General features: G+C 38.4%; 45 protein-coding genes, 2 pseudogenes, 1 riboswitch and 1 other annotated feature (2 of these 49 running past the window's edge). Of the genes and pseudogenes, 37 read left to right on the plus strand and 10 right to left on the minus strand.

What is annotated here, in order from left to right; translation table 11 throughout:
* A protein-coding gene (gene bcp / locus BQ7352_RS07495) for a thioredoxin-dependent thiol peroxidase (protein ID WP_072448295.1) crosses the window boundary here: on the plus strand, positions 1 to 443 show its 3' portion. The gene continues 10 nt to the left of window position 1, outside the view; only the last 443 of its 453 coding nucleotides appear in the window; its start codon lies off the left edge, out of view; the stop codon is at positions 441 to 443.
* An 8-nt stretch (positions 444 to 451) separates the two neighbouring features.
* Positions 452 to 1,192 carry a peroxide stress protein YaaA gene (gene yaaA, locus BQ7352_RS07500; RefSeq protein ID WP_072448297.1) on the plus strand — a complete coding sequence of 247 codons (741 nt, stop codon included), beginning with the start codon at positions 452 to 454 and terminating at the stop codon, positions 1,190 to 1,192.
* 176 nt (positions 1,193 to 1,368) lie between these two features.
* Here the strand turns inward: yaaA and BQ7352_RS07505 are convergent, their stop codons facing one another.
* Positions 1,369 to 2,394: a branched-chain amino acid aminotransferase gene (locus BQ7352_RS07505; protein WP_072448299.1), complete on the minus strand. Its 1,026-nt coding sequence runs from the start codon at positions 2,392 to 2,394 to the stop codon at positions 1,369 to 1,371.
* Between the two features lie 186 nt (positions 2,395 to 2,580).
* Here BQ7352_RS07505 and BQ7352_RS07510 point away from each other — a divergent pair, with 186 nt between their 5' ends.
* From BQ7352_RS07510 to BQ7352_RS07525, 4 genes are read left to right on the plus strand one after another with little or no spacing between them, the layout of a single operon-like run.
* On the plus strand, positions 2,581 to 3,774 hold the full coding sequence (locus BQ7352_RS07510; protein WP_072448301.1) for a 5-bromo-4-chloroindolyl phosphate hydrolysis family protein: 1,194 nt from the start codon (positions 2,581 to 2,583) through the stop codon (positions 3,772 to 3,774).
* A 3-nt stretch (positions 3,775 to 3,777) separates the two neighbouring features.
* Positions 3,778 to 4,920 (plus strand): toxic anion resistance protein, encoded by a 1,143-nt coding sequence (locus BQ7352_RS07515; RefSeq protein WP_072448302.1) that lies wholly within the window; start codon positions 3,778 to 3,780, stop codon positions 4,918 to 4,920.
* A 14-nt stretch (positions 4,921 to 4,934) separates the two neighbouring features.
* Positions 4,935 to 5,987: a flavodoxin-dependent (E)-4-hydroxy-3-methylbut-2-enyl-diphosphate synthase gene (gene ispG, locus BQ7352_RS07520; RefSeq protein WP_072448304.1), complete on the plus strand. Its 1,053-nt coding sequence runs from the start codon at positions 4,935 to 4,937 to the stop codon at positions 5,985 to 5,987.
* An 18-nt stretch (positions 5,988 to 6,005) separates the two neighbouring features.
* Positions 6,006 to 10,469: a PolC-type DNA polymerase III gene (locus BQ7352_RS07525; protein WP_072448307.1), complete on the plus strand. Its 4,464-nt coding sequence runs from the start codon at positions 6,006 to 6,008 to the stop codon at positions 10,467 to 10,469.
* Positions 10,470 to 10,545: 76 nt separating this feature from the next.
* Here the strand turns inward: BQ7352_RS07525 and BQ7352_RS07530 are convergent, their stop codons facing one another.
* The 3 genes from BQ7352_RS07530 to BQ7352_RS07540 form a co-directional block, all read right to left on the minus strand.
* The gene (locus BQ7352_RS07530) at positions 10,546 to 11,787 is read right to left on the minus strand and encodes an MFS transporter (RefSeq protein ID WP_242948549.1); all 1,242 of its coding nucleotides are present in this window, start codon (positions 11,785 to 11,787) and stop codon (positions 10,546 to 10,548) included.
* Positions 11,788 to 11,901: 114 nt separating this feature from the next.
* The gene (locus BQ7352_RS07535) at positions 11,902 to 12,771 is read right to left on the minus strand and encodes a phosphoribosylaminoimidazolesuccinocarboxamide synthase (protein ID WP_072448312.1); all 870 of its coding nucleotides are present in this window, start codon (positions 12,769 to 12,771) and stop codon (positions 11,902 to 11,904) included.
* Positions 12,772 to 12,874: 103 nt separating this feature from the next.
* Positions 12,875 to 13,978 (minus strand): pyridoxal phosphate-dependent aminotransferase, encoded by a 1,104-nt coding sequence (locus BQ7352_RS07540; protein ID WP_072448314.1) that lies wholly within the window; start codon positions 13,976 to 13,978, stop codon positions 12,875 to 12,877.
* Positions 13,979 to 14,094: 116 nt separating this feature from the next.
* On the opposite strand from BQ7352_RS07540, the gene BQ7352_RS07545 reads away from it, so the two are divergent.
* The 5 genes from BQ7352_RS07545 to BQ7352_RS07565 all read left to right on the plus strand — a co-directional run bounded on the left by BQ7352_RS07545 (position 14,095) and on the right by BQ7352_RS07565 (position 22,534).
* Complete coding sequence (locus BQ7352_RS07545; RefSeq protein WP_242948550.1) at positions 14,095 to 17,634, plus strand: DUF5717 family protein; 3,540 nt, start codon at positions 14,095 to 14,097, stop codon at positions 17,632 to 17,634.
* A gap of 12 nt (positions 17,635 to 17,646) precedes the next feature.
* Entirely contained in the window at positions 17,647 to 18,894 is a 1,248-nt protein-coding gene (locus tag BQ7352_RS07550) for a DUF5716 family protein (RefSeq protein ID WP_072448319.1), read from the plus strand.
* Between the two features lie 12 nt (positions 18,895 to 18,906).
* The gene (locus BQ7352_RS07555) at positions 18,907 to 19,683 is read left to right on the plus strand and encodes a hypothetical protein (RefSeq protein ID WP_072448321.1); all 777 of its coding nucleotides are present in this window, start codon (positions 18,907 to 18,909) and stop codon (positions 19,681 to 19,683) included.
* A gap of 104 nt (positions 19,684 to 19,787) precedes the next feature.
* A complete protein-coding gene (gene purB / locus BQ7352_RS07560; RefSeq protein WP_072448323.1) occupies positions 19,788 to 21,221 on the plus strand; it encodes an adenylosuccinate lyase in 1,434 nt (477 codons plus the stop codon).
* A gap of 26 nt (positions 21,222 to 21,247) precedes the next feature.
* Positions 21,248 to 22,534 carry a Na+/H+ antiporter NhaC family protein gene (locus tag BQ7352_RS07565; RefSeq protein WP_072448326.1) on the plus strand — a complete coding sequence of 429 codons (1,287 nt, stop codon included), beginning with the start codon at positions 21,248 to 21,250 and terminating at the stop codon, positions 22,532 to 22,534.
* Between the two features lie 36 nt (positions 22,535 to 22,570).
* On the opposite strand, the gene BQ7352_RS07570 is transcribed toward BQ7352_RS07565, so the two are convergent.
* Positions 22,571 to 23,395 carry an HAD family hydrolase gene (locus BQ7352_RS07570; protein ID WP_242948559.1) on the minus strand — a complete coding sequence of 275 codons (825 nt, stop codon included), beginning with the start codon at positions 23,393 to 23,395 and terminating at the stop codon, positions 22,571 to 22,573.
* Between the two features lie 73 nt (positions 23,396 to 23,468).
* Here BQ7352_RS07570 and BQ7352_RS07575 point away from each other — a divergent pair, with 73 nt between their 5' ends.
* From BQ7352_RS07575 to prfA, 11 genes are all read left to right on the plus strand, one after another.
* Positions 23,469 to 24,356: a M14 family zinc carboxypeptidase gene (locus BQ7352_RS07575; protein WP_072448330.1), complete on the plus strand. Its 888-nt coding sequence runs from the start codon at positions 23,469 to 23,471 to the stop codon at positions 24,354 to 24,356.
* 386 nt (positions 24,357 to 24,742) lie between these two features.
* Positions 24,743 to 26,074: a hemolysin family protein gene (locus BQ7352_RS07580; RefSeq protein WP_242948551.1), complete on the plus strand. Its 1,332-nt coding sequence runs from the start codon at positions 24,743 to 24,745 to the stop codon at positions 26,072 to 26,074.
* Positions 26,075 to 26,164: 90 nt separating this feature from the next.
* On the plus strand, positions 26,165 to 26,668 hold the full coding sequence (locus tag BQ7352_RS07585; protein WP_009246493.1) for an SEC-C metal-binding domain-containing protein: 504 nt from the start codon (positions 26,165 to 26,167) through the stop codon (positions 26,666 to 26,668).
* 302 nt (positions 26,669 to 26,970) lie between these two features.
* Entirely contained in the window at positions 26,971 to 27,723 is a 753-nt protein-coding gene (locus BQ7352_RS07590) for a YdcF family protein (protein WP_072448332.1), read from the plus strand.
* A gap of 50 nt (positions 27,724 to 27,773) precedes the next feature.
* Positions 27,774 to 27,990 (plus strand) — a binding site (T-box leader).
* 84 nt (positions 27,991 to 28,074) lie between these two features.
* Complete coding sequence (thrS, locus tag BQ7352_RS07600; RefSeq protein WP_072448337.1) at positions 28,075 to 30,051, plus strand: threonine--tRNA ligase; 1,977 nt, start codon at positions 28,075 to 28,077, stop codon at positions 30,049 to 30,051.
* A gap of 63 nt (positions 30,052 to 30,114) precedes the next feature.
* Positions 30,115 to 30,432, plus strand: a complete 318-nt coding sequence (locus BQ7352_RS07605) for a DUF1540 domain-containing protein (RefSeq protein WP_072448339.1) — start codon at positions 30,115 to 30,117, stop codon at positions 30,430 to 30,432.
* Positions 30,433 to 30,654: 222 nt separating this feature from the next.
* Positions 30,655 to 32,010 (plus strand): transcription termination factor Rho, encoded by a 1,356-nt coding sequence (gene rho, locus BQ7352_RS07610; protein ID WP_072448341.1) that lies wholly within the window; start codon positions 30,655 to 30,657, stop codon positions 32,008 to 32,010.
* A gap of 126 nt (positions 32,011 to 32,136) precedes the next feature.
* On the plus strand, positions 32,137 to 32,340 hold the full coding sequence (gene rpmE, locus BQ7352_RS07615; protein WP_003022634.1) for a 50S ribosomal protein L31: 204 nt from the start codon (positions 32,137 to 32,139) through the stop codon (positions 32,338 to 32,340).
* A 58-nt stretch (positions 32,341 to 32,398) separates the two neighbouring features.
* Positions 32,399 to 33,376 (plus strand): DUF1385 domain-containing protein, encoded by a 978-nt coding sequence (locus tag BQ7352_RS07620; RefSeq protein WP_072448343.1) that lies wholly within the window; start codon positions 32,399 to 32,401, stop codon positions 33,374 to 33,376.
* Positions 33,376 to 34,233, plus strand: a complete 858-nt coding sequence (prmC, locus tag BQ7352_RS07625; protein ID WP_072448345.1) for a peptide chain release factor N(5)-glutamine methyltransferase — start codon at positions 33,376 to 33,378, stop codon at positions 34,231 to 34,233. Before BQ7352_RS07620 ends, prmC begins: the two co-directional genes overlap by 1 nt.
* Entirely contained in the window at positions 34,226 to 35,302 is a 1,077-nt protein-coding gene (prfA, locus tag BQ7352_RS07630) for a peptide chain release factor 1 (protein WP_072448347.1), read from the plus strand. The genes prmC and prfA overlap by 8 nt, the downstream gene beginning before the upstream one ends.
* Positions 35,303 to 35,854: 552 nt before the next feature.
* Here prfA and BQ7352_RS15235 read toward each other — a convergent pair.
* Positions 35,855 to 36,073, minus strand: coding sequence for a helix-turn-helix domain-containing protein (locus BQ7352_RS15235; protein ID WP_442855666.1), 219 nt, complete (start codon positions 36,071 to 36,073; stop codon positions 35,855 to 35,857).
* Here BQ7352_RS15235 and BQ7352_RS15010 point away from each other — a divergent pair.
* From BQ7352_RS15010 to BQ7352_RS07650, 4 genes and pseudogenes are all read left to right on the plus strand, one after another.
* Positions 36,023 to 36,142 (plus strand): annotated as a pseudogene (locus BQ7352_RS15010) (UPF0175 family protein); the annotation flags it as partial. The gene BQ7352_RS15235 and the pseudogene BQ7352_RS15010 overlap by 51 nt on opposite strands.
* Positions 36,143 to 36,349: 207 nt before the next feature.
* The gene (locus BQ7352_RS07640) at positions 36,350 to 37,291 is read left to right on the plus strand and encodes an Abi family protein (RefSeq protein WP_072448350.1); all 942 of its coding nucleotides are present in this window, start codon (positions 36,350 to 36,352) and stop codon (positions 37,289 to 37,291) included.
* 86 nt (positions 37,292 to 37,377) lie between these two features.
* Positions 37,378 to 37,704: pseudogene (locus BQ7352_RS14430) on the plus strand (S-adenosylmethionine synthetase N-terminal domain-containing protein); the annotation flags it as partial.
* Positions 37,704 to 38,546: an ABC transporter permease gene (locus BQ7352_RS07650; protein WP_242948552.1), complete on the plus strand. Its 843-nt coding sequence runs from the start codon at positions 37,704 to 37,706 to the stop codon at positions 38,544 to 38,546. The pseudogene BQ7352_RS14430 and the gene BQ7352_RS07650, both read left to right, overlap by 1 nt.
* Here the strand turns inward: BQ7352_RS07650 and BQ7352_RS07655 are convergent.
* On the minus strand, positions 38,520 to 39,434 hold the full coding sequence (locus tag BQ7352_RS07655) for an AraC family transcriptional regulator (RefSeq protein ID WP_040351202.1): 915 nt from the start codon (positions 39,432 to 39,434) through the stop codon (positions 38,520 to 38,522). The genes BQ7352_RS07650 and BQ7352_RS07655 overlap by 27 nt on opposite strands.
* A 134-nt stretch (positions 39,435 to 39,568) precedes the next feature.
* Here BQ7352_RS07655 and BQ7352_RS07660 point away from each other — a divergent pair, with 134 nt between their 5' ends.
* The 8 genes from BQ7352_RS07660 to BQ7352_RS07695 all read left to right on the plus strand — a co-directional run bounded on the left by BQ7352_RS07660 (position 39,569) and on the right by BQ7352_RS07695 (position 49,787).
* On the plus strand, positions 39,569 to 41,233 hold the full coding sequence (locus tag BQ7352_RS07660; protein WP_072448354.1) for a glycoside hydrolase family 13 protein: 1,665 nt from the start codon (positions 39,569 to 39,571) through the stop codon (positions 41,231 to 41,233).
* 193 nt (positions 41,234 to 41,426) lie between these two features.
* Entirely contained in the window at positions 41,427 to 42,098 is a 672-nt protein-coding gene (locus BQ7352_RS07665) for a response regulator transcription factor (RefSeq protein ID WP_072448674.1), read from the plus strand.
* Positions 42,095 to 43,030, plus strand: coding sequence for a sensor histidine kinase (locus BQ7352_RS07670; protein ID WP_072448356.1), 936 nt, complete (start codon positions 42,095 to 42,097; stop codon positions 43,028 to 43,030). The genes BQ7352_RS07665 and BQ7352_RS07670 overlap by 4 nt, the downstream gene beginning before the upstream one ends.
* A 107-nt stretch (positions 43,031 to 43,137) precedes the next feature.
* Complete coding sequence (locus BQ7352_RS07675; RefSeq protein WP_072448358.1) at positions 43,138 to 43,893, plus strand: ABC transporter ATP-binding protein; 756 nt, start codon at positions 43,138 to 43,140, stop codon at positions 43,891 to 43,893.
* Positions 43,890 to 45,806: an FtsX-like permease family protein gene (locus BQ7352_RS07680; RefSeq protein ID WP_072448360.1), complete on the plus strand. Its 1,917-nt coding sequence runs from the start codon at positions 43,890 to 43,892 to the stop codon at positions 45,804 to 45,806. Before BQ7352_RS07675 ends, BQ7352_RS07680 begins: the two co-directional genes overlap by 4 nt.
* A gap of 170 nt (positions 45,807 to 45,976) precedes the next feature.
* Entirely contained in the window at positions 45,977 to 46,381 is a 405-nt protein-coding gene (locus tag BQ7352_RS07685) for a YbaN family protein (RefSeq protein WP_072448362.1), read from the plus strand.
* 17 nt (positions 46,382 to 46,398) lie between these two features.
* Positions 46,399 to 48,141: an ABC transporter ATP-binding protein/permease gene (locus BQ7352_RS07690; protein WP_072448364.1), complete on the plus strand. Its 1,743-nt coding sequence runs from the start codon at positions 46,399 to 46,401 to the stop codon at positions 48,139 to 48,141.
* Positions 48,138 to 49,787: an amino acid ABC transporter ATP-binding/permease protein gene (locus BQ7352_RS07695; RefSeq protein ID WP_072448366.1), complete on the plus strand. Its 1,650-nt coding sequence runs from the start codon at positions 48,138 to 48,140 to the stop codon at positions 49,785 to 49,787. The genes BQ7352_RS07690 and BQ7352_RS07695 overlap by 4 nt, the downstream gene beginning before the upstream one ends.
* A gap of 167 nt (positions 49,788 to 49,954) precedes the next feature.
* Here BQ7352_RS07695 and BQ7352_RS07700 read toward each other — a convergent pair whose 3' ends face one another.
* On the minus strand, positions 49,955 to 50,551 hold the full coding sequence (locus tag BQ7352_RS07700) for a cytidylate kinase-like family protein (protein WP_072448368.1): 597 nt from the start codon (positions 50,549 to 50,551) through the stop codon (positions 49,955 to 49,957).
* Between the two features lie 237 nt (positions 50,552 to 50,788).
* On the opposite strand from BQ7352_RS07700, the gene BQ7352_RS07705 reads away from it, so the two are divergent.
* The 3 genes from BQ7352_RS07705 (at position 50,789) to gnpA (ending at position 56,558) form a co-directional block, all read left to right on the plus strand.
* Positions 50,789 to 52,345: an LCP family protein gene (locus BQ7352_RS07705; protein ID WP_072448370.1), complete on the plus strand. Its 1,557-nt coding sequence runs from the start codon at positions 50,789 to 50,791 to the stop codon at positions 52,343 to 52,345.
* Positions 52,346 to 52,378: 33 nt separating this feature from the next.
* Positions 52,379 to 52,546: riboswitch (Lysine riboswitch) on the plus strand.
* Between the two features lie 102 nt (positions 52,547 to 52,648).
* Positions 52,649 to 54,265: a Na+/H+ antiporter NhaC family protein gene (locus tag BQ7352_RS07715; protein WP_330390412.1), complete on the plus strand. Its 1,617-nt coding sequence runs from the start codon at positions 52,649 to 52,651 to the stop codon at positions 54,263 to 54,265.
* A gap of 127 nt (positions 54,266 to 54,392) precedes the next feature.
* Positions 54,393 to 56,558, plus strand: coding sequence for a 1,3-beta-galactosyl-N-acetylhexosamine phosphorylase (gene gnpA / locus BQ7352_RS07720; protein WP_072448374.1), 2,166 nt, complete (start codon positions 54,393 to 54,395; stop codon positions 56,556 to 56,558).
* A 24-nt stretch (positions 56,559 to 56,582) separates the two neighbouring features.
* Here gnpA and BQ7352_RS07725 read toward each other — a convergent pair whose 3' ends face one another.
* Both BQ7352_RS07725 and BQ7352_RS07730 read right to left on the minus strand, forming a co-directional pair.
* On the minus strand, positions 56,583 to 57,416 hold the full coding sequence (locus BQ7352_RS07725) for an AraC family transcriptional regulator (RefSeq protein ID WP_072448376.1): 834 nt from the start codon (positions 57,414 to 57,416) through the stop codon (positions 56,583 to 56,585).
* On the minus strand, positions 57,409 to 57,671 hold the 3' portion of the coding sequence (locus BQ7352_RS07730; RefSeq protein ID WP_072448378.1) for an MATE family efflux transporter. The gene runs 1,108 nt beyond the window's last position; the window shows 263 of its 1,371 coding nt (coding positions 1,109–1,371); its start codon lies beyond the right edge, outside the window — the gene reads right to left on this strand; the stop codon is at positions 57,409 to 57,411. The genes BQ7352_RS07725 and BQ7352_RS07730 overlap by 8 nt, the downstream gene beginning before the upstream one ends.

A 57,671-nucleotide genomic window follows, 5' to 3' on the forward strand; every position in this document is an offset into this window, starting at 1 on the left:
TCGGAAGCAAAGCACCGGATTTTTCATTGCCGGATCAGAATGGAGAAATGCATAGTTTGGAAGAATATAAAGGGAAAAAAGTAGTTTTATATTTTTATCCAAGGGATAATACTGCCGGATGTACGAAGCAGGCATGTGGTTTTGCACAGCTATACCCTCAGTTTTTAGAAAAAGATGTTGTGGTTTTAGGTGTCAGCAAGGACAGCGTGGCATCACACAAAAAATTTGAGGAAAAATATGAGCTTCCTTTTACATTACTGTCTGATACGGAATTATCCTGTATTCAGGCTTATGATGTGTGGAAAGAGAAAAATAATTACGGAAAGAAGACTATGGGTGTGGTTCGTACCACATATTTGATTGACGAACAGGGAATAATCGTAAAAGCTTTCGGAAAAGTAAAAGCAGCAGATAATCCCGCACAGATGTTAGAGGAATTATAGGGATATTTATGAAGATTATTATTTCACCGGCGAAGAAAATGAATGTAGATACAGACTGTCTGTCGGTAAAAGGTTTACCCCAATTTTTACCGGAGGCAGAAAGATTATGCGAGGAAATCAGAGGATATACTTACGAGGAACAGAAAACATTGTGGAAATGCAATGACAAAATTGCAAGATTAAATGCAGAGCGTTTCCGTGATATGAATTTGAAAACAGGTCTTACACCGGCAATTCTGTCCTATGAAGGACTGCAGTACCAGCACATAGCGCCACAGGTTTTTACAGTGAAAGAGCTACAATACATTCAGGAGCATTTGTGTATTTTATCAGGATTTTACGGGGTATTAAAGCCTTTTGACGGAGTGACACCTTATCGTTTGGAAATGGGAACCAAGATGGAGATAGAAGGGTGCAGAGATTTGTATGAATTCTGGGGAGATAAATTGTATCAGTCTGTAACAGATGAAGATGGAATAATTATTAATCTGGCATCTAAAGAATATTCTCAAAGCATTTCTAAATATATTTTACCTAAAGACCGCTTTATTACCATTGAATTCGGAGAAATCCATAATGGAAAAGTGAAACAGAAGGGGATTTTTTCAAAAATGGCAAGAGGTGAAATGGTTCGTTATATGGCAGAAAACCAGATAGAAGATATAGAGAAAATAAAAGAGTTCCACGCTATGGGACTGCAGTATGCGGAAGAGTTTTCCGATGCAAATAAAATTGTATTTACAATATGAAAAACAGGGCTATTGCATCAAGTGCATATCGAGAATATTTATCTATTTTACGTTCAGTTTGCGCTCACTTTGAGCTTGTAATCTCAAAGCGTGCTCAACAAATTCACTAAAAATAGATAAATATTCCGAAACGCTACTTAATGTAATAGTCCTGTTTTGTGTAATATAAAAGGATACTATTCAATTACGTAAATCCAGTCTTTTGGGGCTTCAATAGTTCCCATCTGAATTCCTGTAAGGGTATCGTATAACTGTTTTGTTACTTCGCCCATGGAGTCCATGCCGCTTGGGAAACAAATTTCTTTTCCGTGGTCTACGATTTTACCTACCGGAGAGATTACAGCGGCAGTTCCACAAAGACCGCACTCTGCAAAGTCCTGCAGCTCATCCAGGTAAACTTCTCTTTCTTCCGCTTCCAGTCCCAGATAATCTTTTGCAACCTGAAGGAGAGAACGGCGTGTGATAGAAGGAAGAATACTGTTGGATTTTGGGGTTACAACTTTTTTATCCTTAGTGATAAAGATAAAATTAGCACCTCCTGTTTCTTCTACTTTTGTTCTTGTGGCAGCATCTAAATACAGATTTTCATCATAGCCTTCATTATGTGCATCTACGATGGCGTGCATACTCATGGCATAGTTCAGTCCTGCTTTAATATGTCCTGTTCCACATGGAGCAGCTCTGTCGAAATCGCTAATTCTTAATGTTAACGGTTTTATACCGCCTTTAAAATATGGACCTACCGGTGTGGTAAAAACACGGAACTGATATTCATCAGCAGGCTTTACACCGATAACGGGATTTGTTCCAAACATATATGGACGGATATACAGAGAAGCACCGGAGCCATAAGGAGGAACAAAGGCAGCGTTGGCTTTTACCGTCTTTGTTACTGCGTCAAGAAATTTTTCTACAGGAAATATGGGCATTTCCAGTCGCTTTGCAGAGTCTACCATACGCTGTGCATTTAAATCGGGACGGAAAGTTACAATTTTTCCATCTTTTGTAGTGTATGCTTTCAATCCTTCAAAGACAGTCTGTGCGTATTGCAGCACACCTGCACATTCATTAATGACTACAGTGGCATCTGTTGTCAGATAGCCTTCATCCCATTTTCCCTCTTTGAAATTGGATACGTAGCGGTAGTCTGTCTGCATATAACCAAATCCAAGATTTTTCCAGTCAATATTCTTTTTATCCATTTTCATCCTCCATTCTGCTGCATAGCTGAGCGAAAACAGCTTTTGTGTAATTTTTTAACATTATAAAACTTTAACGTGTGAATTGCAAGAGAAGTTCCGTTGCTTTTTTATAATCTTTCATATATAATTTAAGGAAACAGTAATCACAGGTTGGTAAATTGGATTGTTAGAATAGGAGTGAACGACATGCCGGTGAATGATTGGAATAATCTGGGGAGAGATGTAAAAGATATTGTGCAGCATGCAATCAACAGTGGGGATTTCAGTGCATTAAACAGAGATTTAGGAGCAACACTGGATAGCGCCCTGGGAAATGTAGCGCAGAGTATGAAAAGAGCAGGGAATGCTTACAGTAATAACTGCAGTTACAGACCTTTTGGAGGATATCGAAGTCCTTCACAAAAAGCACGAATGAAAGAGGCCAGAGAGGAATTTGCATTATTCGTCAATACAAACGGGGCAAAGGCATTGGGACTTCTTTTTACTACATTGGGAATTGCCCTTACCATTATGTTTGGTGTAACAGCAGGAATTTTAGGGATTTTATCTCTTTTTATAGGAAGTATTGCTTCTAAGATTGGCACAGTAATGATGATTTTCCTGCCAGCTATGGGACTTAGCGCAATTATGGGGATTTGCGGAAACCGATTGCGAAAGAAAATCAAGAGATTTCGTTCTTATGTAAAGACCTTAAATGGAAAACCTTATGCCAATGTAAAAGATTTGGCGAAAAGTGTAAGAAAATCAGAAAAATTTGTACGCAAAGATTTAAAGAAAATGATTGAGAAAAGAATGTTTTTAGAAGGGCATTTAGATAAAAACGGTGTGTGTTTTATGGCGACAGACGATGCTTATGAGCAGTATATAGAGACTGAACGAAACATGGAGGAAAGAAAAGCAGAAGAAGCAAGAAAACCGAAAACACAGCTTTCTGAGGATGTAAAAAAAGTAATTGAGGAAGGCAATCGTTATATCGAAGAAATCAGAAGAAGTAATGATGCTATTCCGGGAGTGGAGATTTCCAACAAAATGTACCATCTGGAAAATGTAATCCGAAGAATTTTCCAGAGAGTAGAAAACCATCCGGAGCTTATTAATGATTTACATAAGTTTATGGATTATTATCTTCCGACTACAATGAAACTTTTGAATGCTTATGAGGAATTAGATAAGCAGGACATGCAGGGAGAAAATATTAAAACTGCAAAATTGGAAATCGAAAATACATTAGATACGATTAACGTTGCTTTTGAAAATCTGCTGGACAGCTTTTATAAAGAAACTGCATGGGATGTGTCATCAGATATATCTGTTTTAAAGACGATGTTTGCCCAGGAGGGACTTACAGAGAAAAATGATTTTCAGGGAAAGGAAAAATAAGTTATGAGTGATGAATTAAAGGATTTTACAGTAACACCTACACTTACATTTGAACCTTTACAGGAACAGGCTCCTGTGGCAGAGGTTAAGAAAGAAGAGCCGGCAAAATCAGAGATGGATGACAGCATTTTATCTGAGGAAGAAAGAAAGATTGTTGATGATTTTGCCCGCCAGATTGACATTAGAAATTCTGCGGCAATTTTACAATATGGAGCAGGAACACAGAAGAAAATGGCAGATTTCTCAGAAGATGCCCTTGATAAAGTACGCACTAAGGATTTGGGCGAAGTAGGCGATTTACTGGAAGATGTAGTGACAGAATTAAAAAATTTCGATGCAGAAGAAGAGCGTAAAGGAATTATGGGCTTTTTCAAAAAAGGCGCGAACAAGCTGGAAGCTATGAAAAATAAATATACCAAGGCAGAGGCAAATGTAAATAAAATTGTGGAAACATTGGAAAAACATCAGATACAGCTGATGAAGGATGCAGCAATTATGGATAAAATGTATGCATTAAATCTGAATTATTTTAAAGAGCTGTCTATGTATATTTTAGCGGGAAAGAAGAAACTGGAAGAAATTCGCGCAACAGAGCTGCCTCAGCTTATGAGCAAAGCGCAGGCAACAGGTCTTCCGGAAGACGCGCAGGCTGCAAAAGATTTGGACTCATTGTGTGAGCGTTTTGAAAAGAAAATCCATGATTTGGAGCTGACACGTATGATTGCAGTACAAACAGCGCCACAAATCCGTCTGGTACAGGGAAATGATACTTTAATGGCGGAAAAAATCCAGTCTACCATTGTCAATACCATTCCTCTTTGGAAGAGCCAGATGGTGATTGCTCTTGGAGTAGCGCATTCCACAGAAGCTGCAAAGGCACAGCGAGAAGTAACAGATATGACAAATGCTCTTTTACAAAAGAATGCACAGACTTTAAAAATGGCTACTGTCGAAGCAGCGAAAGAGTCTGAAAGAGGAATTGTGGATATTGAGACGTTACAGAAAACCAACGAGTCTCTTATCAGTACCTTTGATGAGGTTATGAATATTCAGCGGGAAGGCAGAGAAAAGAGACGTGCTGCAGAGGCGGAGATGTATCGTCTGGAAGGTGAACTGAAACAGAAACTTTTGCAGATTAATCACTAATTGGAGGTGGATTTATGTATCGTGAGCATACAAGGGTTGTGCAGATTGGAGATAGAAAAATCGGTGGGGGAAATCCCATTTTAATACAGTCCATGACCAATACAAGGACAGAAGATGTTGAAGCAACTGTGGAGCAGATACTGGCGTTAGAAGCAGCAGGATGTGAGATTGTCAGATGTACTGTGCCTACCTTAGAGGCAGCAGAGGCTTTAAAAGAGATTAAAAAAAGAATTCATATTCCGCTGGTGGCAGACATCCATTTTGATTATAAAATGGCCATTGCTGCCATGGAAAACGGAGCGGATAAAATCCGTATTAATCCGGGTAACATTGGCAGCATTGAGAAAATAAAAGCAGTGGTAGACGTTGCGAAAGAGAGAAATATTCCCATTCGTGTAGGTGTAAACAGTGGTTCTTTAGAGAAAGAACTGGTGGAAAAATACCATGGAGTGACAGCTGAAGGTCTGGTGGAAAGCGCTCTTGATAAAGTGAAAATTATTGAAGATTTAGGCTATGATAATCTTGTAATCAGCATTAAATCTTCTGACGTAATGATGTGTGTAAAGGCACATGAATTACTGGCAGAGCAGACCAATTATCCTCTGCATGTAGGCATTACGGAGGCAGGGACTTTATATTCCGGAAATATTAAATCAGCAGTAGGATTGGGGATTATCTTATATCAGGGAATTGGCGATACCATTCGTGTGTCCTTAACCGGTGACCCGGTAGAGGAAATCAAATCAGCAAAGAGAATTTTAAAGACTTTAAACCTCAGAAAAGGTGGAATTGAAGTAGTGTCCTGTCCAACCTGCGGAAGAACGAAGATTGATTTAATCGGACTGGCAAATCAGGTGGAGACTATGGTACAGGAGTTTCCTCTGGATATCAAAGTTGCTGTTATGGGCTGTGTAGTGAATGGTCCGGGAGAAGCAAAAGAAGCAGATATCGGTATTGCCGGAGGCAAAGGGGAAGGTCTTCTGATTAAAAAAGGTGAAATTGTAAAAAAAGTTCCTGAGGCAGAACTGTTGTCAGTTCTTCGGGAAGAACTTGCAAACTGGAAATAAGTATGGAGGCATTGTTTCATGGAGAAAGAATTTCTAGATGTGTTTCGAAATCTGGAAGTAGGAGAAGAACTTGGTGCACTTTTAAGGGAAGTAGCAGTTACGAAAGTCGCCGTAAATCCACAGAAGGATCATATCCGAATTTATATCCGAAGCCGCCAATGGATACATAAAAAGTATATTTATACACTGGAAAGAGCTATTTCACAACAGTGCTTTCCGGGGGTGAGCATGGAGGTAAAAGTGCTGGAAAAGTTTACACTTTCCAGCCAGTATACCCCTCAGTTATTTTTTGAGGCGTATCAATCTTCTATGGCTCTGGAGCTTAAAAATTACAGCATTCTGGTCTTTAATATGTTCCGGAATGCTGTAATTACGTTTCCACAGACAGATACTATGCATATACTTTTACAATCCACAGTGCTGGCAAAGAGTAAAGAAGATGAACTGGTACAATATATAGAAAAAATCTTTTGTGAAAGATGTGAGTTTTCTTTAAAAGTAGAGACAGAATATGAAGAAATAAAGGAAAGTAAATTCCGTAAAAACAGTGATATTCGTATTGCACAGGAAGCAGCTCATATTGTAGAAATGTCCTCTCTCGGAAAAGAAAAAGAAGAGGTTGAGGAAGTAAAAGAAGAGCCGAAGAAAGCTCCTGCAAAACAAAAGGAAAAAGAAAAGACGAAAATAGAGAAGAAAGAAGCTCCTGCAAAACGTGGATTTTCTGACTTTAAACGCAGTGTAAAACGCTCCGACAATCCTGACGTACTGTATGGAAGGGACTTTGATGATGAAGTAATTCCATTGGAAAACGTGCAGACAGAAATGGGAGAGGTCTGCGTCAGAGGGAAGATTATGTCTCTGGAAAAGAGAGAAATTCGAAACGAAAAGACGATTATTATTTTTTCCATTACAGATTTTACAGACTCTATTACCGTAAAGATGTTTGCCAGAAATGACCAGGTGGAGGAGATTACAGAAGGCGTTAAGGAAAAGGCATTTGTAAAGCTGAAAGGTATTACTACCATTGACCGATACGACAGTGAACTTACCATAGGTTCTGTGGTGGGAATTAAGAAAATTGCCAGTTTTGAAAACAGCCGTTCTGATAATTATCCGGAGAAACGCGTGGAACTTCACTGCCATACCAAAATGAGCGATATGGATGGAGTATCTGATGCAAAAGCTCTCATTAAACGTGCTTATGAGTGGGGACATAAAGCTATTGCCATTACAGACCATGGGGTTGTGCAGGCGTTTCCTGAGGCAAATCACTGTTTTGATGCATGGGGTGGTGTCGTGCCGCCAGAAGCGGATTTTAAAGTGATTTACGGTGTAGAGGCTTACCTTGTAGATGATTTAAAAGGGATTGTGCAGAACAGTAAAGGGCAGAGTTTACATGCGCCTTATGTGGTATTTGACATAGAAACAACAGGATTTTCCGCTTTAAAAGATAAGATTATTGAAATCGGTGCGGTAAAGGTGGAAAACGGAAGAATTACAGAGCGTTTTTCAGAATTTGTAAATCCGCAAATTCCCATACCATTCCGGATTGAGGAACTGACCAGTATTAATGACAATATGGTGGCAGATGCGCCTACTATCGATGTTATTTTGCCCAAATTTGAAAAGTTCTGTGAGGGATGTGTTATGGTAGCCCATAATGCAGAGTTTGATATGAGTTTTATCAGGAAGAATTATGAGGATTTAGGTATTGAGCGAGAAGATACGGTGGTTGATACTGTGGGGATGGCAAGATTTCTTCTTCCGCAGCTTAACCGTTTTAAACTGGATACAGTGGCAAAAGCAGTAGGAGTTTCACTGGAACATCACCACAGAGCAGTGGATGATGCTTCCTGTACAGCCGATATTTTTGTGAAATTTATTGAAATGTGTGCAGAAAGGGATATTTTCAATCTGGATGAGCTGAATGAAAAGGGAACAGTTTCTGTTCATTCCATACAGAAAATGCCTACTTATCATGCCATTATTCTGGCAAAAAATGATGTGGGAAGAGTAAATCTATACCATTTGATTTCAGACTCTCATTTGATTTATTATCACAGACGTCCCCGTATTCCCAAGAGCCTGTTTTTGAAATATCAGGAGGGACTTCTTATTGGTTCTGCCTGCGAAGCAGGAGAGCTTTATCAGGCTGTTTTAAATGGAAGACCGGAACAGGAAATTTCCCGTCTGGTGAATTTTTATGATTATCTGGAAATCCAGCCTCTTGGCAATAATGCTTTTATGTTAAAGAATGAAGACCGTTCGGATATTACCTCATGGGAGGACTTGCAGGAAATCAATAAGAAGATTGTAAAGCTGGGTGAGGCATTTAATAAGCCGGTTGTGGGAACCTGTGATGTGCATTTTTTAGACCCGGAGGATGAGGTGTATCGAAGGATTATTATGGCAGGAAAAGGCTTTGATGATGCAGACGACCAAGCGCCTTTATACCTTCGTACAACTGAGGAAATGCTAAAGGAATTTTCTTATCTGGGAAGGGAAAAAGCAGAGGAAATCGTCATTACCAATCCAAATAAAATCGCAGATATGGTAGAGAAAATATCGCCTATTCACAAGGGAAAATGTCCTCCTGTTATTGAAAACTCCGATGCCATGTTAAGGGAAATCTGTTACAGTAAAGCCCATGAAATCTATGGAGAAAACCTGCCGGAAATGGTAGAAGCACGCTTGGAAAGAGAGCTGAATTCCATTATTTCCAATGGGTATGCCGTTATGTATATGATTGCCCAGAAGCTGGTTTGGAAGAGTAACAGTGACGGATATTTAGTAGGTTCCCGTGGTTCTGTTGGTTCTTCCTTTGCGGCTACCATGTCGGGAATTACAGAGGTAAATCCTCTAAGTCCCCACTACTATTGTGCAAAATGTCACTACGCAGATTTCGACTCAGAGGAGGTACGGGCATATTCCGGAAGGGCAGGATGTGATATGCCAGATAAGAAGTGTCCCGTATGTGGAGAGCCTCTGGTCAAAGAAGGATTTGACATTCCTTTTGAAACATTCCTTGGATTTAAAGGGGATAAAGAGCCTGATATTGACTTGAACTTTTCCGGTGATTATCAGGGAAAAGCGCACCGTTACGTTGAGGTTATCTTCGGTGCAGGGCAGACATTTAAGGCAGGAACAATCGGTACGCTGGCAGAAAAAACAGCTTTTGGTTATGTCAAGAATTACTATGAGGAACGTGGACAGAGAAAGAGATATTGCGAAATTAACAGAATTGTGCAGGGCTGTACAGGGGTAAGACGTACCACAGGACAGCATCCGGGAGGAATTATTGTACTTCCTATCGGATGGGATATTGAGGAATTTACGCCGGTTCAGCACCCGGCAAATGATATGAACAGCGATATTATTACTACGCATTTTGATTATCACTCCATTGACTCCAACCTTTTGAAACTGGATATTCTGGGGCACGATGATCCTACCATGATTCGTATGCTGGAAGACCTTACCGGTATCAACGCCAGAGAAATTCCGCTGGACTCTAAAGAGGTTATGTCCTTGTTTAAAAATACAGATGCGCTGGGAATTACACCGGATGATATTCGCGGCTGTCCTTTGGGCTGCCTTGGTATTCCTGAGTTTGGTACAGATTTTGCCATGCAGATGTTAATTGACGCCAATCCCACTTCTTTTTCTGACTTGGTTCGTATTTCCGGTCTGTCTCACGGAACAGACGTGTGGCTGGGAAATGCACAGGATTTGATTAAATCAGGAACAGCAACTATCACTACCTGTATCTGTACCCGAGACGATATTATGATTTATCTGATTAATAAAGGTCTGGAGCATGGACAGGCATTTACCATTATGGAAAGTGTGCGAAAAGGTAAGGGATTAAAGCCGGAATGGATTGAAGAAATGAAAAAACATGATGTTCCCGACTGGTATATTGAGTCCTGTAAAAAGATCAAATATATGTTCCCGAAGGCCCATGCGGCAGCGTATGTTATGATGGGTTGGCGAATTGCCTATTGTAAAATTTTTCATCCGCTGGCGTATTATGCAGCATATTTCAGTATTCGTGCAACGGCGTTTTCTTATGAGTTGATGTGTCAGGGAAAAGATAAACTGGAATATTTTATGGATGACTATGAAAAGCGAAAAGATACCTTGAGCAAAAAAGAGCAGGATACTTACAAAGATATGCGAATTGTTCAGGAGATGTATGCAAGAGGCTTTGACTTTGTTCCCATTGATATTTATAAGGCCAATGCACATACGTTCCAGATTATAGACGGAAAACTGATGCCTGCCTTAGATACCATAGAAGGACTGGGAGACAGGGCAGCCGATGCCGTGGTAGCAGCGGCAGAGGAAGGAAACTTCCTGTCACTGGACGATTTCAGAAATCGAACAAAGGTTACGTCATCTACCATTGATTTGATGAATGATTTGGGATTGTTTGGAAAATTGCCGAAGTCTAATCAGATGTCGTTGTTTGACTACCAATAATTCTATTTTATACAAATATGGATACATTTTTAGCTGAGCGTAAAATGTATCCATATTTTCGATTGATGTAGCAACCTTATTTTTCATAAAGACCGGAATATACTTTCTTGTCCAGCCTTAAATAAATACTGTATAAAATCATCACAAATAAACCGATTATCGCTATCATTACCCATACGGTACGGAAAGGGTAATAGTCGATAAGTGTTCCTATTACATAATTACTTAAAACTCCGATTAATCCGGCGAAGCTGTTTGTAATGCTTAATACTCTTCCACGATGTGTTTCCGGTATTCTCTTTGTAAGATAAGGTGTTTTTGATATGGAACCGAATATTTCACCTATGGTAAACAGTATCATCCCAATAATCGCAATGATAAAATAATGATTTACAAAGATAAAGAAGGCAAGTCCTAATGACTCTAATAGCTGTCCCAAATACATAATCCTGATATCAATTACTCCGGAAAGCTTTTTGGTGAATATGGGCGTGCCGATTACTACGACAACAGCATTGATACTTGTTAAAATTCCAAATTTAAAAGCTCCTGAGCCGTGGAAGGCTTCCTCCATATGTAAAGGCATCAAAAAGTTAAATTGATTATAAATCAGCGCAGCTATGCCGGAAATAACAAATAACAGAAAAAATAATTTTCGTTCAGAAAAAACTTTGAATATGGAGCCTGTTTCACCTTTTTCATATTCGTTCCTTGCTTCGTTATCCTGGTCAGCAGCTTTTACATTCTTAATAAAAATTAAAAGCAGCAGCGTACTGCTTATATCTGCCAGACCGTTAATGAAAAAAGACAGGCTGAGATAATGATTAAATAAAATACCGCCGATAGTCGGCGCCAAAACTAATCCTAAATTCATCGAAAGGTAATTCAGGGAATAGGCTCTTTCCCTATCTTTGTAGGTTGTCAAGTCAGCAATCAGAGCATCATAAGCCGGCTGTTCCATTGCCTGAAATAAGGAAGCAATCGCTAATAAATACAGCGTTGTCATGGACATTGGTAATACAGCGCAAACGAAATAGAGGCTGTTTCCAATTAAGTCAAAGGTAACGATGATATGCTTTTTATTGTATTTGTCAGCCATCTTACCTCCTAGTAAGTAAAATGGTCCCATAAACATAGAAAATATCATCATATACAGGCCAATCGTCTGTCCGTTCAGCCCCAGCTTTTCACTCATGATTAAGGTAAGCATGGGCCATATTAAAGCTCCCATACTTGTCATGACTTTACCAAAAGCCAATACATAGATTTCTTTTGGCAAATGGCTGTACATTGAGAAATGCTTTTTTAGAAATTTCATAGGCATTATTTCCTTTACGTTCTGACAATTTTTTGCGAGTAGCCTATATAAAAAAAGAGTTGTCGCATTAAATATTTATGAGAATACTTAATGTGACAACTCCGGTTATGAAAATTAGAATTTCTCTCCTGAGAGTAATTCGTAAGCTTCTACATATTTTTCAACTGTTTTGTTGATTACTTCTTCTGGAAGGAGGAAGTCGCTTTCTGGATTTGCTTTCAGCCAGTCACGAACGTACTGTTTGTCAAAGGATGGCTGTCCCTGTCCTGGTTTGTAGCCTTCTAATGGCCAAAATCTGGAGCTGTCCGGTGTAAGCATTTCATCGCCGAGGACTACATCTCCGTTTTCATCTAACCCAAATTCAAATTTTGTATCTGCAATGATAATATTTTTTGTAAGTGCATATTCAGCACATTTTTTATACAATGCAATTGTGTAATCACGAATTTTTTCTGCATATTCCTGTCCGCGTCCAGGATATAATTTTTCTAAAGTTTCAACAGTCTCTTCAAAGGAAACATGTTCATCGTGGTCACCGATTTCTGCTTTTGTAGTTGGTGTGTAAATTGGTTCAGGCAGTTTATCAGACTCCTGTAATCCTTCCGGAAGCTTAATGCCGCATACAGTACCGTTTTTCTGGTAGCTTTCCCAACCGCTTCCTGTAATATATCCACGCACGATGCACTCAACAGGGAGCATTTCCAGTTTCTGGCAAAGCATGGTATGTCCTTCGAATTCCGGCTGCTGGAAGAATTCCGGCATATCCTTTACATCTGTAGAAATCATGTGGTTTGGAACAATATCCTTTGTAAAATCAAACCAGAATTTTGACATTTTTGTAAGGACAACACCTTTATTTGTAACTGTGTTTTTAAGAATGTAGTCAAATGCGGAAATTCTGTCTGTTGCATAAATAACTAATTCTTCTCCAATGTCATAAACCTGACGTACTTTTCCTTCTTTAAATGGTTTGTACTCCTGCATGTGTTTTCACCTTTCCTCTTATATAATTATAGTTTGAACCGCTTTTATTGTAACAAATTTTTGAAAAAAAGAAATAGTATTTCCAAAAAAAGTATAAAATCTTTTAAACTTCTCCCAGAATTTCAGAAAGAGCCTGTAAAAGTTCATTATTTTTTTCAGGACTCATCATGCAGAAACGGATGAAGGAACTGTCCAGAAATGGAAAAGTGGAGCAGTCACGTATCATAAGTCCTCTGCGGATGCAATAGTCAAAGACCTGTTCGGAGGTGACGTCTTCCTTTAAAATTTTCACAAGAAGGAAGTTGGAACAGGAAGGATATACCTTTACACTTTTCCAGGAGGATAAGATTTGGAAAAGCCGTTCCCTCTCTCCGGAAATTAAAGCTCTTGTTTTGTCAATATATTCTTTATCAGAGAACATAATACAGCCTGCAATTTCTGCCAGACTGTTAATTGTCCAAGGGTTTTTCTTTGTATTAATATATTTTAAAAGGTCTGGATTGCCTGTTACCGCATATCCCAGACGCAGACCGGGAGCTGCAAAAAACTTGGAAATACCACGCAGAACAATGAGATTATTGTAGTTATTGGTAAGAGGAATAGAAGAAATTTTACTGTCTAAAGGAGCAAATTCTTCATAAGTTTCATCTACCATAACACAGGTTCCATACTGCATACAGGTATCTAAAATTTTGCGCATATCCTTTCTGGTAATTGCTGTAGATGTAGGATTATTAGGATTACAAAGTACCAGTAAATCAATGCTGTCATTTAAGTGTGAGCAAAAATCAGAGATATTGATTTGAAAATTATCTTCTTCCAAAAGTGGATAGTAAAGAGTCTGACCGCCCTTTAATGCGATTTCACGCTCATATTCCGAATAGGTAGGTCCTAAAATTAAGGCTTTTTTTGGATTGGTTGTCTGGATAAACAGAGAAATCAGTTCTGTGGAACCGTTTCCCACAATGATATTTTCAAACTGAGCGCCCGTATAGTCGCAGATGCTTTTGCGGAGTTTTGTATAATCTCTGTCAGGGTAATTTGTAATGGCATCAATGTGAGTTGAGAGCGTATCTCTTAGCAGAGGAGAGATGCCAAGGGGATTTACATTGGCAGAAAAGCTGGTAATATCCTCTTTTTTTATGTGATAAATTTCTTCTATTTTTTCCAAATCGCTTCCGTGAAAGTGGTCTTTATGTTTCAGCATGAAATAGCCTCCCTTTTTGTATTAAAGTTGCACAGCAATTCATTGTAGTGTATAATTCATAGTAGCAGAATATTGTTAATTGTTCAATAAAAAGAAGACGGAGTAAAGGTGATATTTTGAAAACACGAATGGACCAACTGATAAATGGAAGATTTGAATACGATGTACCGGAGCTTACTTTATCAACAGAAAAAATTGTATTAAAAACAATGCCGGAAGAAAAGCTCAGGGGTGAATTAGAATTTGCAGCAGAAGATAAACGAAAAATAAAAGGAATGGCATACTCTACACACAGACGGTTCCTTTTAGGTAAGGAAAAATTTGCAGGAGAAAAAATCATTCTGCCATATGGAATAGATGCTAAAGGACTGAAAAGTGCAGACAAAATAGAAGGAGAGATTGTTTTAAGCACCAGTATAGGAGAATACAGGGTGCCTTTTTCTATTGAAGTAAGGAAAACACAGGTGCGGACTTCTCAGGGAACTGTGGGAACATTGGAAGAATTTGTTGCCCTTGCAAAGGAGGATTTCCGAGAGGCATATCAGCTCTTTGTGGAAAAATCTTTTCCACAGCTTTTGAAAGGGAGAGAAGAGTTACTGCCTTATTATGAAGCAATGGTAAAAATGCCTGCTCCTTATCAGAATTTAGAAGAATTTTTAATTAAAGCAGGATTAAAAGAACCTGTTTCCTTAAGTCTTGAAAAGGAAAAACTGGAGCTTTATGAAGTACAGAGTTCTTTAAAAGATACATTGCGTATAAGAAGGAATGGCTGGGGATTTTTAAGAGCGGAGATTACAGTTTCAGGAGATTTCCTGGAAGTAGAAAAACAGGTTATACATGACGGGCACTTTATCGGAAGTGTATATGATTTAGAATATATTATTCGAAAAGAATATTTGGGCAAAGGGAAAAACTTTGGCAGAATTTCCATTAAAACCGTGTATGAAACCATTACTTATGAGATTATGGTTTCAAAAAGCAATCGAATACAGGTGGATGTAACTGCTTATGAGAAGAAAAAGAAGCTGGAAGCAGCGAAATCTCTTTTAGAACTTCAACTGGGAAAAGTGACTGTTTCAGAATGGTGTGATAATACAAAGGCGCTTTTAGATGAATTAAAAGAAAATGGTTATTATTCTACAGAATGTCAGCTTTTTGAAGCTTATATGTGGGTTTTAAAAGGACAGGAAGATGAGGCAAGACGACTTTTAGACTCTTTGGAAAACAATCAGAGAGTGAAGAAAGAAGAAATTTTAGAAGGGGCATTTCTGTATCTTGATGAAATATCTCACAGAAGTACACAGTTAAAAGAAAAGACAGCTGTGCGTTTACAGCAGTTATATCAAAGACGTGTGGACAGCTGCCTGCTTCTATATATGATTTTTGAAATGGATGAAGAGGCACTTAGAACGCAATCCAGAAAGATGTTCTTCTTAGAGGAACAGTATCGAACCGGCTGTAGAAGTCCATTTTTATATTTAATGGCATGTAAGTTAGGCGCGGAAGATGGTTCTGTTTTCCGAAAAATGAACCATTTTACTATACAGGTATACCGCTTTGCCCGGAAATATGGAATGCTTACAGAGGAAATGGCGTTTCGTGCAGTGGATTTAGCAGGTCAGTTAAAGCGTTTTTCAAAACCAGTGTATGAAATTTTATCTTATATCTATGAAAAGTATCCTTCTGCATTGGTAATAAAAGGAATTTGCCAGTTTGTAATGAAGGGAGAACCGAGAAAACAGGAATACTTTAAATGGTATGATTTGGCTGTTCGGGCGGAATTGAAAATTACAGGTTTGTATGAATATTATATTGAAACTATGAGCAGGAATTATCAGAAAGTCCTGCCAAAGGTTATCCGCCTGTATTTCGGATATAACAATACATTAAGTGACCAGAGAAGGGCGTTTATCTATAGTAACATTATTCGAAATAAAGAAATTGATAAGGAAACTTATCAGGCTTATAAACAAAACATGGAAGTTTTTGCCTGTGACAAAATTAAGGAAGGCAGAATGAATGAAGATTTTGCAGTGGTGTATCAGGAATTTTGCGTAAATTCCGAAGATGAGAACGTACGTGCAGCTTTGGCAAAGGTTTTATTTACTTACAGGCTTTATTGTGATGATCCTAAAATCTGTAAAGTAATTGTCCGCCATACTGCAATGAAAGAAGAGCAGGTGTATCTGTGTACAGACAGAACAGCCTATATTTCTCTCTATACACAGGATGCGGCAATTTTATTTGAGGACAGCAGCAAGCGCCGATATGCAGGTACCGTAGACTATAATCTTCATAAACTTTTAGATATTGAAGAATTGTCAGGAAAGCTGGCAAAAGATGGGCAAAGATATGCAGGAATGCTGCTGCATACCTGTGGGGAATTAAAACATGAAAATTCCATTACAGAAGAGAATATTTCCAGCTTCGAAGCTGTTTTAAAACAGGATATCTTTGAGGAAGATTATCGACAGGAAATCCGTAAACGTCTGCTTCTCTACTATGAGTCACAAATGGACAATAGGAATTTAAGAGAGTCTTTAAAGGAGATGGATTTTAAAGCATTTGCAAAAGTAAATAAAAGCCTTCTGGTTACGATTTTAGTGAAACAGGATATGTTTGTAGGGGCTTATGATTTAATCTGCGAATACGGATATGAAGATGTGGAGATGTCCATTCTTTTAAGAATGTGCAGCAGAATGATTTTGAATTTAGAGTTTGAATATGAGGAAGAATTGCTGTTGCTGGCAGGCTATATTGTAAAATCGGGTATTTATGATGAAATTCTTTTAAAATATATGGCATCACATTTTGAAGGCCCTGTATGGGAGATGACAGAACTGTGGAAGCGTGTCAGAGGTTTTTCTCTGGACTGTTATGCTTTGGAAGAAAGAATTCTTCGGTACAGCATGTTCACCAGAATTTATTCTGAGCAGGGGCTGGAGGTTCTGAAAGATTATATACAGCAGGGAGGAAATGAGCATGTTATTTTGGCTTACCTGACTTTTGAGTCTTACGGCTATTTTGTAGGAGGAAAAGAAACAGGGGAAATCCTCTTTGATGGGTTGGAAAGTCTTATGGATAAGGAGTGGGAATGTGATATTATCTGTAGACTGGCTCTTTTAAAACATGATACAGAGCAGAAGAAATGGGATAGTAAGAAGCGGCAGAGAGCACAGAAAATTTTGGAAGAGTGTAGAAGAGAGCGTCTGAAATTTGAATTTTTCCAAGAGATGCCAAGAGAGCTTTTGCAGGCATGCCAGATGGAAGATAAGATGTTTGTAGAGTGCAAGGCGGGACCGGGAGCAAAGGTCACGCTTTACTATCAGGTAGAGAGAGAAAATGTGATTTCTGAAGAAAAAACAGAGCCGCTGAAGGAACGATATCAGGGGATTTATAATAAAGAATTTATCCTGTTTTACGGAGAAAAGCTTTTATATCGTTTTGTAATAGAAAGAAACGGACAGACATGGGAAATCCCACAGCAGATTTTACAGGTAGAAGATGCGGAAATTTACGGACACAGTAAATATCAGCTGTTAAATCGAATGCTGAAGCTTTTGGAAGAAGGAAAGAAAGATGAACTTTCTGCTATGGAGCAAGCTTATTTGCAACAGGAAAGACAGGTGGCACAATTATTTGAATTGCTGGATTAAGGGGTGAAAGAAATGAACGAAACGAGAAACATTATAGTAGGGCTGGAAATCGGAAAGCTTCAATCACAGCTTTGTTATTACGACAGGAAAGAGAAAGAACCCATTTCTGTTTCTGTAAAGGCAGGGAGTAATCAGTATCTTTTTCCCACCTTGTTATCCGTAAATCCGGAAAAGGAAGTCTGGCATTATGGGCTGGAAGCGGAATATTTTTCAGCCAATGAAGGGGAAATTGCAGTAAACGGGCTTTTAGGTATATGGGGAGAAGGAAGTAGTGTTCATATCGGAGAAAAAGATTATGAGCCTGCTAAACTTATGGAAGCTTATTTAAAAGGTGCGTTGTCTCTTTTAGGAGTGGGAGAACCTGTAAGGCAGATAAAAGGATTGATGATCACTGTGCCCAAGCTTTCAGCTTCCATGGTTAAAGTTATTTATGAGGCGGTTGAGATTATGGGATTTTCCAGAAACCAGATCTTTTTGCAGGATTATGACGAGAGCTTTTATTATTATGTAATGAACCACAGGAAGGATAATTGTACAAGAAAAATCGGGTGGTTTTTGTTTGAAGGTAATCAGGTGTCTTTTGCAAGGCTGGTTATGGACAATCAAAAAAGACCGGCAATGGCATGTATTGAGCATGGAATTACAGCAGAGTTATCCACAGATCCGGTGAAGAGGGACGAGGATTTCTATCGTTTAATTGACCGCTCCTGTGGAAAAGATCCTTATTCCAGTATTTATATAGTGGGAGAAGGGTTTGAACAGGATTGGGCGGTACGTTCTATTCCATTCTTATGCAGAAATCAGAGACATGTTTTTTATGGCAATAATCTTTATGTAAAAGGCGCCTGTTATGGAGCCAGAGAAAAATGTGATGAGGGAAATTTAAAAGGATATTTGTACCTGAGTCCTTCTTTGGTACGGAATAATGTGGCAATGGAAATGCTGGTGAATGGTTCTCCAAAGACTTACTCCCTTGTGGAAGCAGGTAAGAACTGGTATGAAATTCATACAGAGCTGGAATTGATTTTAGATGAAAAAGAGGATTTGGAATTTGTGGTAACACCTATGGAGGGAGGAAGTAAGACAAGATTTAGTATGAAGCTTCCGGGACTTCCGAAAAGACCGAATAAAACTACGCGATTGAAGATTTGTATATCATACGAAAATAGTGAAACCTGTGTAATTGTTGTGGAAGATATGGGATTTGGAGAGATGTTTCCTTCTAATGGAAATGTATGGACAGAGAAAGTGTCATGGTAAAGGAGGACAGGAATGAGCGGATATATTTTATGTCAGTTAAAGAGAGCAGAAATTCCCTATTATATCGAGAATATCAGCACGAACATTTATAGTATTGAGGAACTGTGCTATTATTTTTACCATAATATTTATCTTCTGGATGAAAGTATTTTAAATGAGCATCTCTGTGACTGGATCCGAAAGGAATTTGGTCTGGAGAAACTATATCGCCGTCTTTATAAAGTGTTGGAAGAAGATATGGGAACAGGAGAATTTATTCTCGCCGTGTTTAAAGAAATCAATTATCTGACACATCAGGAATTTAAGGAGTTAAATGAACAGATTTCTCTGTTGGAGCAGCAGCCAAAAGTTCTTCGAGAGAAGAAAAAGGGGGATTATCTGGTAGAAAACAAAATGTATGTAAATGCTGTGAAGATTTATGAAAATGCTCTTTTGAAGGAAGACAAGGAAGGTCTGGGAGAACAGTTTCGTGGTGGCATTTATCACAATATGGGATGTGCTTATCTGCATTTATTTCAATTTGAAGAAGCAGCGGAGTGCTTTTTGAAAGCATATCAGTTTTTGCATACAAAACAGGTACTCTCGCATTATCTTATGGCGTGCTGCATGGGAAATCAGGAGGAGTTTCCGGGAGTATGCAACCGTATGGGAGTTTCTCCTCAAATGCAGGAGGAAATAAAAGAAAAACTGAAAAATGCCGGTGAAGCTGTGGAAAAACCGGAAAATCAAGAACCGGGAAAATGTTTAGAAGGATTTATCAGGGATTATCACAGGAGCACAGGATTTTAGGAAAGGCTTTATATGAGTATTTTCGGCTTGTGTTTTTAAAGTTAATGAGATATAATCCAGATGTATTACACTGAGTAAGATAAGAAAGCAGAGGTAAGAAGAATATGAGTACAGACAGATATGTAAGCCCATTATCTGAGCGCTATGCAAGCAAAGAAATGCAGTATATTTTTTCTCCGGATATGAAATTCCGTACATGGAGAAAATTGTGGATTGCTTTGGCTGAAACAGAAAAGGAATTAGGTTTAAATATTACCCAGGAGCAGATTGACGAATTAAAAGCTAACGCAGACAACATTAACTATGATGTGGCAAAGGAAAGAGAAAAACAGGTTCGTCATGATGTTATGTCCCATGTTTATGCTTATGGGGTACAGTGCCCAAAAGCAAAGGGAATTATTCATTTAGGTGCGACAAGCTGTTACGTAGGTGACAATACAGATATTATTGTTATGACTGAGGCATTAAAACTGGTTCGTAAAAAACTGGTGAATGTTATTGCAGAACTGGCAAAATTCGCAGAGGAACATAAAGCTCTGCCAACACTTGCATTTACTCATTTTCAGCCTGCACAGCCTACAACCGTAGGAAAGAGAGCAACTCTTTGGATGCAGGAATTCTTATTAGATTTAGAAGATTTAGACTTTGTACTTAGTACAATGAAACTGTTAGGCTCTAAAGGAACAACAGGAACACAGGCAAGCTTTTTAGAATTATTTGACGGAGATCAGGAAACCATTGATAAAATTGATCCGATGATCGCGCAGAAAATGGGATTTAAGGAATGTTATCCTGTTTCCGGACAGACTTATTCTCGTAAAGTAGATACAAGAGTTTTAAATGTGCTGGCAGGAATTGCTGCAAGTGCGCATAAATTCTCTAATGACATTCGTCTGCTTCAGCACTTAAAAGAAGTAGAAGAACCATTTGAAAAGAGCCAGATCGGTTCCTCTGCTATGGCATATAAGAGAAACCCAATGAGAAGTGAAAGAATTGCATCCTTGTCCAGATTTGTTATGGTAGATGCTTTAAATCCTGCCATTACATCTGCAACACAATGGTTTGAAAGAACGCTGGATGACTCTGCAAACAAACGTCTTTCTGTTCCGGAAGGCTTCCTTGCCATTGATGGTATTTTAGATCTTTGCTTAAATGTGGTAGATGGCCTGGTTGTATATCCAAAAGTTATTGAAAAACGTTTAAGAAGTGAACTTCCATTTATGGCTACAGAAAATATTATGATGGATGCTGTAAAAGCAGGGGGAGACCGTCAGGAGTTACATGAAAGAATTCGTGAGCTTTCCATGGAAGCAGGAAGAAATGTAAAAGTAGAAGGTAAAGACAATAATCTTCTGGAACTGATTGCTGCGGATCCGGCATTTAACATGACACTGGAAGATCTGCAGAAAACTATGGATCCTGCAAAATATACAGGACGTGCGGCCGTTCAGGTAGACAACTTCCTGAAAAAAGTAGTTAATCCTGTTTTGGAAGCAAATAAAGAGCTTCTGGGTATGACAGCAGAGATTAATGTGTAAAAACAACAGAAATGAGAGGACATGATATGAAAGAGGAAAAGAAGGGGAGAGCTTCAGCGCTTTTGCCTATTGGAATATTTCTTGTCATCTTTATCGGTGCGGGAATTATTTCTAATGACTTTTATACAATGCCGGCCATTGTAGGATTTTTGATTGCTTTGGTTGTAGCATTTTTACAGAACCCCAGAGTGCGTTTTCACGATAAAATTTCTATTATTTCTAAAGGTATCGGAGAAGAAAATATCGTGACAATGTGTCTGATTTTTCTTGCTGCAGGTGCTTTTTCCGGCACGATTAAGGCGGCAGGGGGAGTAGAAAGTACCGTAAATTTAGGACTTTCTATTATGCCTTCATCTATTGCAGTAGTAGGGCTGTTTATTATCGGCTGCTTTATTTCCGTATCTATGGGAACATCTGTAGGAACGATTACAGCGATGGCTCCTATTGGTGTGGGAATTGCAGAAAAAACAGGAATTTCTATGCCGATTTGTATGGGCGCTATTGTATGTGGGGCTATGTTCGGTGACAATTTATCTATGATTTCAGATACAACTATTGCAGCTGTTAGAACTCAAGGCTGTGAAATGAAAGATAAATTTAAGGAAAATTTCCTCATTGTATTGCCGGCGGCAATTATAACAGCAGTTATTTTCTTCTTTATTGCCAGCGGAAATGCAGGAAAAATTGATGAAGAATTGAATTATCAGGTAGTTAAAGTTGTACCATATCTGGTAGTGTTAATCGGAGCTTTAATTGGAATTAATGTGTTTATTGTTTTAATTGCAGGAACAGTATTATCTGCTATTGTAGGTGTGGGAACAGGAGCTTTTGCCATTGGAGAAGTATTCCAGAAAATGGGTGAAGGAATTACCAGCATGTATGACATTACCGTTATTTCCATTATTGTGGCTGCCATTGTAGCTTTAGTGAAGGAATACGGTGGAATTGAGTTTATTTTGAATTTGATTAAGAAAAGAATTAACGGGCCAAGAGGGGGAGAATTTGGTATCTCAATTTTGGCATTGCTGGTAGACTGCTGTACAGCAAATAATACAGTGGCAATCGTTATGTCAGGTCCTATTGCAAAGGAAATCAGTGAGGAATTTGGTGTATCACCAAGAAGAAGCGCTTCTTTATTGGATATTTTTGCATCAGTAGGACAGGGTATTATCCCTTACGGAGCACAGCTTTTGACAGCAGCAGGACTTTCTGCATTGTCTCCGGTACAGATTATGCCATATCTGTTTTATCCGATTTTGATGGGTGTCAGTGCGATTTTATTTATTCTGTTTAGAAGAAGAACTACAAAATAAAAAACAGCAATAGGTTATGTGGCCTATTGCTGTTTTTTATTTTACTCCGAAATCCAATAATTGTCGAACTGCATTTTTCTTGCCTGTAAAATGAACTGCATGGAAGCCAAGTGCACGTGCTTCAGCGACATTGTCCATTAAATCATCAATAAATACAGCTTTCTGTGGAATGATTTTAAAATCTGTAATCAGTTTTTGATAAATTTCCGGTTCAGGCTTTATGTAGTGTATTTGCCAGGACATATATCCTCCATCTACAAGATTTAGAAAGTCCAGCTCGTTTATGCACCGGTCATAGACGGGTTTTGCAAAGTTGGATAAAATATAAATCTTATAGCCTCGTTTTTTCAAATAACTAAGCCAGTCTTTGGTGTAAGGATAGGTGGAAATCGTTTTTCCAACAGCATCAAAGGTTTCACGAATTTCTTTTTCGTAGCTGGGTGCATTGGAAATAAAGGTCTGTAAAAGTTCTTCTTCTGACAGAGTTCCACGGTCAGCTTCAGCCCATTCCTTGCTGAGAAAAACGGCTTTGGCTACAGCAGTTCCCGTTTTTTCATCATATCCTAATTCTTTTAAGAGTTTCTTCCAGTCATATTTTGCAAGCACATTGCCAATATCAAAAATCAGCGTATCGATTTCGGAAGTTTCCGCAGAGATTTTTGGTATTTCTTCATTTTTGGGATGTGTCCATTTGTATACCAGCATAAAGGCATACAAGAGAATAGGTATCACCACAGTAGCATAAAGAGATGCCATGAGCATACTGCCTGTCTTAGAATGGTCTGTTAGAGATAGAATAAAAGTCAACACGTACATACCTACTAAAAGACCGACTCCAATGATTGCAAGAAGTCGTTTCATGTTTTTCACTTCTTAATCTCCCTTTTTTAGAATATCTATTGTACTATTATAATAATTTTCGAGGGTATCGTCAATGTATAATGACAGAATTTTACTATATGAGTATGAAACCATGGAAAAAGAATTGAGAAATCTGCTGTATCAATATCAGGAAAAACTTTGGATTGACAGTCTGGGAAAGAGTTTTGATGACAGAGAAATTTACAGGATAATCGTGGGAAATAAAAACGCAGGAAGAAAGTTGTTATTTACAGGAACCATTCATGGGAGAGAATATATGACAGCAAAGCTTCTGGTAAAACAGACGGAGCATTTTCTTCAGTATATGTGCAAAAGGGGGAATAAGGATTTTGATGTGGCAGTACATGTAATTCCTATGGTCAATCCTGACGGAGCAGCGCTGTGTCATAGGGGCATAGAGGGAATTAGGAAAAAAGAATTAAAAGAAAAGCTTTTGAAAATAAAGGAAAAGAAAGATTTTGTCAGGTGGAAATCCAACGCAAGAGGCGTGGATTTAAACAGAAATTTTGATGCTTTTTGGAAGGAATATTCCTGTGAAAAACAAAAACCTTCTGTGGAAAAATATAAAGGCGCATATCCGGAGTCAGAGGTGGAAACAAAAGCGCTTACAAAGCTTACAAGAAAGGAAAAATTTCAGGCAACCATAAGCTATCATTCCTCAGGAGAGGTGATTTACTGGGATTTCGGACAGCAGGGAAAATTAAGGGAAGACACCAAGAAGCTGGCAAAAGTGATAGGAGACACAACGGGATACGAGATAATAGACGGGTGGGATAAAATAGCACCGGCGGGATACAAGGACTGGGCGCTTCTGGAAATGAAAATACCCAGTATTACCATAGAAATCGGAAAAGGGGACTCCCCGCTTTCGGAAAACGAATTTCCTGAAATATGGGAGAAAAATAAAGATGTCTGGAAGAATATTCTTCGTATTATGTAGGAGAATGAGGGTGCTTGCAAACACCCTCAAAAAGGGGAGGATAAAGTATTTCTACTTTTTCTTTTGTTGTCTGCAGGGAGGGATGCGTCTTTGTATCATCTCCCTGTGGACTATTTGTAGTATAGACAGAAATTGAAAAGTTATACAAAAATAAAAAGAAAATAAAAAAAGAAATTTTACTTTACTCTCTTGCAGGTTTCTTATATACTGTATCCTAAATAAATTATAAGAGAAGGGAGTAAGACACTGCACAATGGATGAAGATGACTGTACCAATAAGGAAAATCCTTCTGTACATCTGATGTTGCGCTGGATAGGCGTAAGCCTGTATTTGCGGGAATGAGAAAAAAGCAATCAGATATCAGATTATTTAAGGAGGAAAGAAATTGGGAAGTACAATTATTTTTATGATTTTATTACAGGTAGTATTGATTTTATTAAATGCGGTTTTTGCATGTGCAGAAATTGCAGTGATTTCCATGAACGATAATAAAATGGAAAAGATGGCGGAAGAAGGAGACAAAAGGGCGAAGAGGCTTGTAAAGCTTACAAGTCAGCCGGCACGTTTTCTGGCAACTATTCAGGTGGCGATTACCTTGTCCGGTTTTCTGGGCAGTGCTTTTGCAGCAGAGAACTTTTCCGATGTGCTGGTAAAAGGTATTCAGGGATTGGGAATTGCTATTCCGGTTCAGGTTTTAGAGTCTGTTTCCGTTATTTTAATTACCATTGTGTTGTCTTATTTTACACTTGTGTTTGGAGAGCTTGTTCCAAAGCAGATTGCCATGCGAAAGGCAGAGCCCTTTGCTCTTGGGATTTCAGCTTTGATTGACGGAATTTCAAAGATTTTTTCACCGCTGGTGAGCTTTTTGACATTTTCCACAAATTCTGTTTTAAAGCTTTTAGGCATTGATACAGACAAAGAGGAAGAACAGGTCAGCGAAGAGGAAATTCGCATGATGGTTGATGTGGGAACAGAAAAGGGCACCATTGATTGTGAAGAAAGAGAATTTATACAAAATGTATTTGAATTTGACGATTTATCCGCAGAGGAGATTGTGACACACAGAACCGATGTGGTGATGCTGGATATGGAAGATGACATGGAAACATGGAGAGAAACTATTTACCATACCAGATATACCATGTATCCTATCTGTGAAGAAACAGCGGACAAAATTATCGGTGTGTTAAATGTAAAAGAATACTTCCGTTTGGAAGATAAAAGCCGCAGCGTTGTTATGGAACATGCAGTAAGTCAGCCATATTTTGTACCGGATACGGTAAAAGCAGACGTGCTGTTTCGAAATATGAAAAAGAAAAAATGCTCTATGGCAATCGTACTGGATGAATACGGCGGAATGACGGGAATTGTAACCTTAAATGATTTAATCGAACAGTTGGTAGGGGAATTGGAAGAGGATACCTTTCCTGAGCTTGAGCCTTTAGAAAACGGGGCATGGAAGGTGAGAGGAACGGCATTGCTGGAGGAAATGTCTGAAATGCTGGCAATCCCGCTTCCAAGTGAGGAATATGATACCTTTAACGGTCTTGTATTTCATGCGTTGGGGAGTATTCCGCAGGACGGCACAGAGATGTCTTTAGAAATTGACAGATTGTGTATCACAGATATGAAAATTCACAATCATAAAGTCGAGAGCGCAGTTGTTACCATAAAAGAGACCTCTGACATGGAACAATCCGAAGAGGAAAGAAAGTAAGGATTGAAAAAAAGCTGATTTTCGTATATACTGTATCTGTTGAACCAAATGGTGAAATATGAAAATAAAAACAAAAGGCAGGTAAGATACATGGCATTATTACAGGAATGGAGAGATATGGCATACTCTCAGCAGGCTGACAGAGCACAGCTGCAGAAATTCTGGACAGAGTACTTTTTAATTGAAAAGGGAATTTACGAAAAACTTCTCAGCAATCCAAATGAAGTTGTAAAAGGTACAGTAAAAGAACTGGCAGAAAAATTCGATGTAGAATTGATGTCTATGGTAGGTTTCCTTGACGGTATTAACGACAGCTTGAAAATTCAGAACCCAATCGAAGAAATGGATGAAAATACAGAGGTAAATTTAGGATATGATTTAGAAACTCTGTATAAAAACATGGTAGACGCAAAAGCAGACTGGTTATACGAGCTTCCACAGTGGAACAGCATTTTCTCAGAAGAAAAGAGAAAAGAACTGTACTTAGAGCAGAAAAAATCCGGTACTGTTGTAAAAGGTCCTAAAATCGGACGTAACGACCCATGTCCATGCGGAAGCGGCAAGAAATATAAACATTGCTGCGGAAGAAAATAAATAGGTGATAAAAGAACAGAATTTTTTATCAGATACAGGGAAGGCTGTAGGGTAAAAGGTTCTGTTTTTTTACGCAAGAAAAAATTTTATTTGATATAGACTCAGCTGCTTCATTTGCAAATACGGGCATTTTCTGGTTTTTCTGCGCCGCTTATAGATGCTTTTTCAGCCAAATTCGTGCTGAAGCACTCAAACACGGCTTTCAAAATATCACTATAGAAAATATTCCGAATTATTTGTCAAAGGAGCGATGGCATTTTATATTCAAAAACAGAACATTTTCAATATAAGGAGCATAAAGAATGGCGGGTATTTGTTTTCTTTTAGGAGTTGCCAGTGTTTTGTATTTTCTGGGGATTTGGAGAATTGCGGGATTGTCTTCTAAATTTCCGCTGATATGGCTGCTGACTGGCGGCGGATTTTTTCTGGCAGGGAGTTGTATTTATTTTGAAATAGAAATTCCGGTATGGTTAAGTGTTTTAACAGGAATTTTTGTAGGGGGATTTTTGCTGTTATTGGTGTTTACGGAGTATTTTATTATAAGTGCCATGCATCAAAAGGAAGTGAAAAATCTGAATTATATTGTGGTGCTGGGAGCGCAGGTGAATGGAAAGATACCCAGTAAATCTTTGCAGTACCGCATTGACAGGGCAGAGAAATATTTACGTGAAAATGAAAAAACCAAGGCTGTTCTTTCCGGAGGAAAAGGGGAGGATGAGGAAATTTCAGAAGCCCAATGTATGGCAAAGGAACTTGATAAAAAGGGAATTGTGTCCGGGCGTCTGCTTTTGGAGGCGAAATCCAGAAACACAGAGCAGAATATTGCGTTTACCATACCGATTATTCAGCAGGACAGTGAAAAAGATTTAAAAGAGCTGAAAATCGGAATTGTGACTAATGGGTTTCATGTCTATCGAGGCAGCAAGATTGCTCAAAAGAAAATGCAGTGCAGGGTTTATGGAATTCCTGCAAAGAATTCTCGATTTTTACAGGCAAATTACTTGCTGCGGGAATTTTTTGGTGTGGTAAAAGACAGGATTGAGGGGAATTTATAGAAAAAGAGGTTGACAAATAAAAGATATAGGATATATTATGTGGATAGAAAGAGAACACGTTGACGAGACGAGTAAAATGTGGAAGGTCACAGAGAGGAGTGTGTATGCTGAAAGCACTCTGTCACGGAAGCATTTGAAAACTACCTCTGAGTGGCCCCAATCCGGTCCGGTGATTCCGTTATCATCAAATGAAGTGGTTAGTAAAGCATTCGCTTTTAACAAAAAGGGTGGAACCGCGGATAATTGTGAGAATAATCCGTCCCTTGCAGTCAGAAACAGGCAGCAGGGGACGGAGTTTTTTTATACATTTTATCACTCCTTTCCTGCAAAAAGAAAGAGAGGAGAATAGAAATGATTGTTACATTAAAAGATGGTTCAAAAAAAGAGTACGCTGAAAGCAAGTCTGTATACGAAATTGCACTGGATATCAGTGAAGGTCTCGCAAGAGCAGCCTGTGCAGGTGAAGTAAACGGAGAAGTAGTGGATTTAAGAACACAGGTGTCAGAAGACTGTGAGCTGAATATTTTAACAGCAAATGATGAAAAAGGTCTGGCAGCTCTTCGTCATACAGCATCTCATGTATTGGCTGAGGCTGTGAAAAATTTATATCCAGAAGCAAAACTGGCAATTGGACCTTCTATTGACACAGGATTTTACTATGACTTTGATCATGAGTCTTTCAGCCGTGAGGAATTAGATGCACTGGAAAAAGAAATGAAGAAAATCATCAAAAAAGGTGCAAAGATTGAGCGCTATACAATGCCAAGAGAAGAAGCCATTAAATTCATGGAAGAAAAAGGCGAAGATTATAAAGTAGAGCTGATTAAAGATTTACCGGAAGGAGAAGAAATTTCCTTCTATTCTCAGGGAGATTTTGTAGATTTATGTGCAGGACCTCACTTAATGAGTACAAAAGGCGTAAAAGCATTTAAACTGATTTCTTCTTCAGGAGCTTACTGGAGAGGTGATGAAAAGAATAAAATGCTTTCCCGTATTTATGGTACTGCTTTTGGCAAAAAAGATGAATTAAACGAATATTTAGAGCAGTTAGAAGAAGCGAAAAAGAGAGATCACAATAAATTAGGACGTGAAATGGGCTTGTTCACAACGGTTGATGTTATCGGACAGGGACTGCCTCTTTTAATGCCAAAAGGTGTAATTATGCTGAAAGAACTTCAGAGATGGATTGAAGATCTGGAAGACAATGAATGGGGTTATGTTCGTACAAAAACACCATTGATGGCAAAAAGTGATTTGTATAAAATTTCAGGTCATTGGGATCATTATAAAGAAGGTATGTTTGTACTGGGAGATGAAGAAAAGGATAAAGAAGTATTTGCCCTGCGTCCAATGACTTGTCCATTCCAGTATTATGTATACAAAGCAAACCAGCATTCTTACAGAGAACTGCCTATCCGTTACGGTGAAACTTCTACTTTATTCAGAAACGAAGACTCCGGTGAAATGCATGGACTTACAAGAGTTCGCCAGTTTACAATTTCAGAAGGTCATTTAGTTGTAAGACCGGATCAGATGGTAGAAGAATTTAAAGGCTGTCTTGCATTGGCAAAACATTGTCTGGAAACCTTAGGCGTAGAGGAAGATGTTACTTACCATTTATCAAAATGGGATCCGGAAAATAAAGAAAAATATATTGGAGAGCCGGAAGTTTGGGAAGAAACAGAAGGTCACATCAGAAACGTTCTGACAGAACTGGGTATTCCTTTTGTGGAAGATGTAGGAGAAGCAGCTTTCTACGGACCAAAGGTAGACATCAACGCAAAGAACGTATATGGAAAAGAAGATACTATGATTACCATTCAGTGGGATGCACTTTTGGCAGAGCAGTTTGATATGTATTACATTGATGAAAACGGTGATAAGAAACGCCCATGTATTATCCACAGAACTGCAATGGGATGCTATGAAAGAACACTGGCATGGCTGATTGAAAAATATGCCGGATTATTCCCAACATGGCTGTGCCCGGAACAGGTTCGTGTACTTCCTATTTCTGAAAAATACGGAGATTATGCAAATGAAGTTCAGAAACAGTTAAAAGCTAACGGAATTCGTTCCAGCGTGGATAATCGTTCTGAAAAAATCGGTTATAAAATCAGAGAAGCACGTCTTGAAAAAGTTCCTTATATGCTGGTTGTGGGAGCAAAAGAGGAAGAGGATAAAGTTGTTTCTGTAAGAAGCCGCTATTTAGGAGATGAGGGACAGAAACCATTATCTGAATTTATTGATGCAATCTGCAAGGAAATCCGTACAAAGGAAATCCGTAAAATCGAAGTAGATGCTCAGGGGAACAGAATTGAAAAATAGAGTATAGAATTGCAGAAAAGGAAAATACTATCACTGATAAATTAAAATTCAGGAGGTAGTAAGATGCCATTATTAAATTGTACTGTTAGAAATTGTATGTATAATAAGGACGAGTATTGTGCAAAAGGTGATATTCTGGTAGATGGAAGAACTGCAAAAAAATCTGAAGGAACATCTTGTAAAAGCTTTGTGGAAAGAAGAGAAAGTGCAAGTAACAGCTGTGGATGCGGCAGCGCAACTCCACACATTCAGGTAGAATGTAAAGCTTGTGAATGTACCTTTAACAAAGAAGAAAGATGTGATGCAGAGGAAATTACTATTGCGGGAAGAAATGCATGTAAATGTTCCGATACAGAATGTGGAAGCTTTTCTGTAAAATAATTGTATAGGATTTAACCTTTTTAAAGTCGGTACAGATTTGAAAAATCTTGTATCGACTTTTTTTCGCCAACAAACACTTTGCAAAACAGAAAAAATGTGTTATGCTGTTAAAGTATTAATACAGGTTTAGGATAATTCAGGATGTTAACTCGTGTCAATTCAGACAAAATATTTCCATTAGACAATAATTGAAAAAGGTATAAATTCGGAAAGGAATGCAGAATGAGAGAAAAATATGAATCCCTGTCACTTGGAGCATTAAAAGAAGTGGCAAAAGCCAGAGGCTTAAAAGGAATTTCAACATTAAAGAAAAGTGAATTGGTGGAGCGTATGGTGGAAGAAGATCAGAAAGAGAAAAGCGTGGAAAATAAACAGGTTGAAGCAAAAGGTACAGAGAACAAAAATGAGGAAATAAAAGGTTCCAGGGCACCGATGGAACAGTCTGAATTAGACAGTGGCATTACTGTAAAGGGAATTTTAGAAGTATTGCCTGACGGGTATGGGTTTATCCGAAGTGATAATTATTTACCAGGAGAAAACGATGTATATGTATCTCCATCCCAAATCCGTCGTTTTAATCTGAAAACAGGAGATATTTTAAAAGGAAATACCAGAGTTAAAAGTCAGAATGAGAAATTTTCAGCTCTTTTATATGTTACTTATATTAATGATATAAAGGCAAATGAAATGCATCGTATGAATTTTGAAGATATGACACCAATTTTTCCAAATAAGCGTCTGCATTTAGAACGTCCGGGTGGAAGCATGGCTATGCGTATTACAGATTTGGTGAGTCCTATCGGTAAAGGTCAGAGAGGAATGATTGTATCTCCGCCGAAAGCGGGTAAAACAACTCTTTTAAAAGATGCAGCAAAATCTATTTTAAAGAATAATCCGGAAATGCATTTGATTATTCTTCTGATTGATGAACGTCCGGAGGAAGTTACGGACATCAAAGAGGCAATTCAGGGGAAAAACGTGGAGATTATCTATTCAACCTTTGATGAACTTCCGGAGCATCATAAGCGTGTTTCTGAGATGACCATTGAAAGAGCAAAACGTCTGGTAGAACATAAAAAGGATGTTACGATTTTTATAGACAGTATTACCAGACTTGCAAGGGCGTATAACCTTACCGTTCCACCAAGTGGACGTACTTTGTCCGGTGGTCTCGATCCGGCAGCTCTGCACATGCCAAAGAGATTTTTTGGCGCAGCCAGAAATATGAGAGAGGGCGGAAGTCTTACTATTCTTGCAACAGCTCTTGTAGATACAGGAAGCAAGATGGATGATGTTGTATATGAAGAATTTAAAGGAACCGGCAACATGGAATTGGTTCTGGATAGAAAACTTCAGGAAAAGAGAGTCTTCCCGGCGATAGATATTGCTAAATCCGGGACAAGACGAGAAGATTTGCTTTTAAGTCCTGAAGAACAGGAAGCAGTGGATATTATGCGTAAAGCATTAAATGGAATGAAGAGCGAAGAAGCCACAGAGAATATCTTAAATATGTTTGCAAGAACAAAAGATAACGCAGAATTTGTTCAGACGATTAAGAAACAGAGAATTCTTTCATAAAGAATAGAGGTTTTAGGGAATAACACTTGCAATTATTATGAGAATATGGTATACTGCAAAAGCTGTTTGAATTTGAAAACGCAATAAAACAATATAAATAATAAAAATATATAAGAGGTGAATAAAATGAGAGAAGGAATCCATCCAAATTATCAGGAATGTACAGTAACATGCAACTGTGGAAATACATTTAAGACAGGTTCTACAAAGTCTGAGCTCCGCGTGGAAGTTTGCTCTAAATGTCATCCTTTCTATACAGGACAGCAGAAAGCTGCACAGGCTCGTGGACGTATTGATAAATTTAATAAGAAATACGGCATGAATAAATAAGAGGTAGGAGAGGCTGAGGTTTTACAACTTCAGCCTCTTATTGTGTTTGGAGGAAAACATGAAATCATCAAATATTGGCGGACAGGCTGTAATGGAAGGAATTATGATGCGCCATAAGGATGTATACTCTGTTGCAGTCAGAAAGCCGGATAAAGAAATAGAAGTAAAGGTTGAAGATTATAAAAGCGTTGTGAAATGCAAGAGCCTTCAGAAGCTTCCTATTCTGCGAGGCGTCTTTAACTTTATCGACTCTCTGGTGGTAGGAACAAAGTGCCTGATGTATTCTGCCACTTTTTTTGAAGATGAGGAAGATTTAAAGAAGAGAGAGCAGTTAGAAGGCGAGGAAAAGGAAAAAGAGCTGGCCAGGAAAGAGAAAGCAGATAAAGCAATGATGACAGGAACAGTTATTTTGTCGGTGGTGCTGTCTGTTGGATTATTTATCGTTTTACCTTATCTGTTGGCAAGTCTTCTCAGAAACGTAGGCGTTTCTGAAACGGGGATAACACTGGCAGAAGCAGCTGTACGAATTATCCTATTTTTATCTTACATGCTGCTGATTTCGAAAATGCAGGATATTCAAAGAGTATTTATGTATCATGGTGCAGAGCATAAATGTATTAACTGTGTAGAGCATGGTCTTCCCTTAACTGTAGAAAATGTTATGAAAAGCTCAAGATTTCATAAAAGATGTGGAACCAGCTTTTTATTTTTTGTAATCATTATCAGTATTATTTTCTTTTTGGGATTTTTCGCGGTAGTTCCGGTAAAAACCATGTGGCTTCGCGTGCTGGTGCGAATATTGTTAGTTCCTGTAATTGCAGGAATATCCTATGAAGTTATTCGTCTAGCGGGAAACAGTGATAATGCAGTAGTAGCATTTTTCTCAAAGCCGGGAATGGGACTTCAAAAGCTTACAACAAAAGAACCTACACCAGATATGGCAGAAGTAGCAATTGAAGCAGTTGAAGCAGTGTTTGACTGGAAAGCGTATCTGAAAGAGAATTTTCCAAATGTAAAGATAGACGGGGAATGTTGATGAAAACATACAAGGATGTTTTAGAGTATGGGAAAAAGAAACTTCTGGGATGTGAAATAGAAGATGCACAACTTGATGCATGGCTTCTTTTAGAACATGTATCTGGGATATCCAGAAGCTGGTATTTTGTACATGAAAACGAAGAAATCAGTCAGGATTGTATAGAAAAATATCAAATACTGATTGAACAGCGGGGAAAACATATTCCTCTGCAGCAGCTTACAAAAGAAGCTTATTTCTACGGAATGAAGTTTTTTGTAAATGAAAATGTACTAATTCCCAGACAGGATACAGAAATTCTGGTAGAACAGGTTCTGAATTTATCAAAAGGAAAAGAAAATCTGAAGCTTCTGGATATGTGTACGGGAAGCGGCTGTATTTTATTAGCATTGTTGTCAAATTTAAAGCAGGCGTCAGGAACAGGGGTAGATTTGTCTGAAAAAGCTCTTGAGGTAGCACAGCGAAATGGCAGGGAACTGGGGATAGAAGTTTCCTGGATACAGAGCAATTTATTTGACAAAGTGTCTGGAAGTTATGATATAATCGTTTCAAATCCGCCGTATATTGAGACTTCTGTTATTGAAGGTCTGATGGATGAAGTAAAGTTGTATGAACCCCGCATGGCGCTGGATGGAACAGAAGATGGTCTGTTTTTTTACAGGAAAATTACAGCGCAGGCAGGAGAATATCTGAACAACAATGGGATATTGGCTTTTGAAATCGGTTACAATCAGGGAGAAGCAGTATCAGGATTTATGAAAGAGAATGGATACAAGGAAGTTCAGGTTTTGCAGGATTTGGCAGGACTTGACAGAGTAGTCACAGGAAGAATTAAGAAGGAGGAACAACATGTTTGATAAATTAGAGGACATCTTAGTCCGCCTTGAAGAAATTTTAAATGAGTTAAATGAGCCTACAGTGGCAAACGATACAACAAGATTTCAGAAGCTTATGAAAGAGCAGAGCGAGCTTCAGCCTATTGCAGATGCTTATACAGAGTATAAAAACTGCAAGGAAACCGTAGAGGACAGCTTGATGATGCTTGATGAAGAGTCTGATGAAGAAATGCGCGAAATGTTAAAAGAAGAGCTTTCTGATGCAAAAAAACGTATTGAAGAATTAGAACAGGAACTGAAAATTCTTCTTTTACCGAAAGACCCAAATGATGATAAAAACGTTATCGTGGAAATTCGTGCAGGAGCAGGCGGTGATGAAGCAGCTTTGTTTGCAGCTGAGATTTACAGAATGTATGTAAAATATGCAGAGTCTCAGAACTGGAGAACAGAGATGTTAAGCTTAAATGAAAACGGAATTGGCGGTTTCAAGGAAGTTACCTTTATGATTAACGGACAGGGCGCTTATTCCAAACTGAAATATGAAAGTGGTGTACATCGTGTACAGCGTGTGCCGGAAACAGAAAGCGGCGGACGTATTCATACTTCTACCATTACTGTTGCAATTATGCCGGAAGCAGAGGAAATTGACTTTGAACTGGACTTAAATGACTGTAAGTTTGATGTTTTCAGGGCATCCGGAAATGGTGGTCAGTGTGTCAATACCACAGACTCCGCAGTGCGTCTGACACATATTCCTACGGGAATTGTAATTTCCTGTCAGGATGAGAAATCACAGTTAAAGAATAAGGATAAAGCCTTAAAGGTACTGCGTTCCCGTTTGTATGATATGGAGCTTCAGAAACGTCATGATGCAGAAGCAGAGGCAAGAAGAAGTCAGGTAGGGACAGGCGACCGTTCTGAAAAAATCAGAACTTATAACTTCCCGCAGGGACGTGTGACAGACCATAGAATTAAGCTGACACTTCATAAGCTGGACAGTATTATGAATGGAGATATTCAGGAGATTATTGATAACCTGATTGCGGCGGACCAGGCTATACGCTTAAGCGGCTTAGAAAAAGATGCCTAAAACTCCTAGTTTTACGCTGATAAGGAAGTATTCACAACAACTTATCACTAACGCTGACAGACAGGGTGCAAACAGAAACAGAGGGCTAATCACTTTCAATGGTGGTCGGCTCTCTGTTTTTCTATCTTCACTTTGTTACGCAATAGAACGTCATTTTTGAGGGTAGGAAGTATAAAATATCGTCTAAGCGTTTTACACATTCTGCAAGCCGCATAAATCAAGCGTTTTTTACCCTCTACTGCGTAACATATCTATCCCCAAATCAGCAGTTTTATAAAGCGGGTGGATTAGACCGTTTTTGAATATTGCATAACTTCCGTTGTTGGATTATCCGATATTGGATTATCCGATACCAGGTTATCCGACATCGGAAAATCCAACGCAATTAAATAAAAATATAAATAACTAAAGAAATACCAAATACGGATTTAATCAAATACCCATTCCCTTCCTATCCTTTCCCTAACCCCTTTCCTTTGGTCAAGACAAAGCGGCAGAGCCGCCGGAATGGAAAGGAATGGAACGGAAACGGCAATATAAAAATATCGTTTGTTAGTCAAAACGGAATTGCAGGATAGCTTTGATAAGCTGTGCTTTCAAACGGCCTTGAATATCGTCGTTAATATGCCCACGATAGGTAGACAGATATTTAATCTGCGCTGTGTAATGCAGAATTTCGACAACAGCATGAAACAAAATAAATGTGAAAGGGGGAAGAAGATGCAAGTTGTTATCGAGATATCCAAAGAAGTATTGTACGATACAAAGCAAACGATAGAACAAGCAACAGACTTTGCAAAAAGTGTAACTGCATTAGGATTTTATAAGCAATATGGGGTATAGAAAAAATCTAAAATGCTGACAGATACATAAAAAATGAGGGATGCACATAGAATAAAACAGGTATGATTTGTCCTTGACAAAGGAGTTTGTTGAGGATATACTGTACCTAGTGATCGCACTACGGAAACTTGAGAAGCCCGTAGTCCGGAAGGCTCCTGCGGGGGCCTTTCGTTATTTTCAGGGAAGTACAAAGGCGGCGGGAAAATGAAGAAAAAAGGATTTTTAACATATGATGAGCAGATTGCCTTTTTAAAAGAGGAAAAGAATCTGGAAATACAGGATGAAGAATATGCTAAAAAGATATTGTTTAAAACAGGATATTTCCCGTTGATCAATGGATATAAAGAGGCATATAAGAATCCAGTAACGAACCAATTTCAAGATGGTATTACTTTTGAAGATATTTATGAACTGTATCAATTTGACAATGATTTGCGAAGTATTTTCATAAAGTATATTTTAATGGTGGAGAGGAATATCAAGTCTTCCTTATCGTATCATTTTTGCCTTACATATGGTGATATGCAGGATGATTATCTGGACATTAACCATTATGATTATTCAGGCAAGAAAAAGATAGTGATTCAAAATATGTTGAAAATCATGAAAGGCCAGCTTAGAAACGATAGTGACTATGTGTACATCCGTCATTATATGAAAAAATATAAGTATGTACCATTGTGGGTGCTGTTTAATGTATTAACAATTGGACAGTTATCGAAAATATATAGCTGCCAGAAAGGCCGGGTACAGATACAGGTTTGTCAGGATTTTGGACCGATTAAGATCAATGAGATGATCAAAATGTTAGCAGTTATGACAAAGTTCAGAAATGTGTGTGCTCATAATGATCGTCTGTTTGACTTTCGTACCAAGGATGCTTTATGTGATATGAAAATTCATGAAAGACTTTCCCTACCAAGAGAGTATGGACGATATGTGTATGGAAAAAATGACTTGTTCGCACAGTTGATTATCTTGAAACTTTTATTGCCGGAAGACGAGTTTAAAACGCTTTTCCATGAATTAAAAGTGTGCTTCCGAAAACATCCAGTACATAAAGAAGTCTTGGGGAAAATGGGATTTCCAACGAAATGGGAGAAAATCGGAAGAATAAAAAAATTTACGAAAACAGAGTTAAAATAATAAAGAAGATATGAACATCAGGCAGGATATGTTCCCATAAAAAGGCAGGTATCCTGCCTTTTTTGCATGAAAGAGAGGAAATTCATATGAGAAAATTTTATACAGCAGAAGCAGTAACAGAAGGACATCCGGACAAATTGTGCGACCAGATCGCAGATACAATCTTGGATGTGTGTCTGAAGAATGATGAAAATTCCAGAGTAGCCTGCGAGGTACTTGCTACAAAAGGGAATATCATTGTGGCAGGAGAAATCACCAGTACCTATGAACCGGATGTGTTTGGGGTGGTAAGAAAAGTATTGTCCGAGGTGGGAGTTTCCAGTAAGGAAATTCATATGGATACCTTTGTCCATCAGCAGAGTCCGGATATTGCAGAGGCAGAGGAAAATTCCAAAGAGAAACGAGAAGGCTTGTGAAGGATTTAAAAGCCATTGACGGTGTAACAGAAGTGAAAATCGGGAAGCAATTATATGCTTATGACGAAAAGGGAGAACTTCATTCTATTGCTGTTTTAGACCGTAAGCTTTTTGAAAAAGAAAGGAAAGGATCAGGCGTATTAGGGACAGTAGATTATGACAGAGCATCAAAAAACAATGCAATTTTTCATGGTTGGTCACACTTTATTGCAGATACCGGATATGAAATCGGAGATACTGTTTCCTTTCAGTTAGGAGGAAAGCAGGGAGAAATTTCTTATCAAGGAGAATTGCAGGGAGCTTTCGGTTCAATAAACGGTGATTGGGGAATTACAGAAGATACTTATAAAAATCTTGGATTTGCTGATGCAGAGGAAAACATCGGAACAATCTGGGTAGATTGCAAGAAATCAGAGCGTAAAAATGTAGAAGCCGCCATAAAAGAGCTTTTGGAAAACAAAGACCATTATGAATTAAGTAGCTTTGAAGGGGAAGTGGAGTCTCTCGACTCAATGATGGCAATAATGAAAACCATGGGTTACAGCTTCCTGCTGTTAATCGGAATGATTACTTTTATGAATATGGCAAACACCATGATTTTAAATGTCATTACAAGAAAGAGAGAGTTGGGTGTGCTGCAGGCAGTGGGAATTCCGGCAGGATACGGACTTTTCCTGTATGGTAAGAAAGCAGGATTAACAGGATTTGATGTTTATCACTTCCCTAGTGTGGAAATTTTAGTAATGATTTTCATTTTGGCAGTTCTTCAGATTGGCTTGTCCTTTATGCTCAGCAGAAATGTGAAAAAGGAGTCACTGATTGACAGAATTCGATATTAAGTTACTCTGGAATTTTGCAGAAGTACGGAAGTCAGAAGGTGTACAATGTTTATAGTGCTTAAATTGACGTACAAAATAACTGATGTTTTCGTATCCATTATTGAGTGCAACTTCCGTAATAGGTGCAGTAGTTTTTAGAAGCTGAGCAGCAGCTTGATTAATACGATATTCATTTAAGTAGGCAAATGGTGTTTTGCCTACTTTTTCTTTGAAAAATTTGCAGAAATAATTTTTATTCAGAGGAATACATTCTGCAAGAGCTTCCAGTGTTACAGGCTCCATATAATGCTTTTCTATATAGGAAAACACAGATTTTAAAGAATGATTTTCAAAATCTTTTTCAGCTTCATGCTTTTGGGCAGAAGAAAAGGCGTGTTCCTGAAATAGAATTTCCAATATCTGCAAGAGTATAATTTTTATGGAAAGTGCAGTATTGGCAGAGGTGTCTTCTAAATAGAGTCTGGCTGCCTTTGATATCAAAGAACCAATTTGCAGGCTGATTTCCAAAGAGAGAGAACTTCCTTCAGGAAACAGCAGTTTTTTTGACAGTAAAGGAGTAAGAAGCTCATTTTGACAAATATCATATTGAGAAAAACTTAAAAAGGACATGGGAAATAAAAGAGCATAATGGTGGGAAACTTCACTATGACCGAAAATTCCATGAACCATACCGGGATTGATAAAATATACATTTCCCTCTGTTAAAAGCTGAGAGTTGGTTTCTGTGCGAAGCATCAGGCTTCCTTTGGTGATATATATAAATTCTGTTTCTTCATGCCAGTGGTAAGGGGCGAAGTATTGTCCGCAAAAATCTTCCTGAGACAGAGCCTGGAAAGGAAAGTAAGGTGTTCCGTGTGGATTTTCTTCCTGAATGTTAATTTTATACATAATAATTTCGCCCTTTCTTGTAATTACATAAATAAAAGTGAATATAGTACAAATAAAGAGTAACATATTGCAAGAATTTAAGAAAGAGTTTTTTTATACTGAAAGTAACGAAAAAGAACTGTGAGGTACATACTATGAATAAAACATGGTGGAAAAATAGTGTAATTTATCAAATTTATCCAAGGAGTTTTGCAGATAGCAATGGAGACGGAATTGGAGATATTAAGGGAATTACTCAACATCTCGATTATTTAAAGGAACTGGGCGTAGATGTTATCTGGCTGTCTCCTGTTTATCAGTCTCCTAATGATGATAATGGATATGATATTTCCGATTATCAGGCAATTATGGAAGATTTTGGAACAATGGAAGATTTTGATGAAATGCTTTCAGAGATGCATAAAAGAGGAATAAAGCTGGTTATGGATTTGGTAGTGAACCATACTTCTGATGAACATCCGTGGTTTGTAGAAAGCAGAAAGTCAAAAGATAATCCTTATCGTGATTACTACATCTGGAAAGAAGGAAAAGATGGGAAAGAGCCAAATAACTGGGGAGCATGTTTTGGCGGTTCTGCATGGGAATATGATAAGGAAACAGAAATGTACTATTTACATTGCTTTTCTAAGAAACAGCCTGATTTAAACTGGGAAAATGAAAAAGTCAGAAAAGAAGTTTTTGATATGATGACATGGTGGTGTGAGAAAGGTGTAGATGGATTTCGTATGGACGTTATCAGCATGATTTCTAAAGATCCTGCCTATCCTGACGGAGTTTCTCATAATGGCTTATATGGTGATTTTGGCCCTTTTGTCTGCAATGGTCCTCATGTTCATGAGTATTTACAGGAAATGAACCAAAAAGTGCTTTCTAAGTATGATTTGATTACGGTTGGTGAAGCGTCTGGCGTTACTGTAGAAGAAGCAAAAAAATATGCTAATTTAGACGGAACTGAGCTAAACATGGTATTCCAGTTTGAACATACAGACATTACATCTGGAAAGAATGGAAAATGGACAGACGAGAGATTTAAACTCAGAGATTTGAGAAAAATATTGAATAAATGGCAGACAGAGTTGGAGGGAAAAGCATGGAACAGTCTTTATTGGGATAACCACGACCAGCCAAGAGCTGTGTCTCGCTTTGGAAATGACGGACCAATGTATCGTGAACTTTCAGCTAAAATGCTGGCAACCTGTCTTCATTTGATGAAGGGAACACCTTATATTTATCAGGGTGAAGAAATTGGTATGACAAATGCTTATTTTAACAAACTGGAAGATTATCGTGACATTGAAAGTATTCATGCTTTTGAAGAGCTGACAGAAAATGGTCTTCTTACAGAGGAAGAAATGATGAGCGCTTTAAAGGCAATCAGCCGTGATAATGCCAGAACTCCTATGCAGTGGGACGATAGTGAAAATGCAGGATTTACCACAGGCACACCATGGATTAAAGTAAATCCTAATTATTTACAGATTAATGCAAAGGCGGCTTTGGAAGATAAAGACAGCGTGTTCTATTATTATCAGAAATTAATCCAGATGCGTAAGGAATATGAAATTATTATAGACGGTATTTTTGAAGGCCTTCTGGAAGACGATGAAAATATTTACGCATACCAGAGAAAACTGGGAAATCAGACTTTAATTGTAGCTTGTAATTTCAGTGATAAAAAAGTACCGTGTACTTTGTTTGAGGGAGCAGCAGGCGGTAAAGAAATGATTTCCAACTACAAAAACCATGAGACAGGAATATTGAAACCTTACGAAGCAAGAGTTGTACTGATAGAAAATTAAAAAATAACTTCTGCATGAGATAAATGAGGTTGTCGCATTAAATGTTTTGGGATAATGTTTAAAGCGACAGCCTTATTGTTTTTTGGAAAATTTTATTTTCACTCTTTACTGCCAAACTAACATTTTTGCAACATTAGCTGTTAGGGCTGTGCAAATGGAGGAAAGAAGTGTAAGATAAAACCAGGTGATGAATATGAAAATTTTAATTGTGGAAGACGATTTTGTATTAGCAGAGGAAATTTTGCGTCTCTGCAAACGTTGGGGTTTTGAGGGCGAGTATCTGGAAGATTTTTCAGATGTAGATAAGCAGTGTGAAAGCAGTCATTGTGATTTAGTTCTTATGGATATTAATCTGCCTTTTTATGATGGGTTTTACTGGTGCCAGAAGATTAGAAGTGTATCAAAAGTTCCCATATTATTTTTATCCAGCAGAGACCAGAATGCAGATAAGGTTATGGCAATGGTTTCCGGTGGAGATGATTATGTGGAAAAGCCTTTTGATGCGGAGCTTTTGCTGGTGAAAATCCGTTCTCTTTTAAGACGAAGTTATGAGTATACTCAAAGTGACAGGGAATATCTGGAGTCCGGACTTGTTTATGACCGTGGACAGGGGATTTTACTTTACAAAAATCAACCTATAGAAATGACGAAATCTGAGAACAGAATTATGGGTATTTTGGCAGATTATAAAGGGCAGGTAGTGGATAGAGAGACGTTAATGCAGGGATTGTGGAATACAGATGAATATGTGACAGACGTTTCTTTAACGGTGCTGGTATCACGGCTTCGGAGTAAAATTTGTACTGCGACAGGAGGAAGTTCCTGTATTTATACCAGAAAAGGGAAAGGGTATTATTTGCAATGAGGAAATATTTAAAAGAAAGATGGGCGGTACCGATTACAGAAGTGGGATTTGCGGCCTTTTTGAATATATACCTGACACAGCTCTGTGCCACGTCTCTTTATAGACAGGATGTTTTGTATTTGAATGTGCTGCTTGCTGTTTTTGGTATGGTTCTTTTGTTCTTGGATTATAGTCAATGGAAAAAGAAGAAACAACAGGAAGAGGAACAGAAGGAACTTCTTGCATATACGAATAAAGAGTTTTTGGAATGTAAAGAAAAACTGGAAAATCTGTCGGATTATGTTACCAAATGGACCCATGAAATAAAGCTTCCTCTTGCTGCTTTGCGCCTCATGAATGGAAGAAATCAGGATTTTTCTTTAAAAAAAGAAATGCAGGACTGTATTGTGCGTACGGAAAATTTGCTTCATACCGTGCTTATGGGAAGTAAACTGCAAAGACCTGAAAATGATATATGTATGGAGAGAATTTCTCTGGAAGAAGCAGTAAAAGAAGCAGTAAAAAATCAATCTTATTTTCTCATTCAGTATGGTTTTGAAATAATTTTAGAGATAAAAGATGTGTGGGTATACAGTGATAGAAGGTGGCTTATTTATCTTTTAGACCAATTTATAGCCAATGCCATCAAGTACAGAAGCGTTAATCCCAAACTTGTATTTTCCTGTGAAAAACAGGGAGAAAATCAGATGTGTTTAAAGGTCGAAGACAATGGAATTGGAATTTCTAAGGAGGACTTACCTTACATTTTTGATAAGGGATATGTAGGAAAGAATTTGAGAAAAGGGGATTATCATTCAACGGGAATGGGACTTTATTTTGCAGGAAAAATAGGAAAAATGCTGAACCTTTCTTTAAAAGCAGTACCGACACAAGAAAGAGGAAGCTGTTTTGAACTGGGATTTTGCGATATGGCAGAACATTTTATGATGTAGCCGTATGTTACAGAAATGTTAGATTGGAAAGAAAACTGTTGGATAAATGAAAGGATTTTTTGAAACCTCTTTGCTAAAATAAAGATACAGATTAGGAGGTAAGTATCATGAAAAAAGTTTTAGAAGTCAGAAATCTTTCCAAGAATTACGGAAAAAAAGGATATGAAACTGCTGTGCTGAAAGACATCAGCATGGACATTTACGAGGGTGATTTTATTGCCATTATGGGACCAAGTGGGGCAGGAAAAACTACATTTTTAAATATGCTGTCTACCTTAGATAAGCCTTCATCAGGGAAAATTCTTTTAGAAGGGCAGGATATTACGGCTTTAAGCAACAAGGAGCTTTCTTTAGTAAGACGAGATAAAATCGGATTTATTTTTCAGGAATATAATCTGCTGGATAATATGACAGTGCAGGATAACATTGCCCTTCCTCTCTCCTTAAACGGAGCGCCGCAAAGAGAAATTATCAGAAAGGTGCAGGCAAGAGCCGTGGATTTTGGACTGGAGTCTCATTTAAGAAAGTACCCTTATCAGCTTTCCGGAGGACAAAAGCAAAGAGCTGCCAGCGCCAGAGCGTTGATTACAAAACCACGTATTTTGTTTGCAGATGAACCTACGGGAGCGCTGGACAGCAAGTCCGGAAAGGATTTATTAGGGTGTCTGAAAAATGCCAATGAGCAGGAAAATGCCACGATTTTAATGGTAACTCACGACGGTTATACGGCAAGCTATGCAAAGCAGGTATACTTTTTAAAAGACGGAAAAATTCACAGCCGCCTGACGCAAAAAGACAGCAGAAAAGCATTTTTTGAGGAAATTATGACGATGCTGGCAGTCATGGGAGGTGAGGGAGAATGAAGCTCTTATCTCTGTCCTTTTCCAACTTTAAACGCAGTGTCAGGGAGTACGGAATGTTAATTCTTTCCCTTACTTTTTCAATTTTTGTATTTTTTAATTTCCAAAGTGTTATTTATTCTGACTCTATGGATGTTCTGGAAAATTATAATAAAGAGTATATTGACATTATTGTTCAGGCTGCATCCGTAGTATTCGGTGTATTTTTATTTTTCTTTATCTGGTATGCTTCCAATGTCTTTCTGAACCAAAGGAAAAAGGAAATCGGAATTTACATTTTTATGGGGCTGGATAATGTAAGAATAGGAAAAATGTATATGCTGGAGTCGGTATTTATCGGGTTGTTCTCACTGCTTGCAGGGATTGGAACAGGCGTCTTGTTTTCCAAGCTGTTTCAAATGCTTCTTTTAAAGCTGTCTGACATCAGCGTAGACATTAAGTTCTTTTTTTCATGGGAAGCGATACTGATTACAGCAGGAATGTTTCTTGTTATTTATGGTCTGATGACCTTAAAAAGCTACCATACTTTAAAGACCAGCAGTGTCTTAAATTTGCTTTCCGGTGCAAAACAGCAGGAAATGCAGAAAGAAAAGTGGATCATTACATTTCTGAAAATTGCAGGTGGTGTGGGTATTCTGCTTTTTGGATATTATTTGGCGTGGGATACAGGAGATCTCAATTCTTTAGGAAATGCTTTAGGGGCTGTTGTTCTGGTAATTGTAGGGGTTTACCTTTTGTTTTCCGGTCTTATTCCTGCCATACTTCGCAAGCTTTCCGGAAACAAATATTATTTGTATAAGAAAGAGCGTACTTTATGGGTAAATAATCTGGCGTTTCGTATGAAAAAAAATTATAGAACGTATGCAATGGTAACGGTGCTGATGATTTGCTCTGTGACTGTCATGGCAATTTCCATAGCAATGAAACAGCGCTATGAAAAGCTTACACATTTTGACCAGACTTATACTTATCAGGTATTAAGCAGTGAAGAAAAAAACGGAGAAGAAATTGCCAAGGGAATTGAGCAGGAGAATAAGGTGAAATTCTGGAATGAAATGCAGGTGGCTATGGTAGAGCCTTCTGTGGTTCACAGCAAATATACTTATACAGCTTATGGATTGGTAGCTTTTTCAGATGTGAAACAAGCGGCGAAGAAAGCGGGACTTCCTTTTGCTTATAAAGAGCTGAAGGACAATCAGGCAATCGAGCTTTCTCATGAAGTCCTGATGGATATATCAGGTGGTGCGATTGAAAACTACGAGCAAAAAATCGGAAGTGAAACGTATGACGTGATAAAATCCGATAATACGCCTTATTTTGGAGCATTGCAAAATAATACGAAGATTTTTATTCTCAGCGACAAAACTTTTGAAAATTTGAAGAGTTTAGGAAGCGTCACATATTTTTATAATTACAGAATTCAGGATATGAAAAATATGGAGGCGTCCAAATCATATCTGAATACACTGGCACAAAGCAGTGAGGACGGACAGGCATTTACAGGCGTAAATTATACACAGATAGACGGAAGGCAGGACAGTTGGATAAGAGTCATGTATTCCCTTTGCATCTTTATGTTTGTAACCCTTGTACTGGCAGCAGGAAGTATTATCTTTTTGAAAATCGGCAATGAGGTATATGAGGATAAAGAACGATACAAAATTTTGGAGAAAATGGGAATTCAAAAGAAAAGTCTGAGAAAATCTGTACGAAATGAAATTTGTTTTACTTATTATTGTCCTTTTATTCTCATGACAATTACATCCTATTTTTCCGTAAAAGCACTGGGAAATGTTATGAGAGAAAATTTACTCATGGTAAACATCTGGAGCATGGGAATTATTCTTTTGGTATTTACGGTGATTTGTGTAATATCTGTTTATACGGCAAGGAAAAAGCTGTCCTTAACTTCATAAAAAATAAAGATAATTGTTGACAAAGAAAGTACAATATGATATAAGTTATTCATGGCTAACTGAAGGGCGGTTGTCGCATTAAGTGCATAATTTAAATGCTGTTTAATACGACAGCCTCTTTTTTTGAATGAGAGTAAGTCTAAACTAACTAATATCGTGCGGAGGAAATCATGAGAAAAACAAAACGTGGATTGTGGATAGGAATTGGATTTTTAATGATGGGGGCAGGAGCTGTTGGTGTTATTTTGCCGATTTTGCCTACAGTTCCCTTTTTGATGGCAGCATTGTGTTGTTTTACAAAAGGGTCAGGAAAACTGGAAAACTGGTTTCGACAGACTTCGTTGTATCAAAAACATTTAGAGCCCTTTATGGATAAAAAAGAAATGACAAGAAAAGCCAAACTTACGGTTATGATTTCTATGACGATTTTTATGGGAATTGGCTTTATCATGATGGAACAAGTGCCTGTTGGCAGAATGATTTTAGCAGCAGTCTGGATGTTTCACATTCTTTACTTTACTTTGGGAATAAAGACAGCAGAGAAAACCTGTACAGCAGGAGAAAATTTTAATTAGGGAAAAGAGGGCAGAAGATGATTAAAAAAAGACTAATCGGACTTCTAAAAGAGTCTAAAAAATATATTGTTCAAAATGTACTTTGGCAGTGGCTGGGATTATTGGCACAGATAGTGGCAATTTTAGCCATAGGACAGCTTTTGAATACTGCCATATTTGGTAGTATAACCGGCAGACAGCTTTTTCTGACGGGGATGATATGCGTAAGTGTTATTTTCCTTAGAATGATAAGCGACAAGAAAGCAGCAGAGGATTCGTTTCTGGCAAGCTCTGACGTAAAAAGAGTTTTGCGTGAAAAGATATATGAAAAACTGGTACGCCTCGGCTCATCTTATAAAGAACAGATTTCTACTTCTGAGGTGGTGCAGCTTTCTGTGGAAGGTGTGGAGCAGCTGGAAACGTATTTTGGAAGATATTTGCCGCAGTTTTTTTACAGCCTGTTAGCGCCAATTACTTTGTTTGCAGTGCTTTCTTTTATTAGTTGGAAAGCCAGTCTGGTGCTGCTGATTTGTGTGCCTCTTATTCCCATTTCCATTGTGGCGGTACAGAAATTTGCCAAAAGACTTTTGAAAAAATATTGGGGCAGCTATACCGAATTAGGTGACAGTTTTCTGGAAAATTTACAGGGACTTACAACTTTGAAAATTTATCAGTCCGATGAAAGAAAAGCACAGGAAATGGACGAAGAAGCAGAAAAATTCAGACGCATTACCATGAAAGTGCTGACGATGCAGTTAAATTCCATTAGTGTTATGGATTTGGTAGCTTACGGAGGCGCTGCTGTTGGAATGATTGTTGTGGTTCGAGAATATATAAATGGAAGCTTAGGCTTTGCAGGAGCCTTTGCTATTTTACTGTTAGCATCAGAATTTTTTATTCCTCTGCGTCTGCTGGGGTCTTTCTTTCACATTGCAATGAATGGGATGGTAGCCAGTGATAAAATTTTCCGACTGTTGGATATGCCGGAAAGAGAACAGGGAACAGAAGAAGCTTCGGGAGAGAACTTAGACATCACATTTGAAAAGGTGAGCTTTTCCTACGAAAAAGAACGTCCGATTTTAAAAAATGTGAGCTTCCATATTTCAAAGGGACAATTCGTTTCTCTGGTAGGAGAGTCAGGGTGCGGAAAAAGCACAGTTGCTTCTTTGATTTTGGGAAGAAACAGACAGTATGAGGGACGCATTTTGCTGGGAGGCATGGATTTAAAGAAGATAAAAGAAAAGAGCTTAATGGAGCATGTTACTTTAGTAAGACACAACAGTTATCTGTTTAAAGGAACAGTAGAGGAAAACCTTCTTATGGGAAATCCCAATGCCACACAGGAACAAATGACAGAAGCATTAAAAAAAGTAAACTTATGGGAGTTTTTGAAAGGTAAGGAAGGTCTTGAAACAAAATTAGCAGAAAAAGGAAGTAATTTTTCAGGAGGACAGTGCCAGAGACTTTGTATTGCCAGAGCGCTGCTTCATGACACAGAAATGTATATTTTTGATGAAGCGGCATCAAATATTGATGTGGAAAGTGAAGAAATTATTATGGATGTAATCCGTCAATTAGCAGAAACAAAAACAGTGCTTCTGATTTCCCACAGACTTGCAAATGTAAAAAAATCTCACTGTATCTATGTGCTGAGAGAGGGCAAAATTGTGGAAACAGGAACACATAAAGAATTAATGGAACAGCAAGAAGTATATAAGGAAATGTATACGACACAAAAAAATCTGGAAAATTATGGATTAGAACAGGAGGCATCAGCATGAAAAGAAGAAGCGGAATGAAAGTAATGGGACAGCTTATCGGGCTTATTGTACCACTTTTGCATGTCATGCTGGCAGCAATTTTCTTGGGCGTAGCAGGTTTTTTATGTGCTATTTTTCTTACGATTTTAGCAGGAACTGCTCTGATGTATTTTGATACGCCGGCGATTGTGACAATCCATATTAAGATTTTAATTGCTTTTGCGGTTTTAAGGGGTATTCTCCATTATGCAGAGCAGGCATGCAACCATTATATAGCTTTTAAATTATTGGCGATTATCCGTCACAAGGTATTTGCTGCCCTCAGGAAGCTGTGTCCGGCAAAACTAGAAGGCAGAGACAAAGGAAATCTGATTTCTATTATTACCAACGACATTGAGCTTTTAGAAGTTTTCTATGCTCATACAATTTCACCTATTGCCATTGCATTTTTCACTTCTCTCATTATGGTATTTTTTATCGGAAGATATCATATTTACGCCGGTATCTGGGCGCTTGTTTCTTATCTTTTGGTAGGTGTGGGCGTACCGTTATGGAATGGAAGGAAAAGTGCTTCCACGGGAATGGAATTTCGCTCCGGTATCGGAGAATTAAACAGTTATGTATTAAATTCTCTCAGAGGGTTGGAAGAAACCATACAGTATGGGCAGGAAGAAAGAAGAAAACAGGAAATGTCTAAAAAATCAGTGGAGCTACTGAAAAAACAAAAAGAGTTAAATCGCATGGAAGGAAATACAAGAGCACTGACGAATCTGCTGATTTTACTCAGCTCCTTTGGAATGTTATTTTTTACATTGGCTCTTTATAAAAATCAACAGATGAGCATGGATGCAGTAGTTCTCTGTACCATCTCCATGATGGGTTCTTTCGGTCCGGTTGTGGCGCTTTCCAATCTTTCTAATAATTTAAATCAGACGTTGGCAAGCGGAGAACGTGTGTTGTCCATTTTAGAAGAAGCGCCTAAGGTGGAAGAAGTTTTCGGAAAGAAAGAAGTAAGCTTTGAAAATGCTTCTTGTGAGCATGTAACATTTTCTTACGAAGATGAGGTGATTTTAAAAGATTACAGTATTTCTCTGCCAAAAGGAAAAATTATTGGTATTCACGGAAAAAGTGGTTCAGGAAAGTCTACACTTTTAAAACTGTTTATGCGTTTTTGGGATACAGACAAAGGAACAGTAAATATTTCAGGAACAAATGTAAAGGACATCAATACAAAAAATCTGCGTGATATGGAAGCTTATGTAACACAGGAAACATATTTATTTCATGATACCATAGCAAATAATATTAAGATTGCGAAACCGGAGGCTTCCAGAGAGGAAGTTATGGAGGCAGCGAAAAAAGCAGCTCTTCATAGCTTTATTGAAAAGCTTCCAGAGGGCTATGATACCCAGGTGGGAGAGTTGGGTGATACACTTTCCGGTGGGGAACGTCAGAGGATTGGGATTGCCAGAGCATTTCTTCATCAGGCGACCTTTCTTATGTTGGACGAGCCTACCAGCAATTTAGACTCTCTGAATGAAGGAATGATATTAAAAGCGTTGAAAGAAGAATGTGCAGAAAAAACAGTGGTTTTAGTATCACACAGACAGTCTACCATGAAGATTGCAGATGAAGTGTATGAGATGGAGAACGGAAGGATTTCTTAAAAAAGCAAAAAGCTATCATATTAAGTGATAATCAGAAAATCTATACATTTTTAGCGGATTTGTCGAGCACGCTTTGAGATTACAAGCTCAAAGTGAGCGTAGACTGAGCGCAAAATGTATAGATTTTCTTGAGACAGTTTCTTTCATTGATAAAGAAAATTTAATTTTTACAAGGTCTGATAAACCTCTGCCAGCATATTGACCAGAAAATCCTGAGAAAAACGGCTGGTGTCAATGCAAAGCTGGTAATTGTCCAGATTGTTCCACTTCTGGTCAGTGAAAAATTCGTAGTAAGATTTACGTGTTTTGTCCATCTTCTTTACAAGGGCACGAGCGCTCTTTTCTTCTCTGCCTAAGCGTTCCATAACTGCTTTTACACGATATTCATAAGGGGCGTATACGAAAAGACTCAGACAATCATCACCCAGTATATAATTAGCACAGCGTCCTACAATAATGCAGTCTTCTGTTTTGCCCAGACGCTCAATAATTTTGGACTCTGTCTCAAAAAGAACATCATTCATAGGGTGAAAATGATACTGTGGCTGCATCTGCATCTGCTCATTGATAGGAAGCCTCCACTGATTAGCTTTTTTCTCATCTACTTTCAGCAGTTCTTCATATGGAATGTCATTTTCTTCACTTGCAAGGCGAATAAGTTCGTGATCATAGAAATGAATTCCCAGCTTATTTGCCAGTGCTTTTCCGAGTAAACGTCCGCCGCTTCCATACATACGATTGATAGTAATAATACGATGACTCATACGAAACCCTCCTTTTAACAATCACTTTATATAATAAATTATAGCACTAATAGTCCGAAAATTCCAGAAAAAATGATAAAATGTAAGAAATATATTTAGAAGGATAAAGACTTAAATTGTGTTTTTCGGCAAAAAATCGTCTTTCTAAGGGCTAGAAGGTTGCTTTTTTTAGGGATTTATATTATATTAAGTTAGGTAATGTCATTTTGGAGATGGCAGTATAAAGGAGAATAGAATATGGAGAATACAAATAGCAAAAAAAAGATGAGCTCGGCAAAGCGAAAGAAAAAGCGCATTCGAAAAGCCTTTCGTATAGCCGGTGAAATTTTGGTTGGAATTCAAATTCTTGCGACGCTTATTTTTATCGGCTTTACATGGAGATTGGGAATGATTCCTGCCAAGTATGTAGTGGGGTTTGCAGCGTTACTTCTTGTTTTTGCAGCATTGCTTTTTACCATGCAGATTGTAACCAGGGGAAAAGCAATTGTCAGTAAAATTGTCAGTGTTCTGATGTCAGCTGTTTTGATATTCGGTTCTGTATATATGTATCAGACACATGATGCAATTAAGGACATCAGTGGTGATACTCTGGGAAAACAGGTACATAGTGTTCTGGTAGTAGTCAGAAAAGACGATGATGCAGAAAAGGTATGGGATACCAAGGATTATGTTTATGGTGTCCAGTCAATAGAAGATGACAGCGAAATGGCAGAGGCAATGAAAAAGGTCAATGCCGATGCAGGAAAAGAGGTTTTGACAAAGGAATTCGATACCTTAAACGATCAGGTGGCAGGGCTGTTAAGCGAAGCTGTAGATGCCATTGTGTATGATGAAAGCTTCAGCGGAATTATTGAAGAAGTAAATGAGAATTATAACAGCAAAGTAAAAGTCATTGCACAGTATAGCATTGAAAGTAAGAGCGACAGCATGACACAGGGAGTTTCTCCTGACGTAAACGTAAAAGATGAACCGTTCAGTATGTTTATCAGCGGTATTGACGTCTATGGACCGATTTCTTCAAAGAGCAGAAGTGATGTAAATATTATTGCAACCGTCAATCCTGAGACAAAGCAGATTTTGCTTACCAATACACCGAGAGACTTCTATGTAACAATTCCTGAGGTGTCAGGTGAGAAAAAGGATAAGCTGACACATGCGGGTATTTACGGCGTAGATAAGTCCATGGCGGCTTTAGAAGAATTATATGATATTGAAATTCCGTTTTATACAAGAGTAAACTTTACTTCTTTGATTACGATGGTTGACTTAATGGGCGGCGTAGATGTAGAGTCAGAATTTGAATTTACCACAAGCGGCGCCGGTGGTGAGATTATGGATGTAAAGAAGGGCATCAATCACTTTAACGGTGCACAGGCGCTTTCTTTTGCCAGAGAACGTTATAATGTTCCGGGCGGAGACAACCAGAGAGGTAAGGACCAGATGGCTGTTATTCAGGCCATGTTTAAGAAAATGATTACTCCGGAAATGCTGGTAAAAGCGCCAAAGATGATTTCCGAAGTAAGCAACAGCGTAGAAACCAATATGTCTATGGAACAGATACAAAGATTAATTCAAAGTCAGATTGACAATGGCGGAGAATGGACGATTAAATCTGTTGCAGCAGAGGGTACAGGGGATCAGGCATTTTGTTACTCTGCACCGGGTACTGCTTTGTATGTTACAATTCCGGATGAAACTTCGGTTGCGAACATTAAAGTGCTGATGGACAAGGTGGAAAACGGTGAAATGCTTCCAAGCGACACGCCAAATGAAACAGGGGAAGCAGTAGAATAAGAAAAAAACACAACTGACGAAAGTCAGGAACGATATTATGATAGAGGTGCAGGTTTCAAGAGTACCCTTTTGCAAGGCAGGGCAGCCGCAGGAGGGGAAAGGGGAAGCTGCCGAAGTGGGAAAATCTGCCCGAGATTTTCCTGCTGGGACATGGTATAAGATATCATGTACTGTCACGACAAGTGGAGCGCTATCATCATTGGTCATACTCAATAGATTTCGGTAAAACCATGAATGCGTTCCCAGCAGGGAGTATCGTTCATGGTTTTTTTATACATTAAAACAAAGAAAGGAAAATTGATTATGACAAAGAAAAGAAAACTTTTTACCGGTATGGCAATTTTTATGCTGCTTATGATGACCTTTGCAGTCACTGTATTTGCCGGAGGTGAGACGGAAGCGCCAAAACCGCAGATGTATGCTACTTTTTGGTCTTTAGTACCTCCTGTTGTAGCCATTGTTTTGGCATTGATTACAAAAGAGGTTTACAGCTCTTTATTTATCGGTATTTTAGTAGGAGCTTTATTCTCAGCAGATTTTGGATTTGAGAAAACAGTAAACAATATTTTGGAAGGTGGCTTTATTAAGGTCCTTTCCGACTCTTACAATGTAGGTATTTTAATCTTTTTAGTGATTTTGGGAACGATGGTGTGCATGATGAACCATGCTGGCGGTTCAGCGGCTTTCGGCAAGTGGGCAAGCACCCATATTAAAACAAGAGTCGGCGCACAGATTGCAACGATTTTACTGGGTATGCTGATTTTCGTAGATGATTATTTTAACTGTCTGACGGTAGGAAGCGTTATGAAGCCTATTACAGACAAGCACAATGTTTCAAAAGCAAAATTTGCATATTTAATTGACTCCACAGCAGCTCCGATTTGTATCATTGCTCCTATTTCTTCATGGGCAGCCGCAGTCAGCGGATTTGTGGAAGGGGAAGACGGTCTGGCAATTTTCATGAGAGCAATTCCGTATAACTTCTATGCGCTTCTTACCATTGTTATGATGTTTGGTCTGGTACTGATGAGAGTGGATTTCGGTTCTATGGCAATCCATGAAGCAAACGCTTTAAAGGGAGATATTTATACAACAGGAAAGCGAGTGGATGAAGAAGTTTCAGAGAAAAAACCAAATCCAAGAGGAAAAGTAATTGATTTGGTAGTGCCTATTCTGGTTCTGATTGTTTGTTGTATTATCGGTATGATTTACACTGGGGGATTTTTCAGTGGAACGGATTTTGTAACAGCGTTTTCCAAAAGTGATGCTTCATTAGCGTTATCTATCGGAAGTGTATTTGCTTTCCTGCTTACGGTGATTTTTTATGTTGCAAGACGTGTGTTATCTTTCAGAGACTGTATGGACTGCCTTCCGGACGGATTTAAAGCAATGGTGCCTGCAATTTTAATTTTAACTTTTGCATGGACATTAAAGGCGATGACAGACAGTCTGGGAGCAGATGTTTTCGTGGCAACAGCCATGGAAAGTGTAGCAGGAGGATTGATGAATTTCCTTCCGGCGATTATCTTTATTGTAGGCTGTCTGCTGGCATTTGCAACAGGAACTTCATGGGGAACTTTCGGTATTTTAATTCCGATTGTTGTGGCTGTGTTCGGAGAAAGCAATCCACAGTTGATGATTATTTCTATCTCTGCATGTATGGCAGGCGCTGTATGCGGAGACCATTGTTCACCGATTTCTGATACAACTATTATGGCGTCAGCAGGTGCTCAGTGTAACCACGTAAATCACGTTTCTACACAGCTTCCTTATGCGGTGACAGTAGCCGGTGTAAGTTTTGTTACTTATATTATTGCAGGCTTTACACAGACAGCATGGATTGCCCTTCCGGCGGGAATTATTATGATACTTTGTGTTTTAAGCATTATTAAATATAATCACAAAGGCAAAAACAAATAATTGATATTAAAATTAGAAAAACAGCAATATATATAAAGTTTTTCGCAATATGCGCATAGAAATTTTGTGGAATATTGTATATTCTTAAAGTATAAATAAATGCTTTGAAAATGCGAAAGGAGAAAAGATGAGCGAAACAAATTTTAAAGGTCGTGTAACCATTCCAACAGATGTGGATGTGGTACCGGAAACTCTGGAACTGGTAAAAAGATGGGGAGCAGATGCAATTCGTGACTGTGACGGAACAGATTATCCGGAAGAATTAAAAAATGTAGATGCAAAAGTATATTCCACTTATTATACAACAAGAAAAGACAACGAATGGGCAAAAGCAAATCCGGATGAAATTCAGCAGATGTACATTATGACACCATTCTATACAGCAGTAGATGGTGAATTATCCATTCATCTGATGAACCATCTTTATCCTGATATGCTGAAAGTAAATTCTCATGACGATATTACACGCTGGTGGGAAGTGATTGACAGAACAACAGGAGAAGTAGTGCCTGTAACACAGTGGGATTACAGCGAAGAAACAGGGGATGTAACTATTCATGATGCAAAAGCATTCCATGATTATACAGTCAGCTTCTTAGCTTACATTATGTGGGACCCGGTACACATGTACAATGCAGTTACAAATGGCTGGACAAACTTTGAAAAACAGATTACATTTGATGTTCGTCAGCCAAAAACAAAAGAATATTCCATGAAACGTCTTCGTAAATTCATTGAAGACAATCCACATGTAGATGTTATTCGTTATACAACATTCTTCCATCAGTTCACACTGATTTTCGATGAGCTGGCAAGAGAAAAATATGTAGACTGGTACGGATATTCTGCTTCTGTAAGTCCATATATTCTGGAACAGTTTGAGCAGGAAGTAGGATATAAATTCAGACCGGAATTTATTATCGACCAAGGTTATATGAATAACACATACAGAATTCCATCTAAGGAATTTAAAGATTTCCAGGCATTCCAGAGAAGAGAAGTTGCCAAACTTGCAAAAGAGATGGTTGACATCACTCATGAATGCGGCAAAGAAGCTATGATGTTCTTAGGCGACCACTGGATTGGCATGGAGCCATTTATGGACGAATTTAAGAGCATTGGCCTTGATGCAGTAGTAGGAAGTGTAGGAAATGGTTCTACTTTACGTCTTATCAGTGATATCAAGGGAGTAAAATATACAGAGGGACGTTTCCTTCCATATTTCTTCCCGGATACGTTCCATGAAGGTGGAGACCCTGTAAAAGAAGCAAAAGTAAACTGGGTAACAGCAAGACGTGCGATTTTAAGAAGCCCAATCGACCGTATCGGCTATGGCGGATATTTGAAACTGGCTATGGAATTCCCTGAATTCATTGATTATGTAGAAAGCGTATGTAACGAATTCAGAACATTATACGAAAATATCAAAGGTACAACTCCATACTGCATGAAGAAAGTTGCTGTTTTAAACAGCTGGGGTAAAATGCGCGCTTGGGGTAACCATATGGTACATCATGCAATTTACTACAAACAGAACTATTCTTATGCAGGAATTATCGAAGCATTAAGCGGCGCTCCGTTTGACGTGAAATTCATCAGCTTTGACGATATCAGAAATACTCCTGAAATTCTGGATGATATTGATGTTGTATTAAACGTAGGTGGTGCATATACAGCATACACAGGCGGAGACAACTGGGCAGATGAAAAAGTTGTAACAACAGTGAAGAAATTCATCTACAATGGCGGTGGATTTATCGGTGTAGGCGAACCTACAGCATATCAGCATGAAGGACGTTACTTCCAGTTAGCAGGTGTTATGGGTGTTGAAAAAGAAACAGGATTTACTCTTAACACAGATAAATATAACTGGGAAGAACATGATCACTTTATTATTGAAGACTGTAAGGGTGATGTTGATTTCGGTGAAGGACAGAAAGCAATTTATGCGCTTCCAGAAGCAACAATTATTAAACAGAAAGATCAGGAAGTGCAGATGGCTGTTAATGAATTTGGTGAAGGAAGAAGCGTTTATATCAGCGGACTTCCATATAGCTTTGAAAACAGCCGTGTTCTTTACAGAGCAATTATGTGGGCTTCTCATGACGAGGAAAATCTTCACAGATGGTTCTCTGACAATTACAATGTAGAAGTACATGCTTATGTAAAGAATGGCAAATATTGTGTTGTAAACAATACTTACGAACCACAGGATACTACTGTATACAAAGGTGACGGAACAAGCTTTGATTTACATCTGGAAGCAAACGAAATTAAATGGTACGAAATTTAAGGCAGAAAAAAGAAGTCGTAGAAATTACGGCTTCTTTTTTTGACGATAAGCATTAGGAGTTGTTCCTGTAATTCGGCGAAATGTCTGAGAAAAATAGGATTGGGAAGAAAATCCACTGATTTCACCTATTTTTGTTACAGAGTAGTTGGTAGACTCCAGTAAGTAACGGGCTTCCTCTACTCTGCGCTGGATTAAGTAGTTAATAGGGGAGACACCTTTATAGTTTTTAAAGGCATGAACCAGGTAGTATTTATTAATATGTACAAGAGCGCTTAAGGCATCCAGCGTAATGTCTTCGTGATAGTGCTCATTGATGTATTGTTCTACCAGTCTGCATTCTCTGGTGGTTTTTTGCTTTGGAGCAGAGAGGAATTCCTGCCGTGTACTTCTGGCTATGGAAAGCAAAATCAATTCCAGCAGATTTTGGCATATTGTCTGATAACCAGCCTGCTGTGTCTTGATTTCTTTTACCAGAGTGTTCAAATACCAGGGGATTTCTGTGTGTTCCCGGGAAAGTGGAAATATGCTGTAACTATAAGGGGCTTCTTTTTCTGAATACTGAAACTGTACACCTTCAATACCCAGAGCAATGTATTCCCAGGGACGTTCTTTATTTCCGAATTCTGTGTGTGGAATATTGGGATTAATAAGCACAAGATCATTTTTCTGTACGGGAATTTGTTTTCCCTCAATTTGAAAGCAGCCTGTCCCTTTTGTCACAAAGAACAACTCAGAGAAATAATGGGAATGTTCCATGCTGTGCCAGTCTTTATCCGAAGTGGCGCAGGTGACATAGAGAAGTTGTGCTTTTAGAACATCCGAGTCAGAACCCTCGAAAGGATAGCGGACATTACTCATAGGTTTTCTCCTCCTCTTTCATTTCTCTCATAATACTTCTGTTTATGATAACAGCCAGAAGAAAAGCGCATAGATCAGCAACAGGCTGAGCCAGCTGTATTCCCAGAATTCCCAAAAGCGGCGGCAGAAGAAGAACGGCAGGAACAAAGAAAATTCCCTGTCGGGCAGCGGCTAAAAGGGATGCTTTAAATGTTTTTCCAATGGTCTGAGTCATCATGTTATTCATAATTACCCATCCGGAAAGAGGAAGGGCAA

This window comes from Blautia sp. Marseille-P3201T (genome assembly GCF_900120295.1).
In the GTDB taxonomy this organism is placed as follows: Bacteria; Bacillota; Clostridia; order Lachnospirales; family Lachnospiraceae; genus Blautia.

What these genes read in the sequence shown, in the direction of transcription:
- BQ7352_RS07680 (WP_072448360.1), top strand. Translation starts at nt 43,890, where the DNA reads ATGAAGCTCTTATCTCTGTCCTTTTCCAACTTTAAACGCAGTGTCAGG.
- BQ7352_RS07555 (WP_072448321.1), top strand. Translation starts at nt 18,907, where the DNA reads ATGAGCGGATATATTTTATGTCAGTTAAAGAGAGCAGAAATTCCCTAT.
- gnpA (WP_072448374.1), top strand. Translation starts at nt 54,393, where the DNA reads ATGAGCGAAACAAATTTTAAAGGTCGTGTAACCATTCCAACAGATGTG.
- BQ7352_RS07530 (WP_242948549.1), bottom strand. Translation starts at nt 11,787, where the DNA reads ATGAAATTTCTAAAAAAGCATTTCTCAATGTACAGCCATTTGCCAAAA.
- prmC (WP_072448345.1), top strand. Translation starts at nt 33,376, where the DNA reads ATGAAAACATACAAGGATGTTTTAGAGTATGGGAAAAAGAAACTTCTG.
- BQ7352_RS07590 (WP_072448332.1), top strand. Translation starts at nt 26,971, where the DNA reads ATGGCGGGTATTTGTTTTCTTTTAGGAGTTGCCAGTGTTTTGTATTTT.
- BQ7352_RS07665 (WP_072448674.1), top strand. Translation starts at nt 41,427, where the DNA reads ATGAAAATTTTAATTGTGGAAGACGATTTTGTATTAGCAGAGGAAATT.
- BQ7352_RS07525 (WP_072448307.1), top strand. Translation starts at nt 6,006, where the DNA reads ATGGAGAAAGAATTTCTAGATGTGTTTCGAAATCTGGAAGTAGGAGAA.
- prfA (WP_072448347.1), top strand. Translation starts at nt 34,226, where the DNA reads ATGTTTGATAAATTAGAGGACATCTTAGTCCGCCTTGAAGAAATTTTA.
- BQ7352_RS07655 (WP_040351202.1), bottom strand. Translation starts at nt 39,434, where the DNA reads ATGTATAAAATTAACATTCAGGAAGAAAATCCACACGGAACACCTTAC.
- purB (WP_072448323.1), top strand. Translation starts at nt 19,788, where the DNA reads ATGAGTACAGACAGATATGTAAGCCCATTATCTGAGCGCTATGCAAGC.
- BQ7352_RS07505 (WP_072448299.1), bottom strand. Translation starts at nt 2,394, where the DNA reads ATGGATAAAAAGAATATTGACTGGAAAAATCTTGGATTTGGTTATATG.
- rho (WP_072448341.1), top strand. Translation starts at nt 30,655, where the DNA reads ATGAGAGAAAAATATGAATCCCTGTCACTTGGAGCATTAAAAGAAGTG.
- BQ7352_RS07510 (WP_072448301.1), top strand. Translation starts at nt 2,581, where the DNA reads ATGCCGGTGAATGATTGGAATAATCTGGGGAGAGATGTAAAAGATATT.
- BQ7352_RS07535 (WP_072448312.1), bottom strand. Translation starts at nt 12,771, where the DNA reads ATGCAGGAGTACAAACCATTTAAAGAAGGAAAAGTACGTCAGGTTTAT.
- BQ7352_RS07695 (WP_072448366.1), top strand. Translation starts at nt 48,138, where the DNA reads ATGAAAAGAAGAAGCGGAATGAAAGTAATGGGACAGCTTATCGGGCTT.
- BQ7352_RS07675 (WP_072448358.1), top strand. Translation starts at nt 43,138, where the DNA reads ATGAAAAAAGTTTTAGAAGTCAGAAATCTTTCCAAGAATTACGGAAAA.
- thrS (WP_072448337.1), top strand. Translation starts at nt 28,075, where the DNA reads ATGATTGTTACATTAAAAGATGGTTCAAAAAAAGAGTACGCTGAAAGC.
- yaaA (WP_072448297.1), top strand. Translation starts at nt 452, where the DNA reads ATGAAGATTATTATTTCACCGGCGAAGAAAATGAATGTAGATACAGAC.
- BQ7352_RS07670 (WP_072448356.1), top strand. Translation starts at nt 42,095, where the DNA reads ATGAGGAAATATTTAAAAGAAAGATGGGCGGTACCGATTACAGAAGTG.
- BQ7352_RS07565 (WP_072448326.1), top strand. Translation starts at nt 21,248, where the DNA reads ATGAAAGAGGAAAAGAAGGGGAGAGCTTCAGCGCTTTTGCCTATTGGA.
- BQ7352_RS07640 (WP_072448350.1), top strand. Translation starts at nt 36,350, where the DNA reads ATGAAGAAAAAAGGATTTTTAACATATGATGAGCAGATTGCCTTTTTA.
- BQ7352_RS07685 (WP_072448362.1), top strand. Translation starts at nt 45,977, where the DNA reads ATGAGAAAAACAAAACGTGGATTGTGGATAGGAATTGGATTTTTAATG.
- BQ7352_RS07690 (WP_072448364.1), top strand. Translation starts at nt 46,399, where the DNA reads ATGATTAAAAAAAGACTAATCGGACTTCTAAAAGAGTCTAAAAAATAT.
- BQ7352_RS07620 (WP_072448343.1), top strand. Translation starts at nt 32,399, where the DNA reads ATGAAATCATCAAATATTGGCGGACAGGCTGTAATGGAAGGAATTATG.
- BQ7352_RS07700 (WP_072448368.1), bottom strand. Translation starts at nt 50,551, where the DNA reads ATGAGTCATCGTATTATTACTATCAATCGTATGTATGGAAGCGGCGGA.
- ispG (WP_072448304.1), top strand. Translation starts at nt 4,935, where the DNA reads ATGTATCGTGAGCATACAAGGGTTGTGCAGATTGGAGATAGAAAAATC.
- BQ7352_RS07705 (WP_072448370.1), top strand. Translation starts at nt 50,789, where the DNA reads ATGGAGAATACAAATAGCAAAAAAAAGATGAGCTCGGCAAAGCGAAAG.
- rpmE (WP_003022634.1), top strand. Translation starts at nt 32,137, where the DNA reads ATGAGAGAAGGAATCCATCCAAATTATCAGGAATGTACAGTAACATGC.
- BQ7352_RS07515 (WP_072448302.1), top strand. Translation starts at nt 3,778, where the DNA reads ATGAGTGATGAATTAAAGGATTTTACAGTAACACCTACACTTACATTT.
- BQ7352_RS07715 (WP_330390412.1), top strand. Translation starts at nt 52,649, where the DNA reads ATGACAAAGAAAAGAAAACTTTTTACCGGTATGGCAATTTTTATGCTG.
- BQ7352_RS07550 (WP_072448319.1), top strand. Translation starts at nt 17,647, where the DNA reads ATGAACGAAACGAGAAACATTATAGTAGGGCTGGAAATCGGAAAGCTT.
- BQ7352_RS07725 (WP_072448376.1), bottom strand. Translation starts at nt 57,416, where the DNA reads ATGAGTAATGTCCGCTATCCTTTCGAGGGTTCTGACTCGGATGTTCTA.
- BQ7352_RS07585 (WP_009246493.1), top strand. Translation starts at nt 26,165, where the DNA reads ATGGCATTATTACAGGAATGGAGAGATATGGCATACTCTCAGCAGGCT.
- BQ7352_RS07605 (WP_072448339.1), top strand. Translation starts at nt 30,115, where the DNA reads ATGCCATTATTAAATTGTACTGTTAGAAATTGTATGTATAATAAGGAC.
- BQ7352_RS07575 (WP_072448330.1), top strand. Translation starts at nt 23,469, where the DNA reads ATGTATAATGACAGAATTTTACTATATGAGTATGAAACCATGGAAAAA.
- BQ7352_RS07570 (WP_242948559.1), bottom strand. Translation starts at nt 23,395, where the DNA reads ATGAAACGACTTCTTGCAATCATTGGAGTCGGTCTTTTAGTAGGTATG.
- BQ7352_RS07660 (WP_072448354.1), top strand. Translation starts at nt 39,569, where the DNA reads ATGAATAAAACATGGTGGAAAAATAGTGTAATTTATCAAATTTATCCA.
- BQ7352_RS07540 (WP_072448314.1), bottom strand. Translation starts at nt 13,978, where the DNA reads ATGCTGAAACATAAAGACCACTTTCACGGAAGCGATTTGGAAAAAATA.